This is a genomic window from Flavobacteriales bacterium (assembly GCA_016712535.1).
Taxonomy (GTDB): Bacteria; Bacteroidota; Bacteroidia; order Flavobacteriales_F; family PHOS-HE28; genus PHOS-HE28.
This window is the reverse complement of record JADJQW010000002.1, coordinates 1,211,104-1,268,774: the sequence shown is the minus strand read 5'-3', so window position 1 is coordinate 1,268,774 and position 57,671 is coordinate 1,211,104. Positions and strand designations below refer to the sequence as shown.

Annotated in this window: 42 protein-coding genes and 1 pseudogene (2 of these 43 only partly in view); 17 read left to right on the top strand and 26 right to left on the bottom strand. The window is 61.2% G+C overall.

Annotated elements, in window-relative coordinates; all coding sequences use genetic code 11:
- The 7 genes and pseudogenes from IPK70_05135 to IPK70_05105 all read right to left on the bottom strand — a co-directional run.
- Window positions 1–1,294, bottom strand: partial view of a hypothetical protein gene (locus IPK70_05135; GenBank protein ID MBK8226540.1) — the 5' portion only. 467 nt of this gene lie to the left of the window's left edge; the window shows 1,294 of its 1,761 coding nt (coding positions 1–1,294); its start codon is at window positions 1,292–1,294; the stop codon falls past the left edge of the window.
- Window positions 1,291–2,112: a hypothetical protein gene (locus tag IPK70_05130; protein ID MBK8226539.1), complete on the bottom strand. Its 822-nt coding sequence runs from the start codon at window positions 2,110–2,112 to the stop codon at window positions 1,291–1,293. Before IPK70_05130 ends, IPK70_05135 begins: the two co-directional genes overlap by 4 nt.
- Window positions 2,113–2,493: 381 nt before the next feature.
- Window positions 2,494–5,493 (bottom strand): DEAD/DEAH box helicase family protein, encoded by a 3,000-nt coding sequence (locus IPK70_05125; protein ID MBK8226538.1) that lies wholly within the window; start codon window positions 5,491–5,493, stop codon window positions 2,494–2,496.
- Window positions 5,490–8,648, bottom strand: a complete 3,159-nt coding sequence (locus tag IPK70_05120) for a site-specific DNA-methyltransferase (GenBank protein MBK8226537.1) — start codon at window positions 8,646–8,648, stop codon at window positions 5,490–5,492. The genes IPK70_05125 and IPK70_05120 overlap by 4 nt, the downstream gene beginning before the upstream one ends.
- Before the next feature lie 175 nt (window positions 8,649–8,823).
- Window positions 8,824–9,861 (bottom strand): annotated as a pseudogene (locus IPK70_05115) (SAM-dependent DNA methyltransferase).
- 79 nt (window positions 9,862–9,940) lie between these two features.
- Window positions 9,941–11,632: a patatin-like phospholipase family protein gene (locus tag IPK70_05110; protein ID MBK8226536.1), complete on the bottom strand. Its 1,692-nt coding sequence runs from the start codon at window positions 11,630–11,632 to the stop codon at window positions 9,941–9,943.
- Between the two features lie 108 nt (window positions 11,633–11,740).
- The gene (locus IPK70_05105; protein MBK8226535.1) at window positions 11,741–12,103 is read right to left on the bottom strand and encodes a hypothetical protein; all 363 of its coding nucleotides are present in this window, start codon (window positions 12,101–12,103) and stop codon (window positions 11,741–11,743) included.
- Between the two features lie 112 nt (window positions 12,104–12,215).
- Between IPK70_05105 and IPK70_05100 the strand changes: the two genes are divergently transcribed.
- Both IPK70_05100 and IPK70_05095 read left to right on the top strand, forming a co-directional pair.
- A complete protein-coding gene (locus tag IPK70_05100) occupies window positions 12,216–12,614 on the top strand; it encodes a hypothetical protein (protein ID MBK8226534.1) in 399 nt (132 codons plus the stop codon).
- A 182-nt stretch (window positions 12,615–12,796) separates the two neighbouring features.
- Window positions 12,797–13,414 (top strand): fibronectin type III domain-containing protein, encoded by a 618-nt coding sequence (locus IPK70_05095; GenBank protein ID MBK8226533.1) that lies wholly within the window; start codon window positions 12,797–12,799, stop codon window positions 13,412–13,414.
- A 135-nt stretch (window positions 13,415–13,549) separates the two neighbouring features.
- On the opposite strand, the gene IPK70_05090 is transcribed toward IPK70_05095, so the two are convergent.
- From IPK70_05090 to IPK70_05070, 5 genes are all read right to left on the bottom strand, one after another.
- Entirely contained in the window at window positions 13,550–23,356 is a 9,807-nt protein-coding gene (locus IPK70_05090; protein MBK8226532.1) for a hypothetical protein, read from the bottom strand.
- Entirely contained in the window at window positions 23,353–25,326 is a 1,974-nt protein-coding gene (locus tag IPK70_05085) for a T9SS type A sorting domain-containing protein (GenBank protein MBK8226531.1), read from the bottom strand. The genes IPK70_05090 and IPK70_05085 overlap by 4 nt, the downstream gene beginning before the upstream one ends.
- Window positions 25,327–25,352: 26 nt before the next feature.
- On the bottom strand, window positions 25,353–26,279 hold the full coding sequence (locus tag IPK70_05080; GenBank protein ID MBK8226530.1) for a hypothetical protein: 927 nt from the start codon (window positions 26,277–26,279) through the stop codon (window positions 25,353–25,355).
- A 257-nt stretch (window positions 26,280–26,536) separates the two neighbouring features.
- Window positions 26,537–26,797 (bottom strand): hypothetical protein, encoded by a 261-nt coding sequence (locus tag IPK70_05075; GenBank protein MBK8226529.1) that lies wholly within the window; start codon window positions 26,795–26,797, stop codon window positions 26,537–26,539.
- Window positions 26,798–26,809: 12 nt separating this feature from the next.
- Window positions 26,810–27,466: a hypothetical protein gene (locus IPK70_05070; GenBank protein MBK8226528.1), complete on the bottom strand. Its 657-nt coding sequence runs from the start codon at window positions 27,464–27,466 to the stop codon at window positions 26,810–26,812.
- 520 nt (window positions 27,467–27,986) lie between these two features.
- Here IPK70_05070 and IPK70_05065 point away from each other — a divergent pair.
- Window positions 27,987–28,556 (top strand): hypothetical protein, encoded by a 570-nt coding sequence (locus tag IPK70_05065; protein ID MBK8226527.1) that lies wholly within the window; start codon window positions 27,987–27,989, stop codon window positions 28,554–28,556.
- A 311-nt stretch (window positions 28,557–28,867) separates the two neighbouring features.
- Entirely contained in the window at window positions 28,868–30,688 is a 1,821-nt protein-coding gene (locus IPK70_05060) for an ATP-binding cassette domain-containing protein (protein ID MBK8226526.1), read from the top strand.
- On the opposite strand, the gene rsmG is transcribed toward IPK70_05060, so the two are convergent.
- The 3 genes from rsmG to IPK70_05045 form a co-directional block, all read right to left on the bottom strand.
- Window positions 30,678–31,289 (bottom strand): 16S rRNA (guanine(527)-N(7))-methyltransferase RsmG, encoded by a 612-nt coding sequence (gene rsmG, locus IPK70_05055; GenBank protein ID MBK8226525.1) that lies wholly within the window; start codon window positions 31,287–31,289, stop codon window positions 30,678–30,680. The two genes, IPK70_05060 and rsmG, sit on opposite strands and share 11 nt — an antisense overlap.
- Window positions 31,290–31,678: 389 nt before the next feature.
- Window positions 31,679–32,287 (bottom strand): sigma-70 family RNA polymerase sigma factor, encoded by a 609-nt coding sequence (locus IPK70_05050; GenBank protein MBK8226524.1) that lies wholly within the window; start codon window positions 32,285–32,287, stop codon window positions 31,679–31,681.
- Window positions 32,278–33,378, bottom strand: coding sequence for a glycosyltransferase (locus IPK70_05045; protein ID MBK8226523.1), 1,101 nt, complete (start codon window positions 33,376–33,378; stop codon window positions 32,278–32,280). The genes IPK70_05050 and IPK70_05045 overlap by 10 nt, the downstream gene beginning before the upstream one ends.
- Before the next feature lie 147 nt (window positions 33,379–33,525).
- Here IPK70_05045 and tgt point away from each other — a divergent pair, with 147 nt between their 5' ends.
- The 11 genes from tgt (at window position 33,526) to IPK70_04990 (ending at window position 42,785) form a co-directional block, all read left to right on the top strand.
- Window positions 33,526–34,656 (top strand): tRNA guanosine(34) transglycosylase Tgt, encoded by a 1,131-nt coding sequence (gene tgt / locus IPK70_05040; protein ID MBK8226522.1) that lies wholly within the window; start codon window positions 33,526–33,528, stop codon window positions 34,654–34,656.
- A 115-nt stretch (window positions 34,657–34,771) separates the two neighbouring features.
- A complete protein-coding gene (locus tag IPK70_05035) occupies window positions 34,772–35,854 on the top strand; it encodes an LptF/LptG family permease (GenBank protein MBK8226521.1) in 1,083 nt (360 codons plus the stop codon).
- An 80-nt stretch (window positions 35,855–35,934) separates the two neighbouring features.
- The gene (locus tag IPK70_05030; protein ID MBK8226520.1) at window positions 35,935–36,258 is read left to right on the top strand and encodes a winged helix-turn-helix transcriptional regulator; all 324 of its coding nucleotides are present in this window, start codon (window positions 35,935–35,937) and stop codon (window positions 36,256–36,258) included.
- Between the two features lie 47 nt (window positions 36,259–36,305).
- Window positions 36,306–37,223, top strand: a complete 918-nt coding sequence (locus IPK70_05025) for an arsenite methyltransferase (GenBank protein ID MBK8226519.1) — start codon at window positions 36,306–36,308, stop codon at window positions 37,221–37,223.
- Window positions 37,220–37,633 carry an arsenate reductase ArsC gene (locus IPK70_05020; GenBank protein ID MBK8226518.1) on the top strand — a complete coding sequence of 138 codons (414 nt, stop codon included), beginning with the start codon at window positions 37,220–37,222 and terminating at the stop codon, window positions 37,631–37,633. The genes IPK70_05025 and IPK70_05020 overlap by 4 nt, the downstream gene beginning before the upstream one ends.
- On the top strand, window positions 37,630–38,277 hold the full coding sequence (locus IPK70_05015) for an aquaporin (protein MBK8226517.1): 648 nt from the start codon (window positions 37,630–37,632) through the stop codon (window positions 38,275–38,277). Before IPK70_05020 ends, IPK70_05015 begins: the two co-directional genes overlap by 4 nt.
- Entirely contained in the window at window positions 38,274–39,758 is a 1,485-nt protein-coding gene (locus tag IPK70_05010) for an MFS transporter (GenBank protein ID MBK8226516.1), read from the top strand. Before IPK70_05015 ends, IPK70_05010 begins: the two co-directional genes overlap by 4 nt.
- Before the next feature lie 11 nt (window positions 39,759–39,769).
- Window positions 39,770–40,411 (top strand): hypothetical protein, encoded by a 642-nt coding sequence (locus tag IPK70_05005; GenBank protein ID MBK8226515.1) that lies wholly within the window; start codon window positions 39,770–39,772, stop codon window positions 40,409–40,411.
- A 21-nt stretch (window positions 40,412–40,432) separates the two neighbouring features.
- Entirely contained in the window at window positions 40,433–41,200 is a 768-nt protein-coding gene (locus IPK70_05000) for a sulfite exporter TauE/SafE family protein (protein MBK8226514.1), read from the top strand.
- A 338-nt stretch (window positions 41,201–41,538) separates the two neighbouring features.
- Window positions 41,539–41,883 (top strand): ribose-5-phosphate isomerase, encoded by a 345-nt coding sequence (locus IPK70_04995; GenBank protein MBK8226513.1) that lies wholly within the window; start codon window positions 41,539–41,541, stop codon window positions 41,881–41,883.
- Between the two features lie 50 nt (window positions 41,884–41,933).
- Complete coding sequence (locus IPK70_04990) at window positions 41,934–42,785, top strand: ChaN family lipoprotein (protein MBK8226512.1); 852 nt, start codon at window positions 41,934–41,936, stop codon at window positions 42,783–42,785.
- A 117-nt stretch (window positions 42,786–42,902) separates the two neighbouring features.
- On the opposite strand, the gene IPK70_04985 is transcribed toward IPK70_04990, so the two are convergent.
- The 7 genes from IPK70_04985 to IPK70_04955 all read right to left on the bottom strand — a co-directional run bounded on the left by IPK70_04985 (window position 42,903) and on the right by IPK70_04955 (window position 51,306).
- Window positions 42,903–43,454 carry an inorganic diphosphatase gene (locus IPK70_04985; protein MBK8226511.1) on the bottom strand — a complete coding sequence of 184 codons (552 nt, stop codon included), beginning with the start codon at window positions 43,452–43,454 and terminating at the stop codon, window positions 42,903–42,905.
- 33 nt (window positions 43,455–43,487) lie between these two features.
- Window positions 43,488–44,228, bottom strand: coding sequence for a sulfite exporter TauE/SafE family protein (locus IPK70_04980; protein ID MBK8226510.1), 741 nt, complete (start codon window positions 44,226–44,228; stop codon window positions 43,488–43,490).
- Between the two features lie 130 nt (window positions 44,229–44,358).
- Window positions 44,359–44,799 carry a 6-carboxytetrahydropterin synthase gene (locus IPK70_04975; protein MBK8226509.1) on the bottom strand — a complete coding sequence of 147 codons (441 nt, stop codon included), beginning with the start codon at window positions 44,797–44,799 and terminating at the stop codon, window positions 44,359–44,361.
- Between the two features lie 35 nt (window positions 44,800–44,834).
- Window positions 44,835–46,703 (bottom strand): hypothetical protein, encoded by a 1,869-nt coding sequence (locus IPK70_04970; GenBank protein ID MBK8226508.1) that lies wholly within the window; start codon window positions 46,701–46,703, stop codon window positions 44,835–44,837.
- Window positions 46,703–49,195, bottom strand: a complete 2,493-nt coding sequence (locus tag IPK70_04965; protein MBK8226507.1) for a DUF2309 domain-containing protein — start codon at window positions 49,193–49,195, stop codon at window positions 46,703–46,705. Before IPK70_04965 ends, IPK70_04970 begins: the two co-directional genes overlap by 1 nt.
- Before the next feature lie 75 nt (window positions 49,196–49,270).
- Window positions 49,271–50,629, bottom strand: coding sequence for a HAMP domain-containing histidine kinase (locus IPK70_04960; protein MBK8226506.1), 1,359 nt, complete (start codon window positions 50,627–50,629; stop codon window positions 49,271–49,273).
- Window positions 50,626–51,306 carry a response regulator transcription factor gene (locus IPK70_04955; GenBank protein MBK8226505.1) on the bottom strand — a complete coding sequence of 227 codons (681 nt, stop codon included), beginning with the start codon at window positions 51,304–51,306 and terminating at the stop codon, window positions 50,626–50,628. Before IPK70_04955 ends, IPK70_04960 begins: the two co-directional genes overlap by 4 nt.
- Window positions 51,307–51,421: 115 nt before the next feature.
- Here IPK70_04955 and IPK70_04950 point away from each other — a divergent pair, with 115 nt between their 5' ends.
- On the top strand, window positions 51,422–53,059 hold the full coding sequence (locus tag IPK70_04950) for a SulP family inorganic anion transporter (GenBank protein MBK8226504.1): 1,638 nt from the start codon (window positions 51,422–51,424) through the stop codon (window positions 53,057–53,059).
- A 4-nt stretch (window positions 53,060–53,063) separates the two neighbouring features.
- Window positions 53,064–53,849, top strand: a complete 786-nt coding sequence (locus IPK70_04945) for a DUF2490 domain-containing protein (GenBank protein MBK8226503.1) — start codon at window positions 53,064–53,066, stop codon at window positions 53,847–53,849.
- A gap of 130 nt (window positions 53,850–53,979) precedes the next feature.
- Here the strand turns inward: IPK70_04945 and IPK70_04940 are convergent, their stop codons facing one another.
- The 4 genes from IPK70_04940 to IPK70_04925 all read right to left on the bottom strand — a co-directional run.
- Window positions 53,980–55,392 (bottom strand): MBL fold metallo-hydrolase, encoded by a 1,413-nt coding sequence (locus tag IPK70_04940; protein MBK8226502.1) that lies wholly within the window; start codon window positions 55,390–55,392, stop codon window positions 53,980–53,982.
- A gap of 201 nt (window positions 55,393–55,593) precedes the next feature.
- A complete protein-coding gene (locus IPK70_04935) occupies window positions 55,594–56,037 on the bottom strand; it encodes a hypothetical protein (GenBank protein MBK8226501.1) in 444 nt (147 codons plus the stop codon).
- 43 nt (window positions 56,038–56,080) lie between these two features.
- Window positions 56,081–56,626, bottom strand: coding sequence for a DUF1599 domain-containing protein (locus IPK70_04930; GenBank protein MBK8226500.1), 546 nt, complete (start codon window positions 56,624–56,626; stop codon window positions 56,081–56,083).
- Window positions 56,627–56,694: 68 nt separating this feature from the next.
- A protein-coding gene (locus IPK70_04925; protein ID MBK8226499.1) for a M36 family metallopeptidase crosses the window boundary here: on the bottom strand, window positions 56,695–57,671 show its final stretch. 2,290 nt of this gene lie beyond the right edge of the window; only the last 977 of its 3,267 coding nucleotides appear in the window; its start codon lies beyond the right edge, outside the window — the gene reads right to left on this strand; it ends in the stop codon at window positions 56,695–56,697.

The following is a 57,671-nucleotide window of genomic DNA, read 5'->3' as shown; positions in this document are numbered from 1 at the left end:
CGAGCTTTTGCTTGATCAGCTCGATGGTGCGCTCGTTGATCTCCACCAGCTCCAGGGGCGCGTTCACGTTGTAGGTGCCTACGTGGTCCTGCACCAGCGCATTGGTCTTGCGCTGGAAGTCGCGGTCCACCTCCACGCGCTTGGTGTAGGCCTTGCGCACTACGTCGTAGATGGCGCTCAGCGTGGCGTAGGGTTCGATGTAGGGGCGCAGGAAGGCATCGGGGCTGATGATCTCGTAGAGCATCTCCACCTCCTTGTACTCCTTGAAGAACTCCTTGCGGCGCTCGGGGTCGCGGAAGTGCTCGATCAGCGTGTCGACGTCCTTGTCGTTGAAGGTCTTGGTGATGAGGGCGAGGTAGCCCGGCACCTTCTGCTCCATCTTGTTCTTGAACAGGCCCTTCAGCAGGGCGATGTCCTTCACGATGGCGTTGATCTCGTCGCTGTCGAAGGCCAGGGCTTTCTCGAGCTTGTCGAAGATGCCTACGAAGTCCAGCACGAAGCCGTGGGGTTTCACCATCTCAGCCTGCTCGTTCTCGTACGGACGGTTCACCCGCGCGATGGCCTGCAGCAGGGTGTGGTCGCGCATGGGCTTGTCCAGGTACATGGCGTAGAGCACGGGCGCGTCGAAACCGGTGAGGAGCTTCTCGGTGACGATGAGGATCTTGGGGTACTCGTTCAACTTGGTGAAGGCCTTGCGGATCTGCCGCTCCTTCTTCTCCTCCATGTGGAACTCCTTCAGCGCGGCCGTGTCGTTGTTGTTGCCGGTATACACCACGGCGCTGTATTCGGGCGGCAGGAATTGGTCCAGCGCGTGCTTGTATAGCGCGCAGGCCTCGCGGTCCACGCCCACGAGGAAGGCCTTGTAGCCGAGCGGCTCCACGTTCTCAGTGTAGTGCTTGGCCACGAACTCGGCCACCTTGGGGATGCGCTCCTTGCCCTTCAGGAAGTTCTTCAGGTTCACGGCGCGGTCCAGCACCTTGTTCAGGTGCTCGATGTCCGCCAGCCCCTCGGCATCGGCCAGGCTCAGGAACTCCTTGTCCAGCGTTTCGTGCGGCACCAGCAGCTCGTTCGGCGCCATGTTGTAGTACAGCGGCAGGGTGGTGCCGTCGGCGATGCTGTCGGCGATGCTGTACTTGTGCAGGTAGCCCTTGTCGTCCTCGCCGCCGAAGGTCTTGAAGGTGCCGCGCCCGTAAGCGGTCTTGTCGATGGGTGTGCCGGTGAAGCCCAGGTAGCTGGCGTTGGGCAGCGCATCGCGCAGGTACTGGCTGAACCCGAAGACATACGCGCCCGTCATGATCCTACACCGACGGACGTTGATGGGGAAGGCGCAGAGAGTAATAGGGCTAGAGCCGCTGGAGTGATGGTCTTGAGGCCAAACTCCGCACTCAACACCGCTAAGTTCGCTGCGCTCATCACTGATTTTGCACCGGCACCCTTAGCCTGATCCAGCGTGCAGAAGTAGTCACCGCCAATTGCAATGTGCGAAGCGACCGAATCTCCATCAGCCCATTCAGCTACGGCCTTCGCGATTTTCTTGTTCTCAGAATCCGGCGCGGCGCCTAAGCCGGTGAGTCCTGAGCCCGGCGAATGAGCTTCAGCGATCTGCTTTGCATGGAAAACGCCTGCCTTCAAATCTTCAACGCGCCTTCCCACCTTGAAGAGCTTATCATGATAAGCGGCTAAAGCGTCACCCGACAGCCTGACCGTGAACTCTTCAACATCGGCATTCGACACGCCAGCATTACGCGGGAAACGAAGAATCTTAAAGCCTGCGGCAGATGCATCCTTAAAGTACTTCTTCAATAGGCCGGTATTGCGTGGATCACCTGCCGTATCTCGTGCCAGAGTGAGATTGATCTTGACAGTGTCACCAACGACCTCCTCAGTAGATGATGATCTGAGCTTGCTTGTTCCAAAGAAGGCCTTGCGATCCGTCTTCTCGATGGCCTCAAGCGTGAATATGGTTTCGGAGAGATATGCCTCTAACCTACCATCGTCTAACGCCTTTCGAATGGTAACAAATTCAGCGTGGAAGGGCTTCCCGACATAATCGACCGGAGAAGCGACCTGTTGCCAAGTGTTGCTATCGAACGTGACTTTCAGTTTGCTCATAAGTAGTGCTTTAGTGAATCCACATCATTCTTGATTTGACCAACCGGATGCGCAGTGATCAACCGGGGTGCTGGATCTTCCGGTGTTACTTGCCATACCACCCGAATGCAGGGATTGGTGTCATCAGGAGTGACAATGCTGCAATCGACTGTAAACCGCGTACCCCACGTATCGGTTCGAGAATTGGCTATGCGGTTGGCACGAGCGTGAGTTAATAGGGCAGCTGCGAATGATCCCCATTTCTCACGACTGAAGCCACGGTTCAAGAAGAACCTGGCCTTAGGGCCCCCAACCGGATGGTCAAGGGCGAGCAGGTAGTCCAGCACCTTGGTCTCCTCCACACGAGCGCTATCAATCGCTTGCAAGTATTCCATCTCTACACTACTTGAGCATACTGGGCTCCATCGTAACAACATCCATCCCGTTGGCCAGGTCTGTGAACTCAACTGCGTACGCCTTGCCGCCGCCATAGACCGCGACAACAGTGCCGCTCAACCCCGCTCGCAAGCGATGACCTTCAACTTCAACATCCTGCGACACCATAACAACATCATGTTCTTTGTACTTGGCAGTGCTCAAACCCCCATGCTTCATCACCACATCCCACACCTGCTCCGGACGTAGGGCCACGTCCCAACACCACGTTCCGAAACCGCCTTTGGTATTCACGGCCTTCACCCATAGGTCCAGTGCGGCGCGCTTGGCGCGGTTCTGTTCGCTGTCCTGGCCTTTGATCTCCAGCACCAGCGTTTTGCCGTTGGTGAAGCGCACGAGGTAGTCCGGGATGTAGCGGCGGCGTGAGCCGTTGAAGAGGTATTGGACTTGGAAGCCGAGGTGGTCATTCTTGGCGTACGACTGTACGATGCCATCGGTGCGCTTGCTCTCCAACGTGTCCATGGTGTATTGCTCCCACGTACTGTCGGCTACGGCATGGCTGATCTGCGAGCGCGTTGTGGGCGGTGCATGCTTGGTGGTGTACCACGTGCGCATGGAGCGCGTGCTCCCGATAGGAAACTCTTCATCGAATACAGGTTCGATGCGCTCGCTATTCTGTTCGTTCACATGCCGCATGAGGTGCTGCACGATAAGGTCCAAGTTCAGTGCGATGAGGATGCGCTTGTGGTGCGGCTTCTGGTGGAAGAGCGTCGGGATCACCAGCTTGGGGCCGTCGAGGAATTGCTCCACGATGCGGATCAGCTGCACCACGAGGAATTCGCGCTGGCCCTTGAAGCGTTCGCGTGCGTCATCGTATGCTTTGCGTGCAGCTTTGAAGACCAGATGCTGTTGACGGAAGCCTTCCGGGATCTTTTCCAGATCAATCTCCTTCACCTTGCTCATATCCGTGGCACCGCCCACGGCGGGGGCCAATTCAGCGATGATCGCCGTACGTGAAGGATCAAGTTGCAGGGAGGCCACCTTCGACCAGTCCACCACCAGTTCGGGTCGGATGATGGTGTCGATGCGCACCACGTTGGGCCAGCGGATTTCCAGCGCGTTGCGTTCGGGCATCGCTTCGATCTGCGTGCTGGGCTTCGGCGGCGGCGGTGCATCACCCGCCTCGCTCATGTCCTGGAAGATGCTTAGAGGCACGCCGAAGATGTTCACATACTCTGCCTTGTAGTAGCCTTCGTCATCCTTGTCGTAGCCCACCCGACGCAGACCACGACCAATTACCTGCTCGCAGAGTAACTGGCTCGTGAAGGCCCGCAAGCCCATGATATGCGTCACGTTCTTCGCGTCCCAGCCTTCGCTCAGCATGGCCACGCTGATCACGTTCTGCAAGTCCTGCCCGCCTTGGCCGCGCTTGCCGACGTTGTCCACCAGTGCGCGCAGCAGTTCTTCCTTCTTCAGTTCCTTCAGTTGCTCCTTCTTCGTGTCCGGGATAGCAGCAGCATCCACGATCGCTTTCAGGCGCTTCTCGTAGTCTTTGTCCGCTGTTGCGGTTTCGCCGCGCTCGGCTTTCTCCAGCACGCGACTGTCCACCCGCAAGGTGCGGCCGGGCGCATGCAGCTCGGGCCAATGCGCATCGCCTTTGTTGAAGTAGTGCTCGATACGCGCCGATGTCTCCACCTTGTTGCACACGGTGAGCATCACGGGCGGCGAGGTATGCCCGGCTTCTTTCCAGGCCTTGTAGGCTTCGCGCCAATCGGCACCGAGAAGTGTGTAGGCTGTCTGTACCAATTGCGGCAGCGGCTCGTGCGGCTCAGCGCCTCGGCGACTCAAGTCATTCTGTACTTCGGCATCGCGGTAGATGTGGTAGAGGCGGCTGCGGTAGGTCTTCGCATCGGGCAATGCATCATCGCGGATCACCACGCGCGGTGTTTTCACCAAGCCCGATTCAATGGCGTCGTTTAGGCCGAAATCGCTGACCACCCAACCGAAGAGCCCTGCTTCGGTTGCCTTCTTGCCGGTGGGCGCGAAGGGTGTTGCGCTCAGGTCGAAGCAGCGCTGCACGCGCCGCGTCTTGTGGATGCGGTCAAGCCCTTCGATCCAGCGCGTGGCCTCTTCCAAGTCGATGCCGTGCTCTTCTGCTTCCTTCTTGCTCACCTTGCTTTCGGCGGGTACGCGGTAGGCGTGGTGCGCCTCGTCGTTGATCACCACCAGGTCCTTGTACTGCGCCAATTTTCCCAGCACGCGACGGGTATAAGCTTCGTCGCTCTCCTTGCCCTTCTTCACCACGCTGCGCTCGGTCTGCTTCAGGGGCATCAGCGTGTGCCAGTTCTCCACCAGCAGTTCCACTTGGTTCAGCTTCTGGCGCAATGATTCGTTGGGGCAGATGCGGAACTCGTCATACACGTTGGCCGGATCGCCGGGGTACAGCGTGCGCAAGCGTTCCTTCACCGTAAGGCCCGGTGCCACCACGAAAATGGCCCGGCTGAAATCCTTGTTGCGCTTGGGGTAGGTGAGCGCGTTGAGCGTTTGCCACACGATCACCATGCCCATCAAGGTGGTCTTACCGCTGCCGGTGGCCATCTTGTTACACAGGCGTTGCCACTCGCCGCCATCACCGGGCACGTGGATTCCTTGCTTGTAATTGGGCAACGCCTCCACCCACCAGATGAGCGTTTCGATGGCCTCCAGCTGGCAGAAATAGAACGGATGCTGCCGCGCGGTGGTATCGTGCCAGTGCTCCAGCAGTTGACGGCTTACGATGGTGGTGCCTTCGTATCCGCTGGCGCGCCATTGCGCCACGCGTTCGCGGATGGCGTTCACCAACGGTAAGGGCTCCACGCGGCGCGTGTTGGCGCGCACATCGAAGATCTCGTAGCCCGCATCACGGCGGTGGTCCACCAGCTTCAATGTGCCGTCGCTGGCTTGCGACCAGTGCCGGGTGGGTTCCTGGTGCGCGCGGTTGATGATGAGGCTGGCTGGTGCGCTCATGCCTCGATGGGTAGGATACGCAGGCTTTCGATACCACGGTCGTCCACCACCTTCACCGCCACCTTGCGGTTAGGCCCTGGTTCGAAGGGTAAGCTCACCGTGCCGTGGTACTGCTCCAGTAATTCCTCATTCAATTCGGCGCGGATGGTCTTCTTCAACTTCATCCAGCCATCCTTGCTGCCCGCCATGGGGAAAAAGACTTGGCGCGGATAGAGCGAGCGGTCATCATAGTCGGTATCAAGAAGCCACATTGCCACCTTCTTGGTGCCGCCATGGATGTGCTCGCCGTCCTTGGTGTCGAAGTAGTCGTAGCCGAGCACCTCCAGTTCGTAGCGGCCATCGGGCAGCTTTCGCAACTCCACTTGGGGCTGGCCCACCAGCCAGAAACTCTGGTTGCTGCTGCGCGCTTTTTTCAGGTCGTCAGTGAGCAGATCAGTGTTCATCTGCGCCTTTAGCAGAGTTACGCCAGGCCACTTGGTTTCGTCGATGTCCTTTGCGGCCTCGGGGTCGAAGACGAATGCCGCGAAGACCACGTAGCGCGGCTTGGGTACCAACATAGTGGCCTCGTTGATGGCGTGCGCCACCGCCCGCTGCTCCAAGCTGGCATGCGCTGGGCCAAAGCACACGGCCACATGTTCGCCGGTATCAGCAAGCGTGCCGATGCAGTGGATGTAGACAGTGCCGCTCATGGTGCTCAGTTCCGCGAAGCGGATCATCTGCCCGTTCTTGCCGCGTATGCCGGTCTTTTGCAATTCATCGCGCCATTGGTGTTGGCGCGCGCTCTCGCCGCTGCGTGCAATAGTCGTATCTGCCTCGGCCGGTTGTTGTGCATCGTCCAGGCTCAGGACGGTGGGTGTGGGCACCGCCTCAACGCTGAAGGGGCCGCTGATTCGCAGCTTCTTCTTGTCAGGTTCTGGTTGGTCGAACAGGGTTTCCTGATCGGCGTGCGCGCTGATGCTGAGGTCCATCTCCTTCTGCAGTGCGAACCGCGCCACGTGGAAGGCATCGAAGGATTCGTGCGCAGCGGATGGCCACGGCTCCGGAAAGACGAAGGGCACTTCCCATTCCAGCAACGCACCGGCCGGGGCCTCTACGCCGTTGGGCAGCTTCTCTGTGCCGCCTTTTTTGAAGTCGATGGCCTTGCCCTTGCGGCCGCCCTCCATCACTTTGAACGCAGCAGGCGGTGCTTTGCGCAGCGCAGCGTTCAATTTCTCCAAGGCCGCGAGCACGGCAGGGTGCATGCGCTCGTAGATCTCATCGATTTCTGGGTTGTTAGCGATGCTCTTCAACGTTACGTGCGGTACCGTCTTGTAGATGAAGCCGCCCTTCAGCCCTTCATGAGGATGCTTCAGAGCATAGTAGTCAAAGCTTTCGGTTAGCATGCGCTGCTTCGCCAGCGTGATCGCTATGCGACTTGTATCGCAGGTAATCCAACGCCGCCCCCATTGCTCGGCAACGTAGGCGGTGGTACCAGAGCCGCAAGTGATGTCCAGAACGATATCGCTTGGCTCCGTGGTCATCAACATGCAACGCTCCATTGTGCGCTCGGAAGTCTGCACCGCATAGCGGCGACCAAATGCTGGACCTGTGTCAGCCCACATCGCAGTAATCCGCGTTACCGGATAGTCATCATGATAGGCTCGGAATCCGATTGACCCCCCAGACCGCAAGACGCGACCAGTCTTGATCATTCGTTTCATTCCTGTCTCAGTAGTGGACCAACTACCGTTCGTAGACGGCGGAAATACCTCCCCTTGGAAGTCGGCATCGAATGCTTGACCCTGGCGATACTGGGCCGGAATCATGTTCTGCACGGTATAGGGCCGCTCATGTCCAACAATGGCTTCGGGCTTGTCCCTTGTATTGAAAAGGTGATTCACTTTCACATCGCTAATGTCCTTGGCATACCATACCATGAAATCGAACATCTGTTCGATGGTGTTGGATCCGAACGGCATGAGCTTGGTTCGAAATGGTATGATCGCGACGAAGTTCTCTGGACCGAAGACCTCATCCATGAGTTCCCTGACATGATGAAGGTTCTCATCTGAGATCTGCACAAACACACTTCCGCGCTCGTGAAGCAGATCCTTCGCCAACAGAAGACGATCGCGCAGGTAAGCGAGATAACTGTGAATGCCAAGTTCCCATGTATCCCTGAAGGCTTTGATCATCTCCGGCTCGAGAGTCAAGTCTTCATCCTTATCTGAATCCGGTACGTCACGTTTGTTGACGAAGGGCTGGAAATTGCTCTTGTACTTAATGCCGTAGGGTGGGTCGATCATGACCATCTGCACTTGTCCAGCCATGCTCTCCTTCTGGAGCAGGCTGTTCATCACCAGCAGGCTATCGCCCAGCACGAGGCGGTTGCTCCAGCCCTTGTCGTGCTTATAGAAGTCGATGGCCTCCCGCAAGGGCAGTTGCTCAAAGGGCGCTGCGAAGAGATCGCCTTGGCGGCCTTTGCCCTGATTGTCGTCCTCCATGCGTTTGCGCACCGCACTGAGGATGCTCGCCGGGTCGATGCGCTCGTGAACGTGCAGGCTCACGGTATCCACCTCGAAGCTTGTGCGCTCGGCCTTGCCGGTCCATTGCAGGTAGGGCGCTTGCAGGCGGCGCAGTTCTTCCAACGCGGCGCGCATCACCTTCTCGTCCTTGCTCGCTAGTGCATCGTCAATGATCGTTTCGATGCGCGCGCGGTTGGCGCTGCTATCGAACTGGAGAGCAGGGTCGAGGTGCGGGTCGTATGCGTACTTGGTCTTGGGGTCGTCCGGGTCGCTCTCCGGGCTTACCATGCCCACCTCGGGGTTGTTCACGCGCCGCTGGTCGTGGCGGTAGCTGAGGATGGCGGCGTCGCCTTCGTTGTCGTCGCCCCTGTTGGTGCGCTTTTCGGCCTTGGGCTTTTTCTCTTTCACGGCCTTCGGCTCGGGGCTCTTCAGTTCCAGGTCGCTTTGCACCACGCGGTAGAGCGAACCGCCGCGCCCGCGCCCTGCTGCGACAAGCTTGCTGTTGAGCAGCCCTTCCTTGGCGGCGGTGTAGCGGACTTCGTCCCAGCCGAGGGTTTCGCGGAGCTTGCCGTTGCCGAGCGCACCACCGCCCTCAGGCAGCAGGTTGTAGAGGGCTTGTTCGTCTGGTTTCAAATCCAATGGTTGGCTCATGGTCGTGTAATACGGCAGCTCAATTCGCCTAAAGAAACTTGGTGTAAGGAACGTGATCCCGCATTTCGCGTGAGGGATTGTACCGGAAAGCCCGGTGGCCGGTAATCCGGCCGAGGACTTGGAGGGGAAAGCCCGACCCGCCTGCATTTGAGGCGGGGCACGCCCCAACAACCACCGCACTGGCTTTGCCGGGGAAGCCCGCGCCGTTGGGGAAGCGGTCCAGCTCGTCGTTGGCATAGTCCGCCTCGGTGAACCAGTCCTGGTTCCACATGGGGACCACGAACTCGAAGGTCTTCAGCCGCCCGCGTTCGCGGAACTTGGGGTTCTTTAAGGTGTCGCCGACCTCGATCGGCCCGATGTCATGGATGATCATGTTCATGTTGGCCATGGCCCAGGTCTCGGCCACGTATTCCTGCCCGAAGAGCTGGAGCGGTGCGTACTGCGTATTGTCTGCAGCGCGCATGCGGTGGTCCAGGGCGCTCTCGCACTTTACCAGCAGGCCGCCGCTGCCGCAGCAGGGGTCGTAGATCTCCATGCCGGGTTCGCACTCCAGCACGCGGGCCATCACCTCGCCCACCTCGCCGGGGGTGTAGAACTCGCCCGCGCTCTGCCCGCCGCCCTCGGCGAACTTGCGGATGAGGTATTCGTAGCTCTTGCCGATGATGTCGGCCTCCACATCGTTGAGGCCAAGGCGCTTGGTGCTGATGGCCTCGATGAGGTTGCTGAGGCGGTCGTCCGCCAGGTCGCGCTGCCCGTGGGTGGTGGCGTTGAAGTCCACGCGGTCGATGATGCCCTGCAGCAGCGGGTTGGCCTTGGCCACCTCGCGCAGGTGGGTGGTGAGCTGCTCGCCGATCTTGTCGCTTAGGGTGCGGATCACGCTCCACACGGGCTGCTCGGGGTCGGCCGGTTGCAGGGGCAGGTAGAAGCGCACGAGCTTCTTGTCGGCCTTCACCAGCCGGAAGGCTTTCTCCCGCGAGCCCACCTCGGCTGCGATGCGGTCCAGCTCATCGTCGAACACGTCGCACAGCCGCTTGGTGAAGATGAGCGGCAGGATGTAGTCCTTGTACTTGGGCGCATCCTTGGCCCCGCGGATGGAGCAGGCGGCATCCCAGATCCAGGTTTCGAGGCTCTTGTTGGGCGAGGGCTTGGGGGCCTTTGGGCCTTTGGCCTTGGGTGGGCGGCCGCGTTTCTTCAAGGTCGGTGTCGTGCTCATTGTGGCTCAAGATAGCTGCCCTGTGCCTCCCTCCGCCCTACGCCCGGTACCACCTGAGCTTGCCTGGTGCGGCCCGCGTTCATTGCAGCAACCGGCTCTTCTGCAAGGAGGTCTTCATCTTGCCGATCACGGCATCGGCCACTTTGCCGTTGAGCAGCACGCGGCGGCCGATCCAGAGCAGGGCGCTTTGCATGCCCTTGGCGCGCACCTGGTCGGTGATCACGGCATCCACGCGTTGTTTGATCGGCTTGCGGAAGCGGTCGATGTCTCCCTCCTGTCGCATGGGCCAATTGGTGCCGCAGGCGAAGACGGGCATGGGCATGCGGGGGGCCTCCGGGGTGAAGATGGGAATGATCTGCAGGCCCGGCTGGGCATCGGTGCGCGAGCGGTACGCCTTGCGGTCGGCGATGTGCGCATAGCCTTGCTCGATGAGCGGATTCATGGCGCTCTCGCGGATGGTGAACTGGTCGCGCAGGAACTTCTCGCAATTGGCGCGACCCAGGAAGAAGTCGTGCACGCGGAACTCCTTGTGCAGGAAACCACCGAAGCCGCCCAGCGTGCCGCAGGCGATGGCGTCGGAGCCGTACACCATTTCGGGATCGTGGCGGGTGGCTTCTGCGGGCAGCTTGCGGCTGGGGGCCACCAGGTATTGGCCGGCCTTGTCGCTGTGCATGGCCTCGGCCAGTGCGGCGGGCTTGGTGCGCAACTGGCCCATCATGGCGCCCAGCGTGTTGGCCATCACCTTGGTCACGAGTTCACCGTCCTCGAACTGCTCCAGGGAGCTGGGGAAGGGATCGATCATGAGCACCGTGCTGCGCGTGCGGCTGTAGAGGTCGAAGTCCTTGTAGCCGGTGCCGTCCACCTCACGGCCTTCGCCGGTGATGCCGTTGAGCACGGCGCGCACGCGTTCGAAGGGCTCGTTGTTGATGAGTCCGCCATCGACATTGATGGTGGAGTACGGCCCGTCCTTCAACGGCTGCACGGAGGTCACCTCCTTCAGCCAGTCCATGTCGTTCACATGCTTGGCGTCGCGGGTGATCCTGCGGGCGCGCAGTCCCACGGGGAAGGCGCCGGTGGCCATGGCGGCATCGCGTGCGAGGGCGGTGTTAAGGCCGGAAGGGAAGTCGAGGGGGATCCATCCGTGCCCGCCGTACTCTGCGTCGGTGGTGTTGAGCTCGAAGCAGGCGTAATCGTTGTGCGCGCTGATGTAGTAGGAGCTGCCCTTGGTGCTGCTGGTGTTGAAGGTGATGTCGAAGCGCAAGCCCGCCAGGTTGGTGAGGGTGGTGAAGAGCTTGAGGCGTTCGGCGATGTAGGGGCGCTGCGTCCAGGGTGCATCCACCTTCACCGCGCGCGCGGCGATGGCATCGATGAAGGTGGCGTTGAGCAGCGATCGGGTGCGGTCCTTCTCGATGTCGGCGGTGTCGAGCAGCAGGGGGAACATGTCCTCGGCGGTGAGGTCCACCCAACTGTGGTAGAGCCTGTTGCCCGGCCGGGGCGCCAGGATGTCGTCGCCCTCCTTCCAGCGCACCGGCTGCAACGCACCGTGCAAGGCCGCGGCGGTGATGATGCTCGTCATGCCCCCGGCCGATGCACCGCCAATCACGGGGATCTCCACCTGGTGAGCGGGCGTGTTGGCGGGGTCCTCGCGCTTGCGCCGCTCCCACTCTTCGAGCGCTTCCAACAGGTAGTCCATGACACCAGCGGTGTAGGCCCCGGCGCTCACGGCGCCCGCCATGCAAAGGCCTATGCGGAAGGGTTCGGGTGCGGGCATTGGTGGTTCGGGAATGATGGTGGATCAATGGACGATGCAGGTATGGCAGCTGGTGAAGGCGGTGGTGGCCGTGTGGCCGGTGGCCGGCAAGGCGGCGGTCTTGCGCTGCTATTCGATGGGCTCTTCGGTGGAGGATTCGGAGGCTGTGGGCTGCTTGTGCTCTTGGCCCGATGCTTTCGGCTTTTGAGCCTCAGGCCTAAGGGCCTCCTGGCTGAATGGCCGTTCTGCTGCGCGCCTGCCTGCCGGAGCTGGAGCGGAGGCGGGGCCATTCGGCTCCACCAACCGGATGCTCCCCCCACGCCCTCGGCCAAAGGCCACAAGGCCCTGGGCAATGAGGCCCTCCTTGGCCATGTTATAGGTGTCTTCGTCCCAACCGAGCTGCTCACGCGCCTTGCCGTTGCCTAGGGGGCCAGGGTGCCCGTGCAGCAGCTCCAGCAGTTGCTCCTCTCCCCTATTCAGCGTTCGCTCCATCGCGGATGAAAGTAGGCGGATTCGCCATTCAGCAGTGCGGTTACGCGGGCGGCAAGTGCCGCAGGGGCCGAGCGACTCTTGCCCAAGTTGCTGGTGATGCTGCCCGACCACAGTGAATTGTTCTCCAACATTTCAGGATTGTTGTCCGACATCTTGGTTTTGTTCCCCAACATTTTGGATTTGTTCTCCAACAGTTCAGGATTGTTGTCCGACATTTTGGTTTTGTTCCCCAACATTTTGGATTCGTTCTCCAACATTTCAGGTTTGTTGCCCGACATTTTGGAATTGTTGCCCAACATTTCAGGATTGTTGCCCGACATCTTGGAATTGTTGCCCAACAATTCAGGGTTGTTGTCCGACATCTTCGAATTGTTCTCCAACAAATCAGGATTGTTGTCCGACATCTTCGAATTGTTCTCCAACAAATCAGGATTGTTGCCCGACATCTTGGAATTGTTCTCCAACATTTCAGGGTTGTCGCCCAACTTGTTGGCTGAGTTGCCCGACATGAGCACGAGGTAACGCGTGCATTCAAGCTTGCACCCGGGCCAAGTTCCATGGCGCGACGGCTGCTCGGTGAAGCAGCACATCAAAACGGGGAAGTTTCCCCATGCCTCTGCCGTCACACCGCGCCGGGGCCTCTTGTACAAGGGGCCATAACCGGGACCTCGGTCCCATAACACCAACAGCCAGATGGCTACAGTAAAAATGGGTGTAAGCCACCTCCCCGCTACGGGGCTCGTAGCTAAGGCGCAGGGTATCCACGACGGTGTCGTGGCCAACGCTGCGCTGTACCCCGCACCGGTGCCCACAGCGGCAACGATGCAAGGCTACATCGACGACTTGGCGGCGGCCAATGCGACGGTGGAGGCCAACGGTGGCAAGGGTGACCACCAGGCGAAGCGCACCGCCGAGAAAGTGCTGCGCGCGGCGATCAAAGCGTGGGCCTGGTACGTGCAGAACGCTTCGGGCGGCGATGAGGACAAGATCCTCCTGAGCAAGTTCGAAGTGGTGAAGCGCGGCACACCCGTGGGCGAGCTGAACCCGCCGCAGAACCTGGGTGCCCGTCTCACCAACCGCAGCGGCCGCGTGGCCCTGCACTGGAAGCGTGAGGCCGGTGCCGACATGCACCACGTGTTCATGAGCACCACGTCCGAGCCCTTCAACTGGCAGCTCATCGGCGCCACCAGCAAGAGCCGCTTCAACGCGGACAGCCTGGAGCCGGGCACCTTCTACTTCTTCGCCGTGACCGCCCTGGGCGCCGCTGGCGAAAGCAGCAAGAGCGAGCCCTGCCGCGCCATGGCCGCGTAAGCGTACGGCCGACTACTGGACACCTACTCTCCGAAGGACATCCGCCCTGGCGCCGCCGCGCTGGGGCGGTGTCGTTTTGGGGGTGCACACTGCATTTGCTCTTCAATTGGAAGAGCGTCGGCTTGTCAGCTCTCATCAATCAAGATTCTGATCTCGAAGGATCTCGCCCGACCGATCAAGCACCTCATTCGAAATCCAATCATCAAAGCTCCTAATTCCCTTGTTCAACTCTCTATTGAGCTCACCTCGAACTGCCGGGTTCATTCGTGGTATACTGGTACCCTTGAATGCTCTGCTAAATCCGGATGCTGACAAGGGCTTAAAACCCAAAGAAAGCTTGCTCTCGGGTACAAGAAAAAAAGTCATCAGCTCGATTGAAGCCTCTGCACTAGCCCTGTATGCTCTCGATCCATCAAGATTAAGGATGTCCGGTTGTTTGACACCGTTTACCGCTTGACCGGCTTGATAAAAATTATTGAGAATCGGATACGCAAGCATATCGAAAACGTTGTCTGATTGACTCATGCGTTGTCCCGCTGTCAAGTCACTGGGATTAGGTACGAAAGGACGATACACCCCATCCCAAGCTCGGATTTGCGGCACATTATCCCGGTGAGCTTGAAGGACACCGCGGCGCAGGCCTATCTCCGCATATTCCCTTATGTCCCTTTCCGATGGAAGATCCCACTGAGGGACTGCATAGCACACCCCACCGATGTCTGCATTTCCGTCCGGATCTATTCGGTTAATAGGATTGAATGAGACAAATCCTATCGGACTCTTTCCTGGATACCTTTCCGCCATAGGATCCACGCTCGCCCACATGCCCGCTTCGGGGTCGTAATACCGCGCCCCGTAGTAGTACAAGCCGGTTTCGCTGTCGAGTTCCTTGCCGTTGAAGAGGTAAGGCAGGTTATCGGTGCTGCTGTGCTCTTCGAGCAAGAGGTCGCCGAAGGCCATGTACTCGATGTGCTGGCGCACCACTCCCAGGTGATCGGTGATGTAGGTGGCGCTGCCCAAGTGATCGGGGTGGAAGAAGTACTGATTCAGCTCGCTCTCATTGCCACCAGCCGGGTAGCCGTAGCCAGCCTGTGCATTGTCCGATGTCACCGGCTGCCCTGTAGGGGGCGTGGTGCCGGGGTGCGATGGCGCAGTCTGCTGGAAGCCGGACGGCCAGCCCTGGCCAGCAGGGTAGCTCGGGGTGGTTGCCGCTGGACCGAAGGGCGAACTATTGCCCAAGCCTAAGGAGGGATGCCCCGGACCTTGTGCCTGCTGCTGCCCATTCTGCTGCTGCTGCATGGAATCGATGCGCGCCCGATAATCCCAGCCACCTGCCATGAGCGTGGGCAGGCTCTCCATGCCGAACAAGAAACGCCCGCTGCCGATGCGGCTGGCCACGCGCTGGCCCTCCACGTAGTAGTGCTTGGTGAAGCCCCGGTCCGTGACCACCATGTACGGGCTCACATACATGCTCCAATTGCGCGTGTGGTTGATGAGGCCCACGGGCGCGCCGTTCACCTCCACGGCCTGCATGCCTCCGTGGCTTTTGAGCACGCGCTCGCCAGCGGCATCGTAGGTGTAGAGGTTCATGTAACCATCGTCGGCGAGGCTCTTCAAGCGGTTCTCTTCATCCCAATGCATCTCCCGGTTCCGTTGGGTCTGGTCCTCCTGGCGCCAGCCAGTGAGGTTGCCGTTCGCATCGTAGGCATACCTCCGGTTGCCAACGCGCTCCGGCGTATGCGGCCTGCCCGAATAGGTGTACTCCAGGTTGCGGTTCAGGAGCGTGGTGGCCGGCACGTTGCTGCTGTGGCTCTGCTGCTTTGATGCGATGTTGTGCAGGTCGTCGTACTCCATGTTCAGGGTGTACGCATCGGTGCGCACCTGTCCGGTGTAGCTGCCCTGGGCCTGCGTCAGCCGATAAAGCTCATCGTAATAGAAATGCGAGGTCATGTTCCCGCCGAAGTGCGCTGGGTCCGGCTGCACATCGTTGACGAGATCCTTGATGTTGTTAACTCGATCATAGGTGTACGAAAGGTTCATCACCGTTCGATTGCCTTGGGGCACTTGCACGTTCAGATTCTCGAGGCGGCGCCGCTCAGGCTCATAGGCATAATGCGTTACAGCGTCGTTGCCATGCTTCAGCACGACCCGCTGCTCGAACTCATCGTAGCCGATGTTCTTGATGATGTCGTACTGGTGGCCGAGCTTCTCGCCAAAGACCTGCTTCAGCATGCCCGCCCGGTTGTACACGTACTCCACGCGCTCACCATCGGGGTACCACATCTCCTGGACGCGGTTCCAGGAGTCGTAGCGCTGCTGCCATACGTAGGTGTGGATCTGCGCCTGGCTGATGACGACCGTGCGGATGTTCTTGACCACCTCGCCCATGGGGCCATAGAAGTATTCCTGCCCGCCTGATGCATCGAGCTGCCGCCAAATGCGGCCGGCGCGTTTGTGCGGGGCGCCCGGCGCACCATACTCGTACACCACCTGGTTCTGGAAGTTGCTCGGATAGTCAATGCGCCTCAAGCGCTCGTACTCATAGGTGTACTTGATGGCGCCGCTGGTATCACCATACTGCGCACGCAGGTTGGCGGTGAGCTTGCGCGTCAGGTTGCCGGCCTTGTCATACACGAATTCGGTCAGTCCACCATCGGGGTGCTGGTAGCGCAGCTTGCGGCCCAGGCGATCATAGCCGTAGGTGGTCTCGTTCTGTCCGTGGTCCACCACGCGCAGCAGCTCCCCGATGCCATTGTGCTCGAAGCGCGTGGTGATCTCGCCCTGCGGACCTTGGTCGATGCGTGCCACCTCATGGCCACGCTCGTCCTTCAACGACTTCTTGTAGCGGTCAAGGGCATCCGTTACGGTTCCCATCGCACAGCGGATGCCGTCGAAGTTCACGTTCGCGTAATCGAAACGCGTGGTATCGCCCAAGGGAAGCGCCACCCAGCGCTGGCGATCAAGGATATCATAGTCATACTTAGTCGGGGCACCTTGGAGATCCGAATGAACGACCGCCAGAACGTTCGGGTCCGGTGATAGCGTTTTCGGATGGTATTGCGCCAACAGCCTACCGAATGCATCGAGCTGTTGAGCAGGCGACACGAAATATTCCAGACTCTCAGCGTCATTCGCGTCTGTACGGTAACCGGTCTTCTTCACCTGTATGGGCCTGCCCAAACCATCGACATACGTAATGGTCTCTATTCCCTGGTCCGGATGGTCCTCATTGTAATGGGTGACCTTCGCGCGCGGCCGATTCGCATTGGTCGAATAGTCCACTTTGATAGTGTACGCTGAGGGGTCATCGGGATCCTCGAGTGGCCCAATAACCTTGACAACCCGGCCCCGCAGATCCAAGCGGTACGTGGTGCGCTGCGCATTGATGTCTTCAGTCCAAAGGAGCTCGCCGAACTTGGGATCGTAATCACTCTTCGTGTCGTATCCGTAACTGTCCACGACCCTCTTGACATACGTCTTCACGGCCTGATCGTACTCATATTGGAACTGCAAGCTCTGCCCCTGATGATTCGCTGGGCGAGTGATACTCGCGATGTTCCCATAGACATCGTAGGTGAAGCTGTGCAGGGTGAATTCGGACTCGTTGACGTATTGGCGGATAGCGGTGATGTTCCCTTGCGCATTGCGGTCCTGTTCGCGATGGCGGCGCAGTGAGTCCGCAGTAACCAGGATCCGCCTTGGAGTATCAGCGATGTAATTGCTGCCCGGTGGATGGTATTCGATGGAAGCCACAACCGTGCTGGAGCCGCCATTCGTCGCATCGGTGTATGAAGTCACATTGCCGAGCGCATCATAAACGAAGCTGTACGTGCGCTGCAGGGCATCCCCCACTGGTGGCTCATAACTGGTTTCCACCGTCTGCTCCAAGGCGGGGAACGCCCAACCGTTATCATTGGTGGTGTTGAAGGAGGAAGGCAGCTGCCCCCCCCCGGCACCACGAAGCACATACGCATGCTCAGTCCGCTTCCAAAGCTGTCCGGCGGCATCGCGGAGCTCGGTGGAGCGAAGAAGCCCCTTGGTGTAGTAGCCGGCAACGTCGTGCGTGCGGATGGTCTCGCGATAAACCGGCGCATCCGGCGCTTGGGTATCGTGCTCGCGCACCACCACGGTTTGGAAACCATAGAACTCACGTTCGCGCCTGGAATACTTGCCGTTCTGGTAGTCGAAGGTGCGAAGCATGGGCGGCCTGCCGATGTTCTGAATATCCTGGGTGCCATCGAGCACGAGCAAGCTGTCCATCACCCATTTCCCTTGCGGCAGATCATAGGTGTTGCCCACCAGCTTGTAGCTCACTTCGAAGGATCCATTCAATGGGCCCTTCACGCGCTTCAGCAGGTTCGTGCGACCGATGGAGCTATAGCGCACGGCAAGCGAATCGGCGTCATCGGACTCAATGAAATCGGCGTAGCCATCGCCATTCATATCCATGAACTGCGTGGTCTGCCCGCTCACGCCATGGCTGATGGACGCGCTGGGATTCACGCAGAAGCGAACGAGGATCAGGTTGATGCAGACCGTGAAGGCGAAGTTGGTGGCCGTCCCATCCCCGTACCCCTTGTCCAGCGCGCTATTGCCCATGTCCCAAGGGATGGTCACGAAGCCATCTCCAGTATTCAAGCGCACGCTGCTGATCTGGCCATTCGACGTGCCGATCTGGTCCGGCAAGCCATCGCCGTTCACGTCTTGAAAAGCCTTGATCGAGTAATTATCGGCTCTCGTAGCACCCAAGCCGAGGGAGATGCTGCCATTGTCCCGGCTCAGCGCGAACTGACCAACGGCACCGACATCTATGGACCATTGCTCGGAAGTGCCCTTCCGTACATCCTGATAATTCCAGCGCTCCAGCTCCGCGAATCGGTATCCCAGATTGAGCCTCACCGAATCATCGGAACGCACTTGATCAGGCAAACCATCCCCGTTGATATCCAGCCAGGTGATCTGAACGGCGTCACCACTGCTGCTCATGCCGCCACCGATACTTGCTCCCAAGGCTGCAGAGGCGGACTTCCCGGCGGCAACCGGGGCCGTAGTCGGAGGAGTCTTCTTCTGGTTCGGGATCCTGGAGGGGAAGAAGGAACCGCTAGCAGTGAATCCGTTCCCTGAACTCGTAGCCGCGTGCGTCAGGCTATCGATCACATCCTCTACCAAAGGCAGCAAGGTGCCGGACGGGTCCGTGTACTGTACAAGGGTATCGCGCACGTTGTCCGGATAGCGGTCCCCGTTCAAGTCCAGCACATCCACTTCGGTATGCTCGTATCCATCGGTATGCCCATAGCCAAGGCTTATTGTGGTCCATGCGACGGCGTCTCCCGAATTCACGCTCGCGGAAAGCGCATCGCTGCCGCTGACGGTGCGCTTTGCGGGCACACGCGCCTCATTCGAATCAGGGGCCAGGCTCAGAGCGAAGGCGAGATTGTCCTCTCCGAAACGCGATGAACTGATGGAATCCGCTTTGATGAAGGTCAGGTCATCGAAACCCATGTACGACCCGTTGGCCAGTCGCGGTGCCATGTAGATGAACTTGGCCTTCGCAGGATCGTAGTTGCCAAGGTTGGTGCTGTTCAAGGTCGTGCCAGGCTCATCGGTGCTCACGTTACCGAGCAGCCCACCATCCGAATTCATCTGCGCTGCGTCGAGCACCAGGTTGTTCTCATTGATCCCATCGTTTTGCGCATCGCCATTGGCGCGGTAGGCGAACTGGCCCCACGAGCGATACTGTGGGCCGAAGATCAAAGTGGAATCGAATAAGGCCGAGTGGACCCCGACGCGGTCATCGACATTCCCCTCCAAGGTTCCAACTGAGGAGGGATGAGTCCACTGCTGGAGCGTATCAAGGACCACTACATCCAGCGGATATGCAAGCGCATCGGCAAGGATGGCATTGTCGACGTGGTACTCAACCACCAACGTGTCGAATGGAAATGCAGTCACTTCCACAACGGATGACCCTATGGCTTGAAGCTCGAAATTCGCAAAGGACCATGAAGCACGTCCTACAGTATCGCTACCCAGTACCTTCACAGTGAAATGCACCATTCCGGTGCCAGGCAACACAATGGAGGATAGAAGGGATGGAGTGAAGCGAATGATAGCGGTATCCTCAACCACAAACCGGCGCGGTGGAAAGGCTTGCACATAGGAGAAAGGGGCAGGAGCCGTTCTTGTTACGATTCGATTGTACATGCCGTAGCTCACTACAGGCTGGAATAAACCTGTGTCGCCATTCGCCATTAAAGACACTGTCGCCGTCCAATCAATCGCCTGCCAATCGACATTCGATGTTGACGTAACCTCGAACTCCAATTCCGTCATCGGGCCGAAAGAGCCGGTAAAGGGTGTTGCCAACACGGTGTCAGTGAAAGCCGGGATCACGTGTTCGATGGGATATACGACTGAGCCGACGTCATCCGTAGCGCGCACGCGCACGCGCACCTCATCCGTGAGTTCCGGGCAGGTGAAGGTCCCATCGATTGTAATGTTGCCCAATTCAGGGGTGAACAGCGCCTGCCTGCCCGTGAGCAGGAAATCATCCGGAGCGGAGAAGCGAGCCAAGTCCTTGCCGTTCGCATCCAACGGGAAATCGGTCACATCATCGGGATAGTCGGTGCTGGTGTATTCAACCACCAACGGGTTCCAGCGGACCTGATCGTATTGGCCGTGGTCGCGGGAGCCTACCCGGAAGTAAATGCGATCACCAGCCTGGACCAATTCGTTCGTGAGAAGGAAGGAATGCGCGTCGAAGTCGTTCTCAAGAATGGGCGTATCCCACAATACATCATTACTTCCCTTTTGCACCCATGCACGTACCCCATCCCGGTCCAGGTCATCAGCAGCTTCCTCGGAAGCATCAGGCAGCAGTTGAACGGTGCCGGAAATGGTCACATGCCCCTGGTAAGGCGCAGTCCAAACCCGGACCACATCGTGAAGCGGGTTCTCTTCCCGCAGGACCTGGATCAACTCAGGGTCCATCTCCTCGATGGCTGGATGCACCGAGCCGCCATCCACTGGATTCTCGGTCTCCTCACTCGATGGATCGAATGCAGGCTGTCCCGATTCAAGGCGATTGAACCACACCCGGCCCTGAGAGACCAGGTCCGGAAGGCCATCACCGTTCCGATCCAGCATGTAATCCTTCGTGGTCGTTGTAGAGCCGGAAGCCGACACACCCGCGAACGAAAAAGGCGGATGCGCTTCGAAGCCCCCTTGATGTCCGCGTGTTGAGCTGCGCTGGAAGTAGCGGGAAGAGTCGATCGTCAGGGCTGTTCCGAATTCCCCGTCCTGTCCGTTGATAAGACCAGGGCGGTACCAGATCTTCCTGGTCAAAGCATCCGGGTCCTGGAAAAGACGATCAGGGATATTGTCCCCATTCACATCCATCAACGAGAGGATACCGTAGCCCTTGTTCCGACTGTGGTGATAGTTGCCCCCGATGCTGTACATTTTGCTGTGAGGGCTACCGCTCCCAGGTCCGACGGTCAAGCTTCCCCCGAAGCTCTGACCAGCCGACCAAGATCCGCTGATCGCCGTCGGAGCATCGCGCACCCATGCGCCGAGTCCCGGCAGCAGGTATCCCGAAAGCCCTGAATCAGGAGCACCAGGCGCCATTGGCTCCCAAACGTCAACGGTATCTGAGTACGGTGCGGAACCACTCGCCATGTCGCCAACCTCATCGAAGTACTCATACTCATGCCGATAGAACTCCACGGTCTGGCTGTCGTACTCCGTTACCCGCTTCAAGAGCGACTTCCGGAACGGGCCCATCCCATAGCTGAGTACGTAGCTGCGCACCACTTCCTCATTATACCTGACCACGATGCGTTCCAGCCGATGCGCGGTGACCTCCAGGAAACCGTTTCGAGCATTGATGCTTACGTCCTGCCGTTCGGTGCCTGCTCTTACAAACTCGACCGTGAACTTCCCTGCGATGCTCGCTCCCGACGACTGATGACCGGTGTATACTATGCGACGGATGTATAGCTGCTTCCCTCCCTGTGCAGGTGCAGCATCGCGCTCAACCACGTCGTACACGTAGTCAATCGTATTGCCATTCGTATCGCGCGATCGGACAATGCTCCAGCGAGCAATCGGGCCATTGTCTCCTTCGCGCAATACTGCCTCTTCTGCACCAGGGCTGCCCGGCACCCGTCCATAGTAATGAACAGTGCCATCCTTGGTGGTCACTTCGAAGAAATAGTCTGCTGGTCCATTGCCTTTACGCGCGATCCGTCGGAAGGCACCCTCCACGCGTGCATGAAAGAATCGTGTGGTGCCAGGCGCATAGCGTGCCGTATCCCATCCGCGATGACCAACGCCGCTCAGCATCTCGCCGTCGAGCTGATAGGTCTCAGACTCCTTCTCCGTGCTGAAATGCGGAACTCCCCATCGCGTGTCCACCGAAATGCTCGAAACACCCGAAAGATTCCATCCAAGCCCGCACCAGCTATGGCCGCCTTCACTGTTGTACACGAGCGCCAACTCAGGTTGCATCCCCTGTCGGCCAGGAGGCACTTTGATCGGGAATCTGGTCGACATGGTTCCCGTAGGCGTGGCCTCGGGCGGCACCATGAGCGCAATGCCAGCCGTCGCATCACCGGCTTTCAAATCCTTGATCGAGGTGGGCTGATAACCCATCGTTTCCGGGGATTCTGGAACCTTGATGATGCCGTTGATGTAATCGGTGAAGTGATTGGTGAAAGACCGAAGCACCGCCACGCCCGCTAGCAACGAGTCACGCTGCACCCCGATCCAATCACGCCGAACAGGATCGAAGAAGTAGGTACGCACATCGGCAACGGTGTACCCATCAGGTATCAGCGCAGTATCAATCGGAAGTCCGATCTGCACCGCATTATTGAACACCACTCCATCGGGCAGGTATCGGAAACCACCTGCAGCTGGCGTGACATTCACCAAATCGGGCGGCATGGGGGGCAAGTCGACCTTGCGTAGTTCCTTGATGGTGATGGTGGTCGGAGATCCGACCGAGCCCTTGGGAGCTTCAAGCACGACACCATGGGGTCCGCGTAACTCGAACGCATCGTCACCAGTCATGACTTGCGATACCATGCCAACCTCCTCTGGCGTAGTCAGGCTCATCACCTCCCTTCTGCTCTTCCGCGATGCGACCTCCTTGGAGATGACGGAACCATTCAACAGCCTGGCCCTGATCGTGACCTTCTCATGGTCCTTGCGGGCTCCGACATGAACCAAGGCTTCGAACGCGCCTTGGTCCACCTTGACAGTCTCGCCGCCCACCTCAAGGAGTGCACCATCCACGTTGGGGCCATGAAGAAACCCCTTCACGTAGCGCAGCCCTCCGAAGACAGAATCCGATGCATTGGTGATCACGATCTCATCAACCCAAGATGCATTCGTCGGTTCGACGACCACGCGAACGTTCTGAACCAGATAAGACATGAGGCTGGGCTCATGCGCAGAAAATCGAATCTCATTGCGACCCGCCTGGATCAAGCCCGGCAGCACGCGCTCCCGTTGCAGGCTGGTCCCGGCACCAGCGCGCATCTGCAATCCTCCGATGGCGCGGCCGGCGTTAATGCCACGGGCGATGGCGTCATGGTCAGTTGCTCCGCTCAATGTGTACTCCAGGAAAACCAGGTCAGTCCCCTTGGGCGCCTCTGGAATTCGCACGATGAACACATTATCGTGCGCCATGTCCGGCTCGCCAGGAATCAACCTGCCGATCCGTCCATTGAGGATGTCCGCCTCGTAGGTCAGCCTGCCTGCGCCCGCCCTCATCTCCTCAACCGAATCCGCAATGGCCAGAATGCCATCAGCAGTTGGGCCAGTGGCAATAGGACGGTGCAGGGTCAGGTTAAACCCGGTGGCCAGAACGGCAGCCGTGATCGTCATCGCAGCCCATGCCGCAACAGGTTTCAAGGCCCGAATGCCAGACCGCTTCATAGCACAATGACTTTGACGGTTCGCGACCCACGTTCACCTGTTACATGGACCATGTACAGCCCGGGTGATTCGACCTCGAAGATGCTCGAATAGAAGGCCGACCCTTGCAATTGCTTGGTCGACATGACGTTGCCATTTGGTGAAACCAATTCCATGGTCAGGTCAGATTCATCGTCTGTAGCGATAAGGACCGTGAACCGCCTGTCTTCACTTGGATTGGGCCGTGCTGTCAGGTCGAACAGCTCATCCGAACTGCTGACGCTAACCAAGGTCTCCCTTCGTGCAAGGCACCCGTTCACGTTCACGGTGCAGCTTATCAAACCCGTACGATCAACCCGCAGGAATCGTCCGTTTCCAATGACCGTGTCATTGTGCATCCATTCATACCACCCCTGGCCACTATGATAGCCCGCGTCGAGGTCGAGTGCTGCATCCGCAGATAAAGCATAGGTGGGAGCCAATGGTATCACGGGGGCATCTGTCGCTTCCACCCACAACCGGTCCTCCATATGGTACCCGGAAGCGTCTGCGAAAACCAAGACTATCTCACCTTGGGGTAGACCTGTAACCGTCCGAATGGAGTCGTCGGCGAAGTGCAGCGTCCGTTCAAAGCCAGTGCCTTGTTGAGCGAACTGAACGACGAAAGGAGGCTCGCCACCTTCGATACCTACCTGAGCTGTTCCCGCGACATAAGGCTCGCACGATGGGGGCTGAAGCCAGAATTTCGGAATGAACGACCCGCCAGCAGCAACCTTGAAGCGGTCCCGACCATTTTGATCCACATCAAAGACAACATCGCTGAAGCTTAAGGGTCGCTCAGGTTCTGGCGGATCCGCCTGGAAAAAGGCCACCGAGTCGGGATGGTAGTTGCCCTGTCCACCATGATCGATGACAAGCCAGTAGTTCTCGCTTGCATCGGGTGAGTTCTCGATCCAAGAAGGATCCACCTGTATCGTAACTGTTGCCAAACTGTCGCCCGTTCTCTGCACAAGCCATTCTTTCGCTAACAATTGCGGTTGACAAGCCTCTCGCTCAAGCCAAGAGCTTGACGCTCCATTATCCCCAAACAGCAGATAACTACCTTCTGCCATTGCCCGTCCATGATCATGGTTCCAGGCTTCCATCGGACCGGTCGCCGCAACAAGGAACCCAGGCGCGTTGGTGCTGGTAGCTTGCCTCTGGTCAAGAAGAGTAAGGGAATCATGACCCAAACCGAAGATGTTGCTCGAGAACTTCTCGTTCTTCCGTTGGCTCCATAACGTATTGCCTGCACCATCCACGTAATCCTCCTCGTACTTGGTGATTCCATATTTCACAGCCAAATAGGACGATATCCTGTTCATCTCGTCCTGAGCAAGGAAACGGCCATGAACGATTAGCTCAAGAAGGGTATCCTGCGTGGCGATCTGCTGCAAGGCTGGGACTGGAGCTGTGGCAGACAGATTCAATCCGTACGAACCGACCGGAGCGTTCTCGTCATTGTGCCGATAGGTGCTCAAACGGGCGCGGCCGGCCACGTTCCCTGGCAATGCAATGAAAGCGGTATCGCGCACCCGTCCCACCTGGGCATCGGAGAGCACCACGTAATTCGTGTCGTTCGCAGAAACTGTCATCACGACCTTCTCGGCCCCACCGGTCATTCCTGGATGGACACAGAAAATGCTCAGCCGGTTGAGAATGGTGTCCTCCAAGGCAAAATGCCTGCTTGAAGGCTGCAGTGGCAGCAGAGGATGATAGTTCGACGACAGTTCAGGCAAAGAGGCGGACTCCTGCATCGTCCAGGTCGTGTCCTTTCCTGTCCAAAGCAGCAAAGCACTACCAGAAGCGCTTGGGATACCTCGAATCCAAACGTTAAACCCACCAACGCCGCCGGGTGCTTGCGCTTGGACACGCCCGCAACTGAACAACACGGCGATTGTACAACCACCTATGCGCATCAAGGCACCTCTGCTATCGATGGTGGATCGCATCACAAGACCTCTCATCTGTGCATCGACTAATTACTCGCTCCGCCTCCCAAGTACACCGTAAGCAGGAACTCCTTCTTCACCGTGCTGAATTCATTGTCCGTCTCACTGAAATTGTAGGAGTTTCCAAGCACCTTCAACACATCCCGCGTCCCAACTCGATTACGCCATGTGAAGTCAAACCTTCCGATGCGAAAACCAAGGCCGCCAAGGCAAGCGACTCCATTCATTGGTCGAATGACATCGTTCAGGTTGGAAGTGACCTGCTCGTCGATGCCGATCGTAGCATCATTGGACTTGTAATAGATTCCATTTTTCGTCAGAGGAACATTCATCGAAAGGCCCCAGTCAACGAAAAACTGCACTGGTTGAGCAAAATCCACTAGAGCCTTCACTTTAGTGCTCTTGTGATACCCCCAAAACTTCAATCGACCAACCATGTCCAAATCCAAGTAGTCATAGTTGAGCCACACCAGGTAATCCAAGTCATTGACCTTCGAAGTGAACCTGTAGTCGGCATCGTTCGCACCGTCTGCCGAACTCCAAGAATCATACGTCCTCACTTTGGCGCGATTCCATCGAAGGTCGACAACCAAATCGACACCGATTCCCGCAGCCCACTTAGGGTCCTTAGAATATGGTGACCTCCAGCTGCCCCGAATCGTATCGATTGGGCAGAAGCATAAGAGTTTTCCCTCCCCCTTCTCTTTCCCTACCACCAGCGTTAGCGCCGGCACAAGCAGGCGCAGACCCAAAGTCCGCCGTTCGCGAGCATCAAGCTGCTCGAACAAATACGTGGTGTCCGGATAGAGGTCCTCACGGATGATGGTGGACTCAAACCCGGAATACCTCCCGTTTGACCATCCGTGCTGCACACCAACCACTGGCTTAGGCGATTGTCCATACAATCCAAGAGCCGCTACCACGAACAGTCCGAAAGTAAATGGCTTCTTCATCCTGCTCTTTGCTTTTGACTTAGACGAACCTATGTCTATTCGCTGGTTCCACCAAACCCAAGCTCACCGCACGGTTATCTTATAGGAATTGTCACGCCCACCCCTTCGGATAGCCCCCCGCCCCTTGGCCTTCCGCCGTTCCGCAAAAGCATTCGCTGGCGCCCCACGCTAACGCACGCCACAATGCGCAAGGCCACGCTGGTGTTCCGCTGCCTGCGGCCCTGCCGCTGGCTATTCATCGCGGGCTGCCCATCGCCTCACAGCAACTTCGAGGCGAGGCCTACCAGGACCTCCAGTCCCTTGCCGATGCCGGCGATGTTCTTCGCCTTCTGCTGGTTGGAGAGTCCGGCGGCTTTCACCACATCGAGCACGGCCGCGATGTCCTCGCGCTTCAGGCCCTCATCGAGCAGCTTCTGCAGCTCGGTCGACCTGAGCCGGGTGAGGTCCGAGAGGCGGCTCACGAATTGGGCATCGGTCTCGGCGGCAGCGTCCTGCGCCAGTTTCTTGAAATCGGGCATGCGGTCTTGGTGCTAGGGGTTCACGATGGTGTTCACGTCGGTGTCCAACGCGTTGATGAGGCCCTGCACGCTCTCGGTACCCTTGGCGGCCCTCGCGATGAAGGCGTCGAGGGTGGTGCCGAGCTTATCCAGGTCCAAACGTGCGCCGCTCAGGCCCACCGCCTTTTCAACCAAGCCGCTGCGCGCCTCGTTCACCTTCACCGCCGAGTGCAGCAGCGCGCGCAGATCGGCACTGGCTTCATCATACACCGCGTAACTGGCATCGAGGTCCTCCAGGACCTTGATGCGCTGGGCTTCCAGCGCCCGCTGGATGTTGTCTCGCCGGGCGATCAATTCGGGGAGCAGCGCTTCCACGATCGCTTTCAGGTTCGCCTTGTTCACATCGGCATCGTTCATCTTGGCCGCGAAGTTCTCCACGTAGGTGGGGAGGTATTCGCCGTAGATGAAGGCGTCGGCAGCCTTCTGCTTCTCCTGGAACAGATCGCTCACGAGTTGCGCGTTCATCTGGTGCATGCGCCGGCCCTCCGCCCTCAAGGCCTCGGCAAGCGTTACGCTCTGCACGGGGATCCTGGCGCAGCCGGTTGCCAACAGGACAAGGAGCGCCATCAGGCCGATGCGAGCAGCGGGCAGGTGGGCGGTGGATGGTGCTCGAGCGGGAAGGACATTCATGCGCATGGGTCGATTCAGCTTGGGTACTGTTCTCCTGTCAACATGGTATCTCCTCAGGCCGCGCACGCGCCACCATGGAGGCAGGCAGCGGATCGGGTGACGCTGCGCAAGCTATTGATTGATCCGTAGCCACGCGGTTGCCGGGCAATCGCGCGGTCCGTGGCATCGGCGAAGCACTCATCGCCGGGTGCGACTGCGGGAGCCAAGGTGGTCTGGTCATCATGGTCCGCCGGCGGTAGCGGGAGGCTTGACTACCGGGTCAGCTGCAGATCCACGTTCGATTGAAGACGAAGCCTCTACATTTAGCCCTGCGCGAACCCAGGAGCCCCCACCCTTCTGATGCCCTACGAGACACGTTCATGAGCAACGGATGCACGCACTGGCAGTATTCCCCAAATGGGGGATTCCGCGTCCGCGCGGTGCGCGAATCCTGAACGGCCGGGCAGCGCACCATCGATTCCGAAGCGAACCCCATCTGATAGCCTCCGCATCACATTCACCTCCCTGAACCTTCAGCACCATGTCCATCATCGATGATTACGTCGCATTCACCAAGCGCTGGGAAGGCGGCCTCAGCAACAAGACCGCCGATTCAGCCTCGGCCTTTCCTTGCCCCACGCCCTATAAGGGCAAGACAGGCTACCACACCAATGTGGGTGTTACCTACAAGGTGTGGAAGTCGTTGTTCGGATCGAACGAGGACCAGCGCTTCTTCGCGATGAACTCCGACGATTGGTGGAACGTGTTCAAGACCCTTTACTGGAACGGCGTTCGCGGCGACGAGTTCAAATCGAAGAACGTCGCCATCTTCGTTACGGGCATGGCTTGGGGCAGTGGCGGCAAGCAAGCGACCAAGTCATTGCAGACCGCGATCCGGAATTGCGGTGTGCCGATCGATGTGGACGGCAGGCTCGGGAATGAGACCATCGCGCTCGCGAACAGTTGCGCGCCGCAGAAGCTGTTCGATGCCCTCACCGCGGAACGCGAGCGCTTCTTCCGCGCAATCGCCGCCCCGGGCACCCAGAACGCGGTCTTCCTGAAGGGCTGGTTGAACCGCCTCGAGGACTACAAGCGCACGTTCAGGCCTTGAGGAGCTGCGGTAGCTGACAAGGACCGCATTGAGCGGGAGGTGCAAGCGGCACTTCCCGCTCTTGCATTCCAGGGGGGCGCGAGCATGCCCACTTGTAGAACAGGACGATCCAACCACGTCTCACACGGATTACCATCAACCGGCTGTTGCGCTGGAAGCAGGGGTTGCTGGGCGCCTCGGCGCAGGAGGTGGTGCCGATTGCAAGAAGCGCTGGGGCCAAGAGCACCTGAACAACATGCTTGAAGGCCACGGCCTTTGCTTCCAGTAGCTTCGCGCGCCGCGAGCGCCTCCTTGGCGCGATTCGCCGCCCCATGGCCTCCCGCCGTTCCGCACAAGCCTTCGCCGACGCTCCGCGCCCCACCATCACGCGCGCCACCTTGCGCAAGGCCACGCGCGTGTTCCGCTACCTGAAGCCCTACCGGCTGGCGTTCGCGGGCGGACTGCTCCTGCTCTTCGTCACCACGGGGCTCTCGCTCCTGTTCCCGCTGCTGCTGGGGCAATTGGTGGATGCCGCACGCGGCGATGCCGGCGCGCAGACCGAATTGCTCAAGCGCATCGACGAGGTGGCGCTCACCTTGCTGGCGGTCTTCGCGGCGCAGGCCTTCTTCGGCTTCTTCCGCATCTACCTCTTCAGCAGCATCACCGAGGGCATGCTGGCGCGGCTGCGCACCGACACCTACGACCACTTGCTGAAGCTGCCCATGGCCTTCTTCGCGCAGCGCCGCGTGGGCGAGCTGAACAGCCGCATCAGCGCCGACATCGCCATGCTGCAGGATGCGCTCACCACCAACCTCGCGGAGCTGATCCGGCAGGTGATCGTGGTGGTCGCGGGCATCGTGCTGCTCACGCAGGTCAGCATCGACCTCACGCTCACCATGCTCGCCATCATCCCAGTGGTGGCGCTGGTGGCGGTCTTCTTCGGAAGGTTCGTCACCAAATTGAGCAAGCAGGTGCAGGACCGCATCGCCGACACCGGCGTGATCGTGGACGAGACGCTGCAGGGCATCCAGAACGTGAAGGCCTTCGCCAACGAGCGCTGGGAGGCGCTGCGCTACGGCAAGGCGGTGCACGAGGCGCGCGGCCTGGCGCTGAAGGGCGCGCGCTGGCAGGGCGCCTTCGTGAGCTTCATCATCCTGTGCATGTTCGGCGCCATCGTGCTGGTGATCTGGCGCGGCGTGCGCATGCTGCCGGCGGGTGAGATCAGCATGGGCGAGCTCTTCACCTTCATCCTGTACAGCATGTTCATCGGTGCCAGCATCGGCGGCTTGCCCGAGCTGGTGAACCGCATGCTGAAGGCCATCGGAGCCAGCGAGCGCTTGATGGACCTGCAGGAGGAGAGCGCGGAGCCGGTGACCCTGGAAGAGCGCAAGGCCGCGCTGGAACTGAAGGGCGCCATCGCCTTCGAGCAGGTGGCCTTCCATTATGCCAGCAGAGCTGATGTGCCCGTGCTGCGTGAGGTGAGCTTCACAGCGAAGCCCGGCGAGCGCATCGCGCTGGTGGGCCCCAGCGGCGCGGGCAAGAGCACGGTGGCCTCGCTGGTGCTGCGCTTCTACGATCCGGTGAGCGGGCGCGTGCTGATCGATGGCCAGGACGCGCGCGGATACGACCTATCGGCCCTGCGCGACCGCATGGCCATCGTCCCGCAGGAGGTGCTGCTCTTCGGCGGCAGCATCCGCGAGAACATCGCTTACGGTAGGCCCGGGGCAAGCGATGCCGAGATCGAGGCGGCTGCGCGCAAGGCCAATGCGCACGACTTCATCGCCTCCTTCCCCGAAGGCTACAAGACCATCGTGGGCGAGCGCGGCATCCAGCTCAGCGGCGGCCAGCGGCAGCGCATCGCCATTGCCCGCGCGGTGCTGAAGGACCCCGCAATCCTCATCCTCGACGAGGCCACCAGCGCATTGGACAGCGAGAGCGAGCGCCTGGTGCAGGAGGCCTTGGAGCAATTGATGAAGGGCCGCACGAGCCTCGTGATCGCGCATCGGTTGAGCACCATCCGCGATGCCGACCGGATCCTGGTGCTCGACAAGGGCGTGGTGGCCGAGAGCGGCACGCACGAGGAGCTGATCGCGAATGCGAACGGCTTGTACAGCAGCTTGAGCCGCCTGCAGTTCGAGTCCGCTACAGCGTGACCTCCACCACCTTCTTGGTCGCGAAGAACTCCTCCTCGAAGAACTCGCTCAGCGCATGCACGCGGTAGCGCTGCTTCACAGGCAATAGCTCGTCGGCGAGCTCGCCGCCCTTGAGGTAGTACAGCTTCCCCTCCCCTTTTGGTACCAGGTGCTTCGTCATGCGCAGGAACTCCGGTAAGGTGGTGACGGCGCGGCTCACGATGAAGTCGTAGCGCTGTTTATGGTCTTCGCTGCGCACCTGCTCGGCCGTGCAATTGGTGAGGCCCAGTCCTTCGATCACGCCTTTCACGGCCATGATCTTCTTGCCGATGCCGTCGATGCCGTGGAAGGTGCAGTGCGGGAAGAGGATGGCGAGGGGAACCAGCGGGAAACCGCCGCCGGTGCCTAGATCAACAATCCGGCTGCCCTTCTTGAACTGCACCACCTTGGCGATGCCTAGCGAGTGCAGGATGTGCCGCTCGTAGAGGTGCTCGAAGTCCTTGCGCGAGATGAGGTTGACGCGGGCATTCCAATCGGCGTAGAGCGGGCCGAGGCGGGTGAAGAGCTCGCGCTGGTGGGCGGTGAGCTCGGGGAAGTACTTGGCGATCAACTCAACGCCCATGATGATGGGGTGCTTGGTGAGACGCCGGATAGCCTGCCAACCCACTGTCCTGCGCGCACGGCTTCCGGCGTGACGCGTAGAACGCGGCGGTGAGCTCGGGGAAGTACTTGGCGATCAACTCAACGTCCATGATGATGGAGTGATTCGTGTGACGCCGGATAGCCTGCCAGCGCGCTTGCCCGCGCACTCGGCTTCCGGCGTAACGCGCAGAACGCGGCGGTGAGCTCGGGGAAGCACTTGGCGATCAACTCAACGCCCATGATGATGGGGTGCTTGGTGTGACGCCGGAGAGCCTGCCAACCCACGGTCCTGCGTGGACGGCTTCCAGCGTGACGTGCGGAACGAAGAGCGCGCACGGTTTCCGGCGTGACACGCGAAGGACGGCATGCTCAGATCGAATCCTTGCGCGCGTCGAGCAGGCCCATGAGGAACTCGCGGGCGCGGAAGAGCTGGGCCTTCACGGTGCCGAGGGGCAGGTCGAGCTCCTGCGCGATCTCCTCGTAGCTGTACTCCTGGTAGTAGCGGAGCTCCACCAGCTGCTTGTAGCGCGGCTTCAGCTTGTCCACCACTTCGCGCATCACGGCGTTCTTCTGGTTGCGGATGGCCACATCGGCGGGATCGGGGCCATGGCCCTTGAGCTCGATGGTCATCTCGTCGCCGTCGTCGGTGCCGATGGGCGCATCGATGGAGAAGGTCTTCTTCTTCTGTTTCCGGATCCAGTCGATGCAGTTGTTCGATGCGATCTTGAAGAGCCAGGTGCTGAAGGCGTAGTTCGGCGTGTATTGCTTCAGCCGGATGAAGGCCTTGCCGAAGGCCTCGATGGTGAGGTCCTCCGCATCGTCCTTGTTGTTGATCATCTTCAACAGCATGAAGTAGATGCTGTCGCGGTAGCGGCTCATCAGCTCGGCATAGGCCTTCTGGTCGCCCTTGTCCACGGCCTTGCGCACGAGGATGTAATCGTACCGGGCCTTCTCACTGAGGTTCTCGTTCACTTCCATCGTTTGGGCTTTACGAGGATCGTGCTGGCGTACAGCAACGGATCCAAAAGTAGGAACAGCCATTCCAAGGGCAGGGCGAGCCAGGCGATGGCACCGGCCTGCAAACGGCGCAGCGCGGCCATGGCCACGGGCTGCAGCAGCAGGAGCTGCGCGCCGATGCCGATGCCGGCCTCCACCCAGCGCTGCCTCACGAGCAGCACGGCGAGGGCCGCCCAGAAGACCATGCGCGCCAGCGGCAGCAGCATCAGCAGCAGCTGGTGGCCGAAGCGGTAATGCAGCGCGGTGGTGTAGTGCCTGCGCTTGCGCCGGATCCAGGTGGGCAGATCGGGCGTGGGCCGCGTGGTCATGAAGCTCCGCGGATCGGCCACCACGGCGGTGTTGCCACGGCGCGCCACCTCGTTGATCAGGAGATCATCGTCGCCGCTCATGAGGTGGTTGTGCTGCTTGGGGCCGCTGGCGCCGAAGAAGACCTCGCTGGCGTAGCCCAGGTTGCGGCCCACCCCCATGTACGGGATGCCCGCCTGCGCGAAGCCGAGGTATTGCATGGCCTTGATGGCGCCATCGTAGCGCTCGAGCACGCTGCCCAAGCCGGGCGACTTCGCGTACGGGCTGTGGCCGATCACGATCTTCCTGCCATCGCGGAAGCCGGAGGCCATCAGCGCGATCCAATCGGTGCTGGCCGGCACGCAGTCGGCGTCGGTGAGCAGCACATGCGGGTGCGATGCGGAGCGCACCCCCACGCCCAGCGCGATCTTCTTCCCGTAGTTGAAGCGCTCATCGGCCTGGATGTTCACGGGCTTCAGGAGCGGGTACTTGGGCTTCATCCATTGCAGGATCTCCCAGGTATCATCGTCGCTGCGGTCGTTCACCACCACCACCTCGAAGGCGCGGTGGTCCTGCTGCATGAGTGCGGGGATCAGCTCCTCGAGCGTGCGCGCCTCGTTGCGGGCGCAGATCACCACGCTGACGGGCAGGTCACGGTCGGGCTGGGCCGTGCGCTTGCCGAAGGCCAGCCGCGCGAACATGAGCGCATGGTAGGCCAGCAGCACCACGAGCGCGCCGAGCATCACTTGGAATTCAATGGACCACATGCAATCGCGAAGCCGCAGCAAGGCGGCGCAAGCGCTGGCGAAACTACCGGGGGCGCTAGTCGTGCGACGGCTGCGCCAAAAGCAGTTATGAACACCGATTCCGCGCTGAGCGCAGCGGACGCCCCAGCCTAGATTCGCGGCCACCCGATGCACTTCGACCTGATCGCCAACGACCCGCATTCCGCTGCGCGGGCCGGAGTCCTTCATACTCCCCACGGCGCCATCCCCACCCCGGTCTTCATGCCCGTGGGAACATTGGGCGCGGTGAAGGCCGTGCATCCGCGCGAGCTGAGGAACGACCTCGACGCGCCCATCATGCTCAGCAACACCTACCACCTCTACCTGAGGCCAGGGACCGAGGTGCTGGAGCATGCGGGAGGCCTGCACAAGTTCAACGGCTGGGACCGCCCCATCCTCACCGACAGCGGCGGCTTCCAGGTGCACAGCCTCAGCGACATCCGCAAGATCACCGAGGAAGGCGTGCGGTTCCAGAGCCACATCGACGGCAGCGCGCACCTGTTCACGCCGGAGAGGGTGATGGACATCCAGCGCAGCATCGGGGCCGACATCATCATGGCCTTCGATGAATGCACGCCATGGCCCTGTGAGCGCGGCTATGCTGAGAAGAGCATGCACATGACCCATCGCTGGCTCGACCGCTGCATCAATCGATTGGATGAGACGCAACCGAAGTACGGCCACGAGCAGGCGCTCTTCCCCATCGTGCAGGGCAGCACCATCGGCGAGCTGCGCAAGCAGAGCAGCGAGTACATCGCGGCGAAGGGCGCCGCGGGCAATGCCATCGGCGGCCTCAGCGTTGGGGAGCCGGAGGAGGAGATGTACGCCATGGCCGAATTGTGCTGCGGCATCCTTCCGAAGGACAAGCCGCGCTACCTCATGGGCGTGGGCACGCCTTGGAACCTGCTGGAGAACATGGCGCGCGGCATCGACCTGTTCGATTGCGTGATGCCCACGCGCAATGGCCGCAACGGCATGCTCTTCACCCGCGAGGGCATCGTGAACATCAAGAACAAGCAATGGGCCGATGACCATGGCCCGCTCGACCCCACCGGCACAAGCTGGGTTGACAGCGCTTACTCGCGCGCCTTCGTCCGCCACCTGTTCCAGAGCGGCGAGATGCTGGGCCAGCAGATCGCCAGCCTGCACAACCTCGGCTTCTACATCAGCCTGATGCGCGAAGCCCGCGAGCGCATCATCGACGGTAGCTTCACCGCGTGGAAGAACGCGTTGTTGCCGAACCTGAAAGTGAGACTATGATGATGCGCCAGCACGACGTTGGGCTTCAGGCCGCGGGCCGCGGGCTTGTCCGCGATCCAGCCCGCGGCCCGAGGCCCGAGGCCCGTGCGCAGGCCCTTGCGCGATAGCCCAGCACATGCTCCGCATCCTCGACCGCTACATCCTCCGGAAGTTCCTGGGCACCTTCTTCTTCATGCTGGTGCTCATCATGCTGGTGGCCATCGTCTTCGACCTGAGCGAGAAGACCGAGGACTTCGCGCGCACCAAGCCCAGCGCCCACGCCATCGCCTTCGATTACTACGTGAACTTCGTGGTGTTCTATGCCAACCGCTTCAGCGGCCTCTTCACCTTCCTGGCCGTGCTGCTCTTCACCAGCCGCCTGTCGCACCGCAGCGAGATCATCGCCATGCTCAGCAGCGGCGTGAGCTTCCCGCGCCTGATGCGGCCCTACGCCATCGGCGCCACGCTCATCGCCGTCCTCAGCTTGTACGTGAACCACGAGCTGCTGCCCAAGGCCAATGAGAAGCGCCTCGCTTTCGAGGAGGATTACGTTCGCGTGGTGGCCTTCATGGTGAAGGACCGGCACCTGCACCGCGAGATCGCGCCGGGGCTGATCGTCTACGGCGAGCGCTTCTCCATTGAGACGCTCACCCTGCACGACTTCGGGCTCGAGCGCTGGGAGAACGGCGCGCTGCACAGCAAGCTCGACGCGGAACGGGCCGTGTTCGACAGCATCAGCGGCCATTGGCGCGCCATCAACTACTCGCGCCGCGTGATGGGCGCACAGGGCGATGTCCTCACGCGCGGACTCGAGCTCGATACCGTGCTGCCCTTGCGCCCAGCCGACCTCGGCCAGCGCGTGGAGACCGCCATGGCCATGCCCACCGGTGCGCTCAACACCTACATCGCCGACCGCCTGCGCCAGGGCGATGGCCGCGTGGGCCCTTACCTGATCGAGAAGCACCAGCGCACCGCTTATCCCCTCGCCACCTACATCTTCACCCTCATTGGCGTGGGCATCGCCAGCCGCAAGGTGCGCGGCGGCACCGGGCTCCACATCGCCGTCGGCGTGATGCTCGTGCTCGTGTACTTCTTCGTGGTGCAGTTCACGACCGTGGCCGCCACCAACGCCGGCATGGACCCCTTCCTGGCCGTGTGGCTGCCGAACCTCGGCTACGCGCTGATCGGGGTCTGGATCTACCGCACGGCCCCGAAGTAGGCCAACGGCCCATCACATCCTTTCATCGGAATATTGCGATGATGCCAGTACATCGTAATATTGCGATCTATTAACGAACCATGGGACTCATCAAGGCCGACCTCTTCACCGATGAGCAGAACCGCATGGCCGCCCTCGCCAAGGTGCTCGGCCATCCGGCGCGCATCGCCATCCTGCAATACCTCGTGAAACGGGGCACCTGCGTGAACGGCTCGCTCGTGGAGGAACTGGGGCTGGCGCAGGCCACCATCAGCCAGCACCTGTGGGAGCTGAAGAACGCCGGGCTCATCCAGGGCACCATCGAAGGCACCAGCGTGAGCTACTGCATCGACCCCAAGGGCTGGAACACGCTGAAGAAGGGCATGGACAAACTGCTCACGAGCGTGAGCAACAACTGCTGCTAGATCACCCTTTACGGGCGCGGCATGACGCGCCCCAACAACCAAGAACCATGAACACCGCTCAAGAGACCAAGGACATGGTCCGCGCCAGGTACGCGGAGATCGCCCAACAGGACAAGGACACCAACGCCAGCAGTTGCTGCGGCGCCGGTGGCTGCAGCACGGAGGTTTACAACATCATGACCGATGACTACACCCAGGTGGAAGGCTATAACCCCGACGCGGACCTCGGGCTGGGCTGCGGGCTGCCAACGCAATTCGCCGGAATCAAGAAGGGCGACACGGTGCTCGACCTGGGCAGCGGCGCAGGCAACGATTGCTTCGTGGCGCGCCACGAGACCGGTGAGGACGGCCGCGTGATCGGCGTGGACTTCACACCCGAGATGATCGCCAAGGCGAAGGAGAACGCGAAGAAGCTCGGCTACCAGAATGTCGAGTTCCGCCAGGGCGACATCGAAGCGCTGCCGCTCACGAGCAACATCGTGGACGTGGTGGTGAGCAACTGCGTGCTGAACCTGGTGCCCGACAAACGCAAGGCCTTCAGCGAGGTGCTGCGCGTGCTCAAGCCTGGAGGCCACTTCAGCATCAGCGATGTGGTGCTGCGCGGTGACATCCCCGCACGGTTGAAGGAAAGCGCCGAGATGTATGCGGGCTGCGTGGCCGGTGCCTTACCGGAGAGCGAATACCTCGGCATCATCCACGACCTCGGATTCGAGCAGGTGACGATCCAGAAACGGAAGCCGATCAATCTGCCGGACGACATTCTCTCCAAGTACCTCAGTGCGGATGAGATTGCCGCCTACAAGGCCAGCGGCGCTGGCACCTTCAGCATCACGGTATCGGCGCACAAACCCGGCAAAGTGACCCAGAAGGACGCCTGCTGCGCACCGAACGCCGAGGGCACCGAAAAGGTGAAGCTGGCCACGGGTGAAACCTGCGGCTACGGGATCGATAGCACCTGCTGCTGATGCGCATCCTCGTGCTCTGCACCGGCAACAGCTGCCGCAGCCAGATCGCCCACGGCTACCTGCAGCACTTCGGCGGGTCCGCGGTCGAAGTGCTCAGCGCAGGTGTGGAGACGCACGGCGTGAACCCACGCGCGATCGCGATCATGAAGGAGGACGGGATCGACATCAGTCGCCACACGAGCAACAACGTGGACGAGTACCGCGACCTTGCCTTCGATCATGTGATCACCGTGTGCGACAACGCGAAGGAGCGCTGCCCTTGGTTCCCCACCAGCGCGCAGAAGCACCACCGCGACTTCACCGACCCGGCGAAGGTCTCGGGCACTGAAGCGGAGATCATGGCTGCATTCCGTCGGGTGCGCGACGAGATCAAGGCCTATTGCAAGGACTTCATCGCGCAGCATGCATGAGGCGCTACGTCGCAGAGCTGATCGGGACCTATGCGCTCGTCTTCGCGGGCACGGGGGCGATCATCATCAACGAGCAGACCGGCGCGCTCGGGCACTTAGGCGTTGCGGCCACCTTCGGGCTCATCGTGCTGGCGATGATCTATGCGTTCGGCGACTTGTCGGGCGCGCACTTGAACCCGGCCGTGACGATCGGGTTCGTGGTGGCCAAGCGCTTCCCTTTGAAAGAGGCCGCGCCCTACATCGTCGCGCAGCTCAGCGGCGCGTTGCTCGCATCGCTGACACTGCGCTTCATGTTCCCGGAGAACGCCACGCTCGGCGCCACCTTCCCTACCGGTAGTGAGATGCAGAGTTTCATCCTGGAAGTACTCCTCACTTACTTCCTCATGCTCGTGATCCTGCAGGTGGCGCATGGCTCGAAGGAGGTGGGCGTGATGGCCGGCATCGCCATCGGTGCGGTCGTTGGCCTGGAGGCGCTCTTCGCCGGCCCGATCACCGGGGCGAGCATGAACCCGGCGCGGAGCATCGCACCGGCGCTGGTCTCGGGTGATTTACGGGCGCTATGGATCTACATCGTTGCTCCGGTGCTTGGGGCGCTGCTGGCCGCCAACACTTGGTCCTGGCTCCGGAATTCACTTTCGGCATGAATACCCCGCTCGGCCTCCGCGCGAATTGGAAGCAGTTCACGCTGCTCGTCATCGTCAACGCATTCGTGGGCGGCATGGTGGGCGTCGAACGCACCGTGCTGCCCGTGCTCGCGGAGCTTGAGTTCGGGGTCGCTTCGCATGCCGCTGCGCTGAGCTTCATCATGGCCTTCGGCGTCAGTAAGGCGTTGGCGAACTATTTCACCGGAAGGCTTGCCGGGCGCTATGGTCGCAAGGCCTTGCTCATCACCGGATGGCTGCTGGCACTTCCTGTTCCATTCATGCTCATCTACGCCGATGCCTGGGCGTGGGTGGTAGCGGCGAACATCCTGCTTGGCATCCACCAAGGCTTCGCGTGGAGCAGCACCGTGGTGATGAAGATGGACCTCGTGGGCGAAAAGGACCGCGGCCTCGCCATGGGCCTCAATGAGTTCGCCGGTTACCTCGCCGTGGGCGGCATGGCCTTCCTCACCGGCTATCTGGCTGCGCAGTACGGTCCGCGACCGGTGCCCTTCCAGGTGGGGATCGGCATCGCGGTGATCGGCCTGTTGCTTACGCTGCTTTGGGTGAAGGACACCGTGCACCATGTAGCGGCAGAGAGTGTGACCAGCGCGATCCCGAAACTCAAGCGCGTGTTCGTGGAGGCCAGCCTCACGCACCGCACGCTGGGCAGCGTCACTCAAGCCGGGCTGGTGAACAACCTGAACGACGGCATGCTGTGGGGCCTGCTGCCCGTGCTGCTGCTGAACGAGGGCCTCGGCCAGGAACGCATCGGCCTCATCGCCGCCGTGTACCCCGCCGTGTGGGGCCTTGGCCAGCTCTTCACCGGCAAGCTCGCCGATCATGTGAACCGTCGCTCGCTGCTGATCATCGGGATGGTGCTGCAAGGCCTCGCAATCCTCGGTCTGCCATTCGTGCATGCACAAGGTGCTTACATCGCGCTCAGCGCAGCGCTCGGACTCGGCACCGCGCTGGTCTACCCCACGTTCCTCGCAGTGCTCGCCGCGCACACGCATCCGCAACAGCGCAGTGAGGCCGTGGGCGTGTTCCGCCTGTGGCGTGACCTCGGCTATGCCATCGGCGCGCTGATCACCGGCCTCATAGCAGATCGCTTTGGGATCACCGCTTCCATTCTCGCCATCGGTACGGTAACGGTGCTCAGCGGCGTGGTGGTGTGGTGGCGAATGCCCAGCGAGCGCAAGTGCCTGGACCCGGAAGACCTGAAGCCTATGCTTGGAAAGCCCAGCGTGATCGTGGTGGATGTGCGCAGCCCCGAGGAATACGCCAGCGGACACCTGCCCGAAGCGATCAACATCCCGATCACCGAGTTGATTGAACGCGTCAGGGAGTGGTCGCCTAAAGAGCGGATCGTCACCGTGTGCGCCAAAGGAGGTGGACGCAGTGCCCAGGCCGCGCAGGTGCTCCGCGACCTGGGTTTCGAACGGACCTGGTGGTTGTGCGGCGGTACATTGGGCTGGACTTGAACACCCCGCCCATGCGAATGCTCCTCTTCATGGTGCTACTCTTCCAGGCCGGTCACGCGCACGCACAAGGGCCAGCGGCGCGCTCTGCACCAATGGAGTCACTTCGCGTCGAGCTCGAGCGCATATACGACCTCGATCAGCGCGACCGGAATAACGTGCACCACTACATCCCGGGTGCGCAAAAGGACAGCGTGATCGCGCATATGATCATGCAGGACAGCTTGAACCTGCAGCGCGTGATGGCCATCATGGACAGTGCGGGATGGTTGGGTGAGGATGCGATCGGCCACAAGGCGAACACCGCACTCTTCCTGGTGATCCAGCACGCCGATGCTCATCCTGGCCGGCAGGCCGAATACCTCGAGCTGATGCGCGAAGCCGTGGAACGCGGCGCTGCGAAGCCGCACCAACTGGCCATGCTCGAAGACCGTGTAGCCGTGAACCATGGCCGTCCCCAGATCTTCGGATCGCAAATCGGCTGGAAGGATGGCAAGGGCTTCGTGCAACCCATCGCGGATGAGGAGCATGTGAACGAGCGCAGGGCTGCCGTGGGACTTGAACCGCTGGAGAAATACGTCGAGCGATTCGGCCTCACCTGGTCGGCGCCGGTGAAGAAGGAGCGTGTGCTGTTGATGCCAACCAACCCGCGCTGAAAAGCGGATTTCGTTGCGCGCATGGAAGCCTCCCTTCTCCTCATCCCCGCCGTCGCGCTCGCCGCATCGCTCATCACGCTCATCAGCGGCTTCGGGCTGGGCACCTTGCTGTTGCCGGTGTTCGCGTTGTTCTTCCCGCTGGAGGTGGCCATCGGCCTCACGGCGGTGGTGCACCTGCTGAACAACCTCTTCAAGCTGGGTCTGCTCTGGAAGGACATCCATTGGCCCACGGTGCTGCGCTTCGGCGTGCCCGGTATCGCGGGTGCCTACCTCGGCGCTCGGCTCATGCTCCAGCTGGGAGCGCGCGAACCGCTCTATCCCGGCGTGCTGCATCCGGTGGATCCGCTGGACCTCGTGATAGCAGCGCTCATGCTGGTCTTCGGGCTTCTGGAGCTCTCGAATACCATGAACCAGCTCTCGCTGCCTTCTCGCTGGATGGTGCCCGGCGGCTTCATCAGCGGCTTCTTCGGCGGGCTCAGCGGTCACCAAGGCGCGTTGCGGAGCGTGTTCCTCTTGCGCAGTGGACTCGCCAAGGAGGCTTTCATCGCAACGGGCGTGGCCGTCGCCTGCCTCGTGGATCTCACGCGCCTGCCCACCTATGCGCGCGGCGACATCCTCATCATGGCGAAGGAGCAGTGGCCGTTATTGCTTGCTGCCACCCTTGCGGCCTTCACCGGTGCGTGGTGGGGCAAGAAGCTCATCCCGAAAGTGACGCTGCGCGGCGTGCAGCTCACCGTGGGAGTGCTGATCCTGGCGATCGCAGGGCTGCTGGCATCGGGCACGATTTGATCCGCCCCGGATCCGATGCGCCAACGCGCTTCCTTGATGAATTCACGGTCAATCATCCGGATCAATTCGTCGCTGAGCTACAGGACCCGGTTCAATTCCCCGTTCATGGTGGTGAACTCGAGGGAGGCCTTGAGGAAGACGTTCTTAACCCGCACATCAGCTACATAGCGGTTGCGATTCTCTCGGCGAAGCACCATTCCTTGCGCATGTGCAGGTCGATCAACCGGCTCATGAGTGCTGGTTGATGCAGTGAGGATGCATCATCGTGACCAACGGCCACTGCCAAGGCCAAACCCGACCTTTACAGGCGCAGCCGGAATTTCATCACCGGTTCGCCCATGCCCACCGCCTACACCGTTTACGTCATCGAGCTCGCCCGCAAGGTCTACACCGAGGACCGCAGGTTCCGCGAGGCCAATCCGCAGTACAACGGCGTGCTGGAATGCGTGTACGTGGGCATGACGAGCAAGACGCCGCAAGAGCGCCTCGCACAGCACAAGACCGGCGCGCTGAGCAAGAAGGGGCACAAGCTCAGCAGCAGCATCGTGCAGAAATACGGGCGCTACTTGCGGCCGAGCCTGTACCGGGACATCGGCCCCTTGAGCCGGGCAGAGGCGCTGGAAGTGGAGAAGGGCCTTGCGCAAGAGCTGCGCAGCAAGGGCTACGCGGTGTGGACGAACTGAGGGATCCACGCCGTCATCCATCGAATCACGACAATCCGTTCCTTCACCGCATGCGCCATCTGGTCACATGCCTGCTTCTCTTGTCCCTTTCCACTGCTCGGGCCCAAGTGCTGCCGGCCTACGCGCTCTTCGATGCGCAAGGCAAGCCGCTATCGCACAAGCGCATGCTCGCGAAGGCGGGCGCTGCCGATGTGGTCCTCTTCGGCGAGCTGCACAACAATTCCATCGCGCACTGGCTGCAGCTGGTGATGGCGCGCGAGCTGGCAGCACGCGGACCGCTGGTGCTGGGCGCTGAGATGATCGAGGCCGACGACCAGGCGGCGCTGGACCGCTACCTGCGCGGCGAGATTGATCAGGCAGGCCTGGACACGCTAGCGCGCCTGTGGAAGAACCATTCCACCGACTACGCTCCGCTAGTGGACTTCGCGAAGGAGAAGGGCTTGCCCTTCATCGCGTGCAACGTGCCCCGGCGCTTCGCGCGTGCGGTGAACAAAGGCGGCTTCGCGGCGCTCGATACGGTGGCCGCAGCGGAGCGCGCTTTCATGGCCCCGCTGCCCATCCCCTTCGATGCAACGCTCCCACGCTATGTGGCCATGCTGGAGATGATGGAAGGGCATGGCACGCCCCAAATGGTGATGGCCCAGGCGCTGAAGGATGCCACCATGGCGCACTTCATCGCACAGCACGCGAAGGCCGGCGCGCGCTTCCTGCATTTCAACGGCTCATACCACAGCGATTTCCACGAGGGCATCGGATGGTACTTGCGCCGCGCACGTTCCGAACTGAGGCAATTCACCATTGCCACCGTGACTCAAGAGCAATTGAAGACGCTCGATGCGGAGCACCTCGGCAAGGCCGATGTCATCCTCTGCGTGGATGCGGCAGTGCCAGGGAGTTACTAAGAGAAGCGGGTAGCGGTTCGTCCATGATCGATGGCCTCAGCCCGGAGTAGGTCAGTCCTGGCGATCGATCCGCATGAAAAAACCCAGTAACGACTCGCGCCCTCCATTCGGAACCTGCTACTGCGGCTCGGCGGAGCCATCAGCGAAGGTGCGGCCGTACAGAACAATCGCCTCCTCCACGATCCGCAGCGCCTCTTCCCTGCCCAGGAACTTCTCCACCTTCACCTCCTTGCCTTCCAGCGTCTTGTAGTCCATGAAGAAGCGTCGGATCTGGATCTCGGTATGCGGCGGCAGGTCGGCCACATCCTTCATGTGGTTCACGCTCTCGTCGTTGGAGGCCACCGCGATGATCTTGTCATCGGCCTCGCCCTGGTCCACCATGCGCATCACACCGATCACCGTGGCATCCACCAGGCAGAGGTGCGGCAGCGTGAGGCTGGTGAGCACCAGGATGTCCAGCGGGTCCTTGTCGTCGCAGTAAGTGCGCGGAATGAAGCCGTAGTTGGCCGGGTAGTGCACGGCGCTGAAGAGCGCGCGGTCCAGCATCAGCAAGCCGCTTGCCTTGTGCAACTCGTACTTCCCTTTGCTCTCCTTGGGGATCTCGATGATCGCATTGACGCGTTGCGGGGCGTGATCGCCGGTGGAGATGTCGTGCCAGGGATTGGTCATGCGGCGAAGATCAGTCGATCGGAAGATGCAGGTTCACGATGCCATCAGCAACTTCACCCCTGCCGTGATCAGAACCGCGAAGAGCACGAAGAGGATGGCCCGGGCGCCGAACCGCGTCACGCCCAGCCAGGAACCGATGATGCCGCCGAGCACCACCGCCAACAACCACCACGGCAGGTAGGGGTCGAAGACGGCCCCCGCCATGCGCGATCCGAAGAGCCCCGCCAAGGAGTTGATCAGGATGAAGAGCGCGGCAATGCCGCTGACATGCCGAACGGCGGCCCATCGGCCTGCGATCAGGATCGGTGAGAGGAAGATGCCGCCACCCACGCCGATGATGCCCGAGAGGAAACCGATGGGCGCGCCGATCAAGGCCCCAAGCCATGGTGGCAGCTCGCTCGGTTCGCGCTCTTGTGCAGCGATTATCGCACGCCAGGCCATGAGCGCCGCGGAAAGAACGAGGAAGGCGCCAGCACCGCGCGCAAACCATGCCGCGGGCAACTGCAAAGCGCCACCGAAGTAGGCCAAGGGCATCGCGGTGATGATCACCGGCAGGAATGCCCGCGCATCGAAGAGGCCCGCGCGGAGGTAGCGCCAGCTCGCGATCCCCGCCACCGCGACGTTCAGCACCAGCGAGGTGGGCTTGATCGTTTCTGGCGCGAAGGAGAGAAGCGCCATGATGGCCAGATAGCCCGATGCCCCGGCGTGGCCTACGCTGCTATACAGCACAGCGATGCCGAAGAAGAGTAGAAGGGCGAGGAAGTGGGGATCCATTCAGCGAATAAGGAATGAAGAATGCAAAATGTAAAATGCAGAACGTGCAACGACGGATCCAAGGGTCACCTTCGTCCCGGATGGTTCTGCGTTCTTCTGTTCTTCATTCTGGATTCCGCATTCTTCATGCTCATCCCTCCCACTCCGCCCAGCTCGTGGCCGTCTCCTGCAACCGCGCAGCGCGCAGCCTCACCTCGGCGGGCATCTTCGGCGCCAGTTCATCCACGATCGCGAGCAGGATGTTCTCGCAGGTGGGCTGATAGGAAGTGAAGATGACCCGGCCGAAGAGCGCGTTCGACAGGTCCACCGACCCCTTCTCACGATCGTGCAGGAAGAGTGCGTGGTCGTAGCGGTCCACGATGGGCCTCACCATCCGCTTGAGGTCGGCGAAGTCGATGACCATGCCATCCTTGGGATGACCGGGCGCGTGGGCAGGCGTGCCTTCGATGGTGATATCGAGCACGTAGCTATGGCCATGGATGTTGGCGCATTGGCCATCGTGGCAGCGCAGGGCATGCGCCATCTCGAAGCTGAATCGCTTGGTGACTCGGACGGTGCGGGGAAAGGTCATGGGCGGCGAAGATCGGCGTGGCGGCCGATCCTCGATCACGCCGACCGGTACGCCACCTCGTGGTAGGTCTTCACATGCGGGCCCAGGAACACGCGCGCATAGATGCGGATGAGGGCAAGGCCGTTCAGCACGAAGCTCAGCGCCACCAGAGCGGCAAGGACGAGCTGATCCGGATGGATGTGCGAGAAGATGAGGTCCTCGCCCAGGAAGGTGGGCGTGATGGGGAATCCCGCCATGCCCAGGCAGGCGATGAGGAAGGCCAAGGCGATGCGCGGATGCTCGAATACATGCCCGTGGAAGCGGCCGAGGTCCACGTTGCGCTCCGTGCGGCGGAGCCGGTTGATGGCGATGATGGCGAGCGCGCCGCAGGCGATCACGCCGCTGAGGTAGATCAGCGTATGGCTGAAATCGAAGTGCTCGTTGAAGGAGATGGCGAGCGCTATCCAGAAGTGGCCCATGATCACCATGGCCAAGGCGCGGCGCACATGGCGTCGCTCGGTGAAGGCGCGCAGCACGAGCACGAGGCCGATGAGGCCCATTGACACGGGCAAAGCGCGCTGCAGCCCGGGCGCCAGCCGATCGACCTGCCAGAGCGCGATGAGCCCAGCGATGAACACGGGGAGGAGGATGGTGATGGAGCGGTTGATGTTCAGCGCGTCGAGGGCCCGGCCCAACCGCTTCAAGGGATTCCAGAGCCACCGGTACATGAAGGTGTCCAGGTCCCATTCGCGCAGGCAGAGCACGTAGAGGGTGTACTCCAACCGCTTCGGCAGGGTATCCTCGAAGCTGTGCTCGCGCGGCGTGAAATGGTAGAACTGCTCCCTGATGAGGTAAGTGACCACCGATGGCGACACCAATAGCTGATAAGTGCGCAGGAAGGCGTTCCCCATGAAGTGGACCAAGGCGAGCAGTTCGAGCCCAAGCGCCACCTCGATGAAGATCAGGCCGATCTGCGAGATGGAGCTGTAGGCGATCTGCGCTTTCACCGACGACTGCACGCGCGCGGTGCCTGCGGCCAGCAATCCGGTCGCGAGTCCGAGAAGCGCTATGAGCACCCGCACGCTGAATTGATGCTCCCAGAACGGGAAGGTGCGCATGAGCAGGAAGGCCCCGATGTGCACCGAGAGCGAGCCATAGAAGATCGCGCTGCTCGGCGTGGGGCCCTCCATGGCGCGCGGCAGCCACGAGGAGAAAGGCAATTGCGCCGATTTCGCCGCAGCGGCGAGCAGCACCGCCAGCGAGATGAAGGCCCCGACGAGCGTGTGCTGGCCCAGCTGTTCGTGGACGAGCACATAGTTGTGCAGCTTGTGGAAGGTGATGTTCTCGTGCCAGAGATGATGGCTCATCCACATCGCCAGGATCAGGCCCACATCGCCCACGCGGTAGATGCTGAACACCTTCACGCTGTTCTTCACGGGCAGGTAACGGTCGCGGTAGAAGCCGATGAGCAGGAACGAGGAGAGGCCCAGCAGCTCCCAGCCGATGAAGAGCGTCTCGAAGTTGCCGGCGAGCACCGTGAGCGAATAACCGGTGAGGAAGAAGAGGATCGTGTTGAAGAAGCGCTTGTAGCCCGGCTCCCGGTGCAGGTAATACCGGCTGTACACGGTGATGAGGAAGGTGAGCACCGCGCCCATGAAGAGGTAAACGGCCGTGACGCGGTCGAAGTAGAGGTCGATGAAGAACTCGTAGTCCTCCGACCGGAAGAGCACCAGCTCCTTCACGTTGATGGCGCCGAAGCCGCCGATGGCCCAAGCCACGATGAAGCCGCTGATGAGCGCGGCCTGCGCAGCAGCCGTGAGGTAGGCCACGCGGGAGAGCGCCATCTCCGCGCGGCGCTTCAGCAGCAGGCTGATGAGGAAGCCGGCGAAGGGCACGAGCACGAAAAGGGGGAGCAGCAGGTGCATCATGCTCCGATGATCGCGATGTGCGCGTTCCCCTCCACACGCTCTATGTCCGGCAGCACATCCCTGGTGAGCGGCAAATCGCGCGTGAACGGCTCAAAGGGCACGAAGGCTCCTTTGGCATACCGGTGCATGCTCCGGTCCACCGGATGCACCGTGACCAGCTGCACCCACTCGTTCACGAACCACTCGTGCGTCGCGGCCACGCGCTGGATGGTGCGGAGCACCAGCTGCGGCTCCTGCTCCACCACCACCAGCAGCCGCAGCGGGTCATGCACCTCGATCATCTGCGCGGGCAGGCCCGGCCGCAGGTCGCCCTCGATGCCGTTGGCCACGCCGATGAGGCCCATGACGTTGTGCGGGAGCTTGGTCCCCGCGCCGAGCTTCTGGTTATCGACCCGGGAGAAGTAGTACTCGAGGTTGATGCCGCCGCACACGGGCGCCACGGCATTGAGGATGCCGAGCAGCAGGTTGCCATCCGGGTCATGCAAGGGATCGTAGGAGTTGAGGAAGGCTCGTCGATCGAGGAACACGGATCGCGTGAGCGCCCTTCGGCCCACGATGGCCGCTGCATTGGTGGCGTGATTGTATTCAGGCCTCGGCTCGAAGAGCGAGACCGAGCGGCGCTTCACGCGATCATGCACCGTTTCCCCTTTCATGGTGCTATCGATGCTCGGGAAACGGCGCGAGCGCTCCTTGGCATTCCGTTCCAAGGCTTGGGCGAAGGTGCCTTTGTTGCGCGCGTGGGCCGCGGCTTGCGCCTCGTCCAGCGTGCCCTCATCGTAATAGGCGATCTCGTCGCGCGTGGTATCGTGCAGGGCGCCGAGGAACCGCGTGCCGTCCGGGATGACGATGCCGCGATCGCGCAAGAGCGCGCGGACTCCGGGATGATTGGCCATCTGGCAGAAAACGCGGGCATTCACCGAGCCCGGTCTTCCGCTGCACGCCCCGCAATCGTAGGCCGCATAATGCGGGTTGTTCACGCTGCTGGCGCCGTGGCCCACCACGTACACCACCGGTGCGAAGTCCTTCACCAATCCGATGCTCCGCAAGGTGGCCTCCACGCGCTGGGCCATCTCAGGAACCATGAAGCCCACCTGCAGGCCATCCTCGAAGAGCCCGCAATGCTCCACCGTGAGGCTGGCCTGCCCATCCATATGCTTGAACGAATCGCTGGTGCCCGGCGTGCTCCTGGGCCAGAAGATGCCCACGAAGAGCTTGAGCGCCGACCAGAAGCCCAGCGATTGCGAGATGAGCCAGCCGCCAACGAGGCCATGCGCGTGCCGGGTGAAATGCACGTCGCGATGCATCCTGCCGCTGCTGTCAACCTCTTTCACCAGGAACTTGGGCTGCACCGGGGCGGGCGCCACCTTGGTATGGAACTTCCCGTGCTCCGGCTTGTAGTGGAATTCCACGCCGAAGAAGCCTGCAGTCCCGTAGGTGCCGAACCCAGGATCAAGGTGCTCAAGGTGCCGGCGCAAGGAGCACTCACGGTCGTCGATGCAGAAAATGGCCTGCGTGCGTTCCCCGGTCCGCTTGAGCCAATCCGCCATGTCGATGCCCGCGAGCAGCTCATCGTACCAGGTCCATTCATAGGCCTCTTGCCAGAGCGCGCGCACCTGATCCACCTCTGTTTCCGGGACCCGATCGAACAAGGGCTTGGGCCGGTGCTTCATGCCCTCCGCCAAGGGCTGCCATCCCATGGGGAACTGCCGGTCCAGCGCGTCCACCTCCAATAACAGCTCGAACAGGATCACTTCCTTCAGGCTGATGCGGCGGCGATCCAGCAGGCTCGCCGGTGCGCCTTCGATCACGGCCACGAGGCCGCTCCAGCCGCTGTGCGCGAACTGCTGGTCGAAGAGGTAATCGGCATAGAGCGCGCTATCGCCTACGAGCAATCCAAGCAACGCCTCGATGTCGGTTCCTTCATCCAGCAGGAGGCGCTGGGCGCGTTCGCCGCGCAGGAGGCCGCTCCAAGCATGGCGCTGCAGCTCACGGACGCTGGCCAGGAAGCCCTTGTCCCACACCGGGAACTTCCAGATGGCGATGCCTTGGTCGAGGTAGCTGTTGAGCACCCGGAAGAGCAGCGTGTGCGTGAGCGCATCGAGGTCGATCCGGCGGTCGCGCTTCCAATGCGCGCGCAGCGAACCGATGCGCGGCACGATCGCATTGTCGTAGGGCTTCTCCAACAGCTTATGCTTCCAAGCGGCGAGGCCATTGATGCCATGCCGGGCCACGATCTCGCGATCGAGCGCCTCGGGCCGGATGCGCCCCTCGCGGAAAAGCCTGCGGTACTCGTTCACCGTGAGGTACACCTTGTACCCGAAGATGCGGGAGGCCTTCATGAGCGCCTCGTGGAAAGGCATGTGCTGGAAGGCGTGCAGCGTGTTGTGGTGGATGAAATCCTTCAACGGGGCCTGCGCGGGCAGATAGTGCCTTAAGGCGTGCAGCACGGCATGCTCATCGAACACCGTCTCGGACGCGTCCGCTCCCATCACTGCCGCCTGCTGATCAATCCGCATCCCGTCGCAAAAGTGGCCCGGGGCAGCGGCGCCTTCATGAGAGCCGGATTAAAGGGCCAAGGGCAATCGCACCATTGCCACGGTCCCCTTCCCTTCCACCGCATTGATCTCGAATCGCCCGCCATGGACCTGCATGATCCGATCCACGAGGGCCAGGCCGATGCCATGCCCATCGAGCGGGGCAGCATCGCTGCCGCGGTAGAAGAGCTCCTTCACGCGGGCCACCGCCTGCGCAGGAATGCCCGCGCCGTCGTCGGTGACCGTTGCCTCCACTTCATCACCGATGATGGAGATGCGGAGCTCAACGCGCTCGCCACCGTACTTCACGGCATTGGTGAGCAGGTTGTAAAGCGTTGCGGTGAGCAGCACGGCATTGCCTCGCACCAGCGGCTCGCGGCCTTCGGCATCGGCCTCCATGGCGAAGCGCACCGGGCGATCAGGATAGCGCGCGCGGCAGCGATCCAGCGCGCGCTCCGCAGCCTCATCAAGTCGAACGGCCTCCGTCGGGATCCGCTCGGCAGCGCCCCCGGTCTGCGCCAGCCAGAGCAGCTGCTCCAGCAGGTCCTGCATCACCATGGCCTGCTCATCGATGCCCTTGAGGCGCTGCATCATGGCGCTGTTGCCGTCCGCGAGCTGCCTGGCCTGATGCGCTTCGCCACGCAGGATGGTGAGCGGGGTGCGGAGCTCATGGCTGGCGTTGGCGATGAACGAGCGCTGCACGCTGAAGGCCATGTCGATGCGCGAGAGCAGCTCGTTGAAGGTGGTGGCCATCTCAGCCAGTTCGTCGCCGCGGCGCAGGGGCACGGGGAGGCGCTCGGTGGGCTCGTGGATCTCAGCAGCCTTTCGCACCAGCAAGCGAACGGGCACCAAGGCCCATGAAGCGTAAAGCCAGGAAAGGCCAGCGGTCATGAGCAAGGCCACCAATCCGGTCAGGAGCATCGAACGCCGCAGCTCGGCCATTGATTCCAATCCATGCGCATCGATGGCGGAGGACATTGTGTAGCGGATCCCGAAGGGCAACGTCTCAGGCCGGTCGACCACCACGTACTGGCGCCTGCCCTGGGTGATGCGGGCACGCCCCTTCCGAGTTGCGGTCTCGCGCCAGCTCGCGGGCATCTCGATCGGCGAGCGCTGGAACATCACCTCGCCCAGGGTGTCTATCACCACGATGCTCTCATCGGGGAGCGCATCGCGCAGTGCCTGGGCCAGATGCTCGGCTTCCGCCATCGGCATGCTGCGCGATTCAACCAGTATGCGCTCAACGAGCACGGCGCGGTCCTCGAGGCGCTCGAAGAACTCCTCTTCGCGCAAGTGCTCGCTTTGCGCATGCACCAGCACGGCGAACAAGGCCAGCAGCGCACCGACCAGCACGGTGAACACGATGGCCATGCGCAAGCGGAAGCTCATGGCCGTTGGTCGCTCAGCACATAGCCCATGCCCGTGACCGTATGGATGAGCGGATGGCCGAACGGCTTGTCGATCTTCCTGCGCAGCATGTTGATGTACACGTCAACCACGTTCGATTCGGCCTCGAAACTCGTGTCCCAGACATGATCGAGGATGGTGTTCCGGTCCGTGACCTTGCCTTTGCGCTGGAGCAGGAAATGCAGCAGGCCGTATTCGCGCGCGGTGAGCTTGATGGGCTGATCGGCCCGCGTCACGCGCTTGGCTTCGTGGTCCATCACCAGGTCGCCGCAGACCAGCAAGGCCTCGGAGCCTCGACCGTGGGCGCGCCTGATCAAGGCATTCACGCGCGCCAGCAGCACCGTGACGTCAAAGGGCTTGGGCAGGTAGTCATCCGCGCCGGCGCCGAAGCCCTTCACCTGCTCCTCCACTCCATCAAGCGCGGTGAGCATGAGGATGGGCACATGCGGATCCGACGCGCGCACATGGCGGCACACCTCGATGCCATTGCGCTTGGGCAGCATCCAGTCCAGCAGGATGATATCATAGCGCTGGGCCAAGGCCAGCCGCTCGCCTTCGGCTCCATCCATCGCGGCATCCACGGTGAAGCCCTGCTTCTCCAGTTCAGTGGACAGGAATGCCGCCACCTTGGGTTCGTCCTCGACGATGAGCGCGCGCATCGGATGCGGGGCGAAAGTAGCCGGGACGCCGTGCAGCACATGTTGATCGGGGCTTTAATGAAGCTCTCATCACAGCGCCCATCCACCGCTGGACTTTTGGCCCAGAATCGACAACATGTCCAAGCGAAACCTACCGCTTTCCGGCATAGCTGGCCTGAAAGAGAATTGGAAGAGCGATCTCGTCTCCGGGTTCATCGTCTTCCTGATCGCGCTGCCTTTGTGCCTGGGCATTTCGCTGGCCTCTGGCGTGCCGCCCATGGCGGGCCTGATCACGGCAATCATCGGCGGCTTGTTCGTTTCGCGCATCAACGGCAGCCATGTCACCATCAACGGACCAGCCGCAGGCCTCATCGTGGTGATCCTCGGCGCTGTGGAGAGCCTTGGCGGCGGCGATGCCATGGCCGGGTACCGCGCCATGCTCGCAGCGGTGGTGGTGAGCGGCGCGCTGCTCTTCCTGCTCGGCCGGATGAAGGCCGGGCGTCTCGGCGACTTCTTCCCCAGCAGCGCGGTGCACGGCATGTTGGCGGCCATCGGCGTCATCATCCTATCGAAGCAGGCGCACGTGGCGCTCGGCGTCAAACCCGAAGGCAAGGAGCCGCTTGAACTGCTTGCGGAGATCCCGCATAGCATCGCGAACCTGAACCCCGAGGTGGCCATCATCGGACTCGTGAGCCTGCTGATCATGTTCCTTCTGCCGATGTTCCGGAACAAGTGGATCAAGATGATCCCCGCGCCGATGGTGGTGGTCCTCGCTGGCATCGCGCTCGGTTACTGGTTCGATCTGGAGCACGAGCACAAGTACCTCTTCCTTGATGGGCACGAGTACAGCATCGGCCCGAAGTTCCTGGTCACGTTGCCGGAGAACCTCGCTGATGGCCTCGTGTTCCCCGATTGGTCGAAGGCGCTCACACTGCCCTTCCTCATCGCCGTGGTGAGCATCACGCTGGTGCAGGGCATCGAATCGCTGTTGAGCGCGAAGGCCGTGGACAAGCTGGATCCCTGGAAGCGGGAGAGCGACCTGAACAAGGACCTCAGCGCGGTGGGTGCAGGCAGCGCGCTGGCTGGGCTCATCGGCGGCTTGCCCATGATCGCGGAGATCGTGCGCAGCAGCGCCAACGTGAACAACGGCGGCCGCACCGGCTGGGCCAACTTCTTCCATGGCGCCTTCCTGCTGATCTTCATCGCGGCCTTCCCCACGCTCATCCACAGCATCCCGTTGGCCGCATTGGGCGCGATCCTCATGTACACCGGCTATCGCCTGGCGGCGCCCGGGCACTTCAAGCACACGCTCCAGATCGGGCCTGAGCAGCTCAGCATCTTCATCACAACACTCGTGGTCACGCTAGCCACCGACCTCATCATCGGAGTGTTCAGCGGCATCCTGCTCAAGTTGATCATCCACCTCTCCCGCGGCGCGTCCCTCCGTTCGCTCTTCAAGCCTAACATGCACCTTCGATACGACCACTTGAGCGACTGCTTCGTGCTGGAAGTGCATGATGCCGCCATCTTCAGCAACTACTTGGGGTTGAAGAAGAAGCTCGACTCCATCCCGCCGCAGGCCCATGTTCGCGTGGATTTCGACAAGGCCATCATCGTGGACCACACCGTGATGGAGCATGTATTCGGCTACAAGGAGAAGTATGAGCGCGCCGGCGGGCGGTTCGAAGTGACGGAGATGGGCCACCTTGTGCCCCGATCGCAGCACCCTTATGCTGCGCGCCGCAAGCCCAAGAAGCACGCCCATCACGTCTGACCTCTTGCGCACAGCAATCCTCCCATACCTGCTTCTCGGCCTGTCCGCGACGGCGGCAGCGCAGCGCGTCACCGAACCGCAACAGCACCTCTGGGCCTCCCACTGGGGCGATCATCGCATCAGCGAACGCTGGGGCTTCCACACCGAAGGGCATTGGCGGCGCGCCAACTTGGGCAAGGATTGGCAGCAACTGCTGCTGCGCCCCGCCATCAATTTCCACCTGAACGACCAGGCGCTGCTCACGCAGGGCTACAGCTACTACTTCAACTACGCGTACGGCGCGCACCCGATCAAGTACCAGAATTGGGAGCATCACCTGTACCAGCAAGTGCAATTGAGCGGGCATGCCATCGGCCGTGCGCGGCTGCAGCATCGCTTCCGCATGGAAGAGCGCTTCATCGCGAAGCTGAAGCCCGCGGATGGCGACCCCTCCGTTGGGGCATTCGACGGCTACACCTACCAGAGCCGCTTCCGGTACCGCATCTGGCTCACGGTGCCGCTTGGCCACGACAAGCTGGATCCCGGCGTGTTCAGTGCGCAGCTCTACGATGAGGTCTTCCTGAATTTCGGCGATAGCCAACGCCTCGATTTCATCCAGCAGAACCGCATTTCGGCGCTGCTGGGCTATCAGGTGAGCAAATCCGTGAGCATCCTGGCCGGCTACCTGTACCAGACCATCCAACGGCCTGGCGCGGCGAGCGGTGCGGACCTCATCGAGCTCAACAGCACCGTGCACATCGCGCTCGTTTGCAACCTGGATCTGCGCAAACCGCAGGCGCCGACGCCGTAACCGCGCCGCGATCCGCCGGAGATAACGCCTGACGAGCGGCCGTTCCACTCGTTCGAGACCGAGTGAGAAGCCGGCAATAGAGAACGCCCCTCCTTCCGGAAGGGCGCCCCCATCAGCTGCTGGTTCCGGATCACAGCATGGTCGTCGGGCACACGTACTCGGTGCGCTTCACGTCCGTCTCCTTGATGGCGTTGAATCCGCCTACCACATCCACGAAGTTGTCCCATCCCCGCGCCTTGAGGATGCTTGCCGCGATCATGCTGCGGTAACCGCCCGCGCAATGCAGGATGAACGGCCTGTCCTTCGGGAATTGCGCCAGGTGCTGGTTGATCTGGTTCAGCGGCACATTGATGGCGTCGAGCACATGTTCGCTATCGAACTCGCTCTTCTTGCGCACATCGATGACGACCGGCTTGCCCGCATGGCGCTTCGCGAACTCCTTCGCATCGATGCGATCCACCGTGTCCACCTCCTTGCCCGCCGATCGCCAGGCCTCGAACCCGCCCTTCAGGTAGCCGATGGCGTTGTCGTAGCCCACGCGGCTCAGGCGGATGATGCTCTCCTCTTCCCTGCCCGGCTCCGTGACAAGCAGGATGGCCTGCTTGATATCGGTGATCATCTCCCCCACCCACATGGCGAAGTTGCTGTCGAGCCCGATGTTGATGCTGTTGGGGATGAAGCCCTTCGCGAACTCCCCGGCCGGACGGGTATCGAGCACCAAGGGGCGCTCCTCGTTGGCCACCACCTCGAATTCATCGGGCGCATAGGCCTTCTTCCCGCGCTCCATGATGGCATCGAGGCTCTCGTAGCCCTGGATGTTCATGAGGACATTCTTCGGGAAATACCCGGGAGGCGCGGTGAGGCCCGTGAGCAGTTCCTTGATGAACTCCTCTTTCGTGAGCTCCGGATTGAGCGCGTAGTTGGTGCGCTTCTGGTTGCCGAGCGTATCGGTGGTCTCCTTGCTCATCATCTTGCCGCAGGCGCTGCCCGCACCGTGATTCGGATACACGATCAGGTCGTCGCTCAAGGGCATGATCTTGTTCCGGAGCGAATCGAAGAGGTGGCCGGCCAGCTTCTCCTCGGTGAGGTCGGCGATCACATGCTGCGCCAGGTCGGGGCGTCCCACATCGCCGATGAAGAGCGTATCACCAGTGATGAGGCCATGCTCCTTGCCGGCTTCATCGATCACCAGGTACGTGGTGCTCTCCATGGTGTGGCCGGGCGTGTGGATCGCTTTCACTTTGGCTTTGCCCACATGGAACACCTCGCCATCGGTTGCCACATGTGCGGCGAATCCAGGCTTGGCGGTAGGGCCGTACACGATGGTGGCCCCGGTCTTCTTCGCCAGATCCAGGTGGCCGCTCACGAAGTCAGCGTGGAAGTGCGTCTCGAACACATGCTTGATCGCTGCGCCATCGGCCTTTGCTCGGTCGATGTAGGGTTGCACTTCGCGCAGCGGATCGAAGATGGCGGCTTCGCCGTTGCTTTCAAGATAGTATGCTGCATGCGCGATGCAGCCGGTGTAGATCTGCTGGAGCTTCATGGTCCTAGGTGGAGTTGAGGGTTGATGGCGGGTTGATGCTTGCCTTGAACCAATCCCGCTGCGACGCAAAACTCCCTTAACCGTGAAACCGCTTCGCTGACGATCATCAGCGAAGGCCGCCAAGTGTGACTTGCATCACCGGCCAGAAAAGCGAAGGCCCGGCCCGGAAGCTTCCGGGCCGGGCCTTCAAGCCTGGAAAGACTACTGGTTCGGGGCCGCCGCTGGGGCTTCCTCGGTCTTCACATCGTGGGTATGGGCTTCAGCCTTGCCGGCGCAGGCTGCTTTATCGCCCTTGGCTTTGCCCGCGCAGCAACTGGATTTTTCCTTGCCTGCACAGGATGCAGCGCCTTTCGCATGAGCTTCGGGTGCGATGGCCTCAGCGGCAGGAGCTTCTTGCAGCGTAGCGGCGTTCACGGCTTCTGGGGCATGGGCCTCGGCGGACTTCGTCTCCGCCTTGTCATGGCAACCGGCCTTGCCAGCGCTGGCCTTGCCGGCGCAGCACGCGGCTTTCGCAGCGGCCTCATCGGGCGTGGCCGCGATGGCCTCCGTCTTCTTGGCCTTGCGTTCTTTCTTGGTGCTGGCGTCTTGCGCCGTGGTCGTGGCCGTGATGAAGGTCAGGGCGAGGATGCTGAGGATGATGCGCATGGTGCCCGTTTGTGTGGTGCGAAAGTAGGCGAAACGCGAGGCCTCAGCCGTGCGCCTCGTCCAATTGGATCATGGCGAAGACCGCGTAGTTGATGATGTCGAGGAAGTTGGCATCGATCCCCTCGCTCACCAAGGTGGCCCCCTGATTGTCCTCGATGCTCTTGATCCGCAGGAGCTTCATCAGGATCAGGTCCACGAGCGAGCTCACGCGCATGCTCCGCCAGGCCTCGCCGTAGTCGTGGTTCTTGCGCGTCATCAGGTCGCGCGCGATCCGCTGCTGCCGAAGCACTTGGTCAGCGGCAGCTTGGGCATCGAGGTCCGGGGCCTCTACCACGCCAAGCTCCAGTTGCACAAGGGCCATGGCCGCGTAGTTGATGATGCCCACGAGCTCCGGCCGGATCCCTTCGCCCACCTTGTTCTCGCCTATCTGCTGTATGGTCCGGATGCGCTGGGCCTTGATGAAGATCTGATCCGTGAGCGACGGGACTCGCATGATCCGCCAAGCAGTGCCGTAATCCTTGGCTTTCTTCACGAAGAGGTCGTGGCACTCGCTGATGACAGCGTCGTACTGCGAGATGGTGCGTTCCATGGGCGGCCGAAGGTAAATCCCGACTCAGGTCAGGATCGGCCCGCATCATGGTCCTGAATGCGCAGGATTCACCGCGCCACCACGACCAGCTGCTTCCTGGTGCCTTGCCCCGTTCGCACACCCACATGATAGGCCCCGGATGCCACCCCGGCCAGATCCAGTTCCGCACGCTCGACGCCTTGATTCAAGCGGCGCTCGATCACCCTCCGGCCCGAAGCATCCAGGAGCTCAATGGTTGCGCCTGCAGGAACAGCGGCATCGAGCACGATGATCAGCAGGTCCGAAGCCGGATTGGGGACGATCAAGAACCCATTGGGCGAACCTGCTTCTTCAACCCCGACGCCCACCTCCCAGGTCTGCGCTGAACTGCATGCGCCTGAATTAACGATGAGCGTGATGGTGTATGGGCCGCCGTCGGCATAGGTATGCACAGGGTTCTGGTCGGTGGAGGTGGTTCCATCCCCGAAATCCCAGAACCAGCTGGTTGCGCCACCCGATGCTTCGGTGAAGGTGAGCGTGGTGCCATTGGCCACGAAGCTGAAATCGGCGCCGGGCACCACGAAGGCCACCACATCAACGGCCGGACTGCGGCAGGGATCAGCGACCACCTCGAGATCATAGAGGTAGTAGTAGAAATCCGGACCGGTGGTCGAGGAGGACCCCGTGAGCGAGATGAGTCCGGGCTCGGTATAGGGGTAGCTCGCCCCGGAATTATTGCGGAAGAGGTTCATGTTGTTGCCCCCGACACTGTACACGCCCGGTGCTGGCACGTGGAAGCCGAGGTCGATGCGGCCCTGCCCCACTGGCACATTCACCACGATGGTCTGGATGGGGGCGCCATTCGTTCCGTTCAAACCGTTCCACAGGTTGAAGGTGCGCGGTCCGGCTGTGGCGGCTTCCACCCATGCCGACACGATCGTCAAGGGCTGGAAGGCGGTGAAATTGACCGTGCCGATGAAGGCATTGCCGTGCTGACCGCCTGTGCCGATGGAACCGTTCAACGGCCCTACGTTGACCGGAGCCGACGCGATCTCGTTGCGAACGT

Coding starts and splice junctions, on each gene's coding strand:
- IPK70_05010 (MBK8226516.1), top strand. CDS start 38,274: ATGAATACCCCGCTCGGCCTCCGCGCGAATTGGAAGCAGTTCACGCTG.
- IPK70_05080 (MBK8226530.1), bottom strand. CDS start 26,279: ATGAAGAAGCCATTTACTTTCGGACTGTTCGTGGTAGCGGCTCTTGGA.
- IPK70_04990 (MBK8226512.1), top strand. CDS start 41,934: ATGCGCCATCTGGTCACATGCCTGCTTCTCTTGTCCCTTTCCACTGCT.
- IPK70_04970 (MBK8226508.1), bottom strand. CDS start 46,703: ATGCACCTGCTGCTCCCCCTTTTCGTGCTCGTGCCCTTCGCCGGCTTC.
- IPK70_05060 (MBK8226526.1), top strand. CDS start 28,868: ATGGCCTCCCGCCGTTCCGCACAAGCCTTCGCCGACGCTCCGCGCCCC.
- IPK70_05110 (MBK8226536.1), bottom strand. CDS start 11,632: ATGCCCGCACCCGAACCCTTCCGCATAGGCCTTTGCATGGCGGGCGCC.
- IPK70_05120 (MBK8226537.1), bottom strand. CDS start 8,648: ATGAGCCAACCATTGGATTTGAAACCAGACGAACAAGCCCTCTACAAC.
- IPK70_04980 (MBK8226510.1), bottom strand. CDS start 44,228: ATGGATCCCCACTTCCTCGCCCTTCTACTCTTCTTCGGCATCGCTGTG.
- IPK70_04965 (MBK8226507.1), bottom strand. CDS start 49,195: ATGGGAGCGGACGCGTCCGAGACGGTGTTCGATGAGCATGCCGTGCTG.
- IPK70_04975 (MBK8226509.1), bottom strand. CDS start 44,799: ATGACCTTTCCCCGCACCGTCCGAGTCACCAAGCGATTCAGCTTCGAG.
- IPK70_05065 (MBK8226527.1), top strand. CDS start 27,987: ATGTCCATCATCGATGATTACGTCGCATTCACCAAGCGCTGGGAAGGC.
- IPK70_05000 (MBK8226514.1), top strand. CDS start 40,433: ATGGAAGCCTCCCTTCTCCTCATCCCCGCCGTCGCGCTCGCCGCATCG.
- IPK70_04940 (MBK8226502.1), bottom strand. CDS start 55,392: ATGAAGCTCCAGCAGATCTACACCGGCTGCATCGCGCATGCAGCATAC.
- IPK70_05070 (MBK8226528.1), bottom strand. CDS start 27,466: ATGAATGTCCTTCCCGCTCGAGCACCATCCACCGCCCACCTGCCCGCT.
- IPK70_04935 (MBK8226501.1), bottom strand. CDS start 56,037: ATGCGCATCATCCTCAGCATCCTCGCCCTGACCTTCATCACGGCCACG.
- tgt (MBK8226522.1), top strand. CDS start 33,526: ATGCACTTCGACCTGATCGCCAACGACCCGCATTCCGCTGCGCGGGCC.
- rsmG (MBK8226525.1), bottom strand. CDS start 31,289: ATGGGCGTTGAGTTGATCGCCAAGTACTTCCCCGAGCTCACCGCCCAC.
- IPK70_04955 (MBK8226505.1), bottom strand. CDS start 51,306: ATGCGCGCGCTCATCGTCGAGGACGAACCCAAGGTGGCGGCATTCCTG.
- IPK70_04930 (MBK8226500.1), bottom strand. CDS start 56,626: ATGGAACGCACCATCTCGCAGTACGACGCTGTCATCAGCGAGTGCCAC.
- IPK70_05085 (MBK8226531.1), bottom strand. CDS start 25,326: ATGCGATCCACCATCGATAGCAGAGGTGCCTTGATGCGCATAGGTGGT.
- IPK70_04985 (MBK8226511.1), bottom strand. CDS start 43,454: ATGACCAATCCCTGGCACGACATCTCCACCGGCGATCACGCCCCGCAA.
- IPK70_05015 (MBK8226517.1), top strand. CDS start 37,630: ATGAGGCGCTACGTCGCAGAGCTGATCGGGACCTATGCGCTCGTCTTC.
- IPK70_05050 (MBK8226524.1), bottom strand. CDS start 32,287: ATGGAAGTGAACGAGAACCTCAGTGAGAAGGCCCGGTACGATTACATC.
- IPK70_05105 (MBK8226535.1), bottom strand. CDS start 12,103: ATGGAGCGAACGCTGAATAGGGGAGAGGAGCAACTGCTGGAGCTGCTG.
- IPK70_05045 (MBK8226523.1), bottom strand. CDS start 33,378: ATGTGGTCCATTGAATTCCAAGTGATGCTCGGCGCGCTCGTGGTGCTG.
- IPK70_05095 (MBK8226533.1), top strand. CDS start 12,797: ATGGCTACAGTAAAAATGGGTGTAAGCCACCTCCCCGCTACGGGGCTC.
- IPK70_05035 (MBK8226521.1), top strand. CDS start 34,772: ATGCTCCGCATCCTCGACCGCTACATCCTCCGGAAGTTCCTGGGCACC.
- IPK70_04995 (MBK8226513.1), top strand. CDS start 41,539: ATGCCCACCGCCTACACCGTTTACGTCATCGAGCTCGCCCGCAAGGTC.
- IPK70_05090 (MBK8226532.1), bottom strand. CDS start 23,356: ATGAAGCGGTCTGGCATTCGGGCCTTGAAACCTGTTGCGGCATGGGCT.
- IPK70_05075 (MBK8226529.1), bottom strand. CDS start 26,797: ATGCCCGATTTCAAGAAACTGGCGCAGGACGCTGCCGCCGAGACCGAT.
- IPK70_05125 (MBK8226538.1), bottom strand. CDS start 5,493: ATGAGCGCACCAGCCAGCCTCATCATCAACCGCGCGCACCAGGAACCC.
- IPK70_04960 (MBK8226506.1), bottom strand. CDS start 50,629: ATGAGCTTCCGCTTGCGCATGGCCATCGTGTTCACCGTGCTGGTCGGT.
- IPK70_05005 (MBK8226515.1), top strand. CDS start 39,770: ATGCGAATGCTCCTCTTCATGGTGCTACTCTTCCAGGCCGGTCACGCG.
- IPK70_04950 (MBK8226504.1), top strand. CDS start 51,422: ATGTCCAAGCGAAACCTACCGCTTTCCGGCATAGCTGGCCTGAAAGAG.
- IPK70_05130 (MBK8226539.1), bottom strand. CDS start 2,112: ATGAGCAAACTGAAAGTCACGTTCGATAGCAACACTTGGCAACAGGTC.
- IPK70_05025 (MBK8226519.1), top strand. CDS start 36,306: ATGAACACCGCTCAAGAGACCAAGGACATGGTCCGCGCCAGGTACGCG.
- IPK70_05030 (MBK8226520.1), top strand. CDS start 35,935: ATGGGACTCATCAAGGCCGACCTCTTCACCGATGAGCAGAACCGCATG.